Source organism: Paeniglutamicibacter quisquiliarum, from assembly GCF_019084045.1.
In the GTDB taxonomy this organism is placed as follows: Bacteria; Actinomycetota; Actinomycetes; order Actinomycetales; family Micrococcaceae; genus Paeniglutamicibacter; species Paeniglutamicibacter quisquiliarum.
Window position 1 is genome coordinate 115,343 of the sequence record NZ_JAHRED010000010.1, and the last position, 40,483, is coordinate 155,825.

Annotated in this window: 34 protein-coding genes (1 of these 34 only partly in view); 15 read left to right on the forward strand and 19 right to left on the reverse strand. The window is 65.8% G+C overall.

Going from position 1 to position 40,483, the window contains the following annotated elements; genetic code table 11:
- Both KRR55_RS16870 and KRR55_RS16875 read left to right on the forward strand, forming a co-directional pair.
- Positions 1–302: the 3' portion of a glycosyltransferase family 2 protein gene (locus KRR55_RS16870; RefSeq protein WP_217390469.1), read on the forward strand. Its footprint begins 1,150 nt before the window's first position; only the last 302 of its 1,452 coding nucleotides appear in the window; the start codon falls outside the window, past its left edge; it ends in the stop codon at positions 300–302.
- Positions 303–447: 145 nt separating this feature from the next.
- Positions 448–1,650 (forward strand): polysaccharide pyruvyl transferase family protein, encoded by a 1,203-nt coding sequence (locus tag KRR55_RS16875; RefSeq protein WP_217390470.1) that lies wholly within the window; start codon positions 448–450, stop codon positions 1,648–1,650.
- A gap of 104 nt (positions 1,651–1,754) precedes the next feature.
- Here the strand turns inward: KRR55_RS16875 and KRR55_RS16880 are convergent, their stop codons facing one another.
- Positions 1,755–3,029 (reverse strand): MFS transporter, encoded by a 1,275-nt coding sequence (locus KRR55_RS16880; RefSeq protein WP_217390471.1) that lies wholly within the window; start codon positions 3,027–3,029, stop codon positions 1,755–1,757.
- A 36-nt stretch (positions 3,030–3,065) separates the two neighbouring features.
- Between KRR55_RS16880 and ftsY the strand changes: the two genes are divergently transcribed.
- The 4 genes from ftsY (at position 3,066) to KRR55_RS16900 (ending at position 8,299) form a co-directional block, all read left to right on the forward strand.
- Positions 3,066–4,262 carry a signal recognition particle-docking protein FtsY gene (ftsY, locus tag KRR55_RS16885; protein ID WP_217390472.1) on the forward strand — a complete coding sequence of 399 codons (1,197 nt, stop codon included), beginning with the start codon at positions 3,066–3,068 and terminating at the stop codon, positions 4,260–4,262.
- A 6-nt stretch (positions 4,263–4,268) separates the two neighbouring features.
- Positions 4,269–6,422 carry an acyltransferase family protein gene (locus tag KRR55_RS16890; RefSeq protein ID WP_217390473.1) on the forward strand — a complete coding sequence of 718 codons (2,154 nt, stop codon included), beginning with the start codon at positions 4,269–4,271 and terminating at the stop codon, positions 6,420–6,422.
- Positions 6,423–6,650: 228 nt separating this feature from the next.
- Positions 6,651–7,964 (forward strand): ammonium transporter, encoded by a 1,314-nt coding sequence (locus KRR55_RS16895; RefSeq protein ID WP_217390474.1) that lies wholly within the window; start codon positions 6,651–6,653, stop codon positions 7,962–7,964.
- Complete coding sequence (locus KRR55_RS16900; RefSeq protein WP_217390475.1) at positions 7,961–8,299, forward strand: P-II family nitrogen regulator; 339 nt, start codon at positions 7,961–7,963, stop codon at positions 8,297–8,299. The genes KRR55_RS16895 and KRR55_RS16900 overlap by 4 nt, the downstream gene beginning before the upstream one ends.
- Positions 8,300–8,446: 147 nt before the next feature.
- Here the strand turns inward: KRR55_RS16900 and KRR55_RS16905 are convergent, their stop codons facing one another.
- From KRR55_RS16905 to KRR55_RS16925, 5 genes are all read right to left on the reverse strand, one after another.
- Complete coding sequence (locus tag KRR55_RS16905) at positions 8,447–10,777, reverse strand: cell wall-binding repeat-containing protein (RefSeq protein WP_217390476.1); 2,331 nt, start codon at positions 10,775–10,777, stop codon at positions 8,447–8,449.
- A 121-nt stretch (positions 10,778–10,898) separates the two neighbouring features.
- Complete coding sequence (locus KRR55_RS16910; RefSeq protein ID WP_217390477.1) at positions 10,899–12,350, reverse strand: glycosyltransferase family 2 protein; 1,452 nt, start codon at positions 12,348–12,350, stop codon at positions 10,899–10,901.
- Between the two features lie 68 nt (positions 12,351–12,418).
- Entirely contained in the window at positions 12,419–13,429 is a 1,011-nt protein-coding gene (locus KRR55_RS16915; protein WP_217390478.1) for a CDP-glycerol glycerophosphotransferase family protein, read from the reverse strand.
- A 48-nt stretch (positions 13,430–13,477) separates the two neighbouring features.
- Positions 13,478–13,690: a hypothetical protein gene (locus KRR55_RS16920; RefSeq protein WP_217390479.1), complete on the reverse strand. Its 213-nt coding sequence runs from the start codon at positions 13,688–13,690 to the stop codon at positions 13,478–13,480.
- A gap of 252 nt (positions 13,691–13,942) precedes the next feature.
- Positions 13,943–15,700, reverse strand: a complete 1,758-nt coding sequence (locus KRR55_RS16925) for a glycosyltransferase (RefSeq protein ID WP_217390480.1) — start codon at positions 15,698–15,700, stop codon at positions 13,943–13,945.
- A gap of 509 nt (positions 15,701–16,209) precedes the next feature.
- On the opposite strand from KRR55_RS16925, the gene KRR55_RS16930 reads away from it, so the two are divergent.
- Positions 16,210–17,667, forward strand: coding sequence for a hypothetical protein (locus KRR55_RS16930; RefSeq protein WP_217390481.1), 1,458 nt, complete (start codon positions 16,210–16,212; stop codon positions 17,665–17,667).
- A 97-nt stretch (positions 17,668–17,764) separates the two neighbouring features.
- Here KRR55_RS16930 and KRR55_RS16935 read toward each other — a convergent pair whose 3' ends face one another.
- From KRR55_RS16935 to KRR55_RS16960, 6 genes are all read right to left on the reverse strand, one after another.
- Positions 17,765–18,778, reverse strand: coding sequence for an NAD-dependent epimerase/dehydratase family protein (locus tag KRR55_RS16935; RefSeq protein ID WP_217390511.1), 1,014 nt, complete (start codon positions 18,776–18,778; stop codon positions 17,765–17,767).
- Positions 18,779–18,789: 11 nt separating this feature from the next.
- Positions 18,790–21,369 (reverse strand): alpha/beta fold hydrolase, encoded by a 2,580-nt coding sequence (locus KRR55_RS16940; RefSeq protein WP_254456342.1) that lies wholly within the window; start codon positions 21,367–21,369, stop codon positions 18,790–18,792.
- Positions 21,370–21,374: 5 nt separating this feature from the next.
- Complete coding sequence (locus tag KRR55_RS16945; RefSeq protein WP_217390482.1) at positions 21,375–22,400, reverse strand: 3-oxoacyl-ACP synthase III; 1,026 nt, start codon at positions 22,398–22,400, stop codon at positions 21,375–21,377.
- Positions 22,401–22,782: 382 nt separating this feature from the next.
- The gene (locus KRR55_RS16950) at positions 22,783–23,472 is read right to left on the reverse strand and encodes a hypothetical protein (RefSeq protein ID WP_217390483.1); all 690 of its coding nucleotides are present in this window, start codon (positions 23,470–23,472) and stop codon (positions 22,783–22,785) included.
- Positions 23,473–23,678: 206 nt separating this feature from the next.
- Positions 23,679–24,410, reverse strand: a complete 732-nt coding sequence (locus KRR55_RS16955) for a hypothetical protein (RefSeq protein ID WP_217390484.1) — start codon at positions 24,408–24,410, stop codon at positions 23,679–23,681.
- A 105-nt stretch (positions 24,411–24,515) separates the two neighbouring features.
- Complete coding sequence (locus KRR55_RS16960; RefSeq protein WP_217390485.1) at positions 24,516–24,677, reverse strand: hypothetical protein; 162 nt, start codon at positions 24,675–24,677, stop codon at positions 24,516–24,518.
- Positions 24,678–24,863: 186 nt separating this feature from the next.
- On the opposite strand from KRR55_RS16960, the gene KRR55_RS16965 reads away from it, so the two are divergent.
- A complete protein-coding gene (locus KRR55_RS16965; RefSeq protein ID WP_217390486.1) occupies positions 24,864–26,192 on the forward strand; it encodes an amidohydrolase family protein in 1,329 nt (442 codons plus the stop codon).
- Positions 26,193–26,265: 73 nt separating this feature from the next.
- Here the strand turns inward: KRR55_RS16965 and KRR55_RS16970 are convergent, their stop codons facing one another.
- Positions 26,266–27,705 (reverse strand): glucose-6-phosphate dehydrogenase, encoded by a 1,440-nt coding sequence (locus KRR55_RS16970; RefSeq protein WP_217390487.1) that lies wholly within the window; start codon positions 27,703–27,705, stop codon positions 26,266–26,268.
- Between the two features lie 115 nt (positions 27,706–27,820).
- Here KRR55_RS16970 and ffh point away from each other — a divergent pair, with 115 nt between their 5' ends.
- From ffh to KRR55_RS17000, 6 genes are all read left to right on the forward strand, one after another.
- On the forward strand, positions 27,821–29,371 hold the full coding sequence (gene ffh / locus KRR55_RS16975; protein WP_217390488.1) for a signal recognition particle protein: 1,551 nt from the start codon (positions 27,821–27,823) through the stop codon (positions 29,369–29,371).
- Complete coding sequence (locus KRR55_RS16980) at positions 29,361–30,578, forward strand: hypothetical protein (protein WP_217390489.1); 1,218 nt, start codon at positions 29,361–29,363, stop codon at positions 30,576–30,578. Before ffh ends, KRR55_RS16980 begins: the two co-directional genes overlap by 11 nt.
- A gap of 456 nt (positions 30,579–31,034) precedes the next feature.
- Complete coding sequence (locus KRR55_RS16985) at positions 31,035–31,850, forward strand: hypothetical protein (RefSeq protein ID WP_217390490.1); 816 nt, start codon at positions 31,035–31,037, stop codon at positions 31,848–31,850.
- On the forward strand, positions 31,847–32,302 hold the full coding sequence (locus KRR55_RS16990; protein ID WP_217390491.1) for a phage holin family protein: 456 nt from the start codon (positions 31,847–31,849) through the stop codon (positions 32,300–32,302). Before KRR55_RS16985 ends, KRR55_RS16990 begins: the two co-directional genes overlap by 4 nt.
- On the forward strand, positions 32,299–32,937 hold the full coding sequence (locus KRR55_RS16995; RefSeq protein ID WP_217390492.1) for a DUF3618 domain-containing protein: 639 nt from the start codon (positions 32,299–32,301) through the stop codon (positions 32,935–32,937). Before KRR55_RS16990 ends, KRR55_RS16995 begins: the two co-directional genes overlap by 4 nt.
- Before the next feature lie 83 nt (positions 32,938–33,020).
- Positions 33,021–33,254, forward strand: a complete 234-nt coding sequence (locus tag KRR55_RS17000; protein ID WP_217390493.1) for a hypothetical protein — start codon at positions 33,021–33,023, stop codon at positions 33,252–33,254.
- A gap of 25 nt (positions 33,255–33,279) precedes the next feature.
- Here KRR55_RS17000 and KRR55_RS17005 read toward each other — a convergent pair whose 3' ends face one another.
- The 6 genes from KRR55_RS17005 to KRR55_RS17030 form a co-directional block, all read right to left on the reverse strand.
- Positions 33,280–33,477, reverse strand: coding sequence for a hypothetical protein (locus tag KRR55_RS17005; RefSeq protein WP_217390494.1), 198 nt, complete (start codon positions 33,475–33,477; stop codon positions 33,280–33,282).
- A 167-nt stretch (positions 33,478–33,644) separates the two neighbouring features.
- On the reverse strand, positions 33,645–33,953 hold the full coding sequence (locus KRR55_RS17010; RefSeq protein WP_217390495.1) for a hypothetical protein: 309 nt from the start codon (positions 33,951–33,953) through the stop codon (positions 33,645–33,647).
- Positions 33,954–34,236: 283 nt separating this feature from the next.
- On the reverse strand, positions 34,237–35,229 hold the full coding sequence (locus KRR55_RS17015) for a DNA topoisomerase IB (protein ID WP_217390496.1): 993 nt from the start codon (positions 35,227–35,229) through the stop codon (positions 34,237–34,239).
- Between the two features lie 25 nt (positions 35,230–35,254).
- A complete protein-coding gene (locus KRR55_RS17020; protein WP_217390497.1) occupies positions 35,255–36,160 on the reverse strand; it encodes an IS982 family transposase in 906 nt (301 codons plus the stop codon).
- A 99-nt stretch (positions 36,161–36,259) separates the two neighbouring features.
- Positions 36,260–37,240, reverse strand: a complete 981-nt coding sequence (ku, locus tag KRR55_RS17025) for a non-homologous end joining protein Ku (protein WP_217390498.1) — start codon at positions 37,238–37,240, stop codon at positions 36,260–36,262.
- A gap of 56 nt (positions 37,241–37,296) precedes the next feature.
- On the reverse strand, positions 37,297–38,844 hold the full coding sequence (locus KRR55_RS17030) for an FAD-dependent oxidoreductase (protein WP_217390499.1): 1,548 nt from the start codon (positions 38,842–38,844) through the stop codon (positions 37,297–37,299).
- Between the two features lie 762 nt (positions 38,845–39,606).
- Between KRR55_RS17030 and KRR55_RS17035 the strand changes: the two genes are divergently transcribed.
- Positions 39,607–40,065, forward strand: a complete 459-nt coding sequence (locus KRR55_RS17035; RefSeq protein WP_217390500.1) for a hypothetical protein — start codon at positions 39,607–39,609, stop codon at positions 40,063–40,065.
- The last annotated feature ends 418 nt before the right edge of the window (positions 40,066–40,483 follow it).

The window sequence follows — 40,483 nt, forward strand, 5'->3', positions numbered from 1 at the left end:
GGAGCTACGCGACGGACCGCACCGCGCACGATCTCGTCGTCGAGGACCGGGACACGGGCCAGAAAACCGGTATTCCACTGGTGGCCGGGCATGGCGGACTGCTGCACGCCGAGTTGGACAGTGCTGCGCTGGCCGCAGCCCTGCAGCGCCTGGGCAACGTCTGGCTCTCGTACAATGCCGAGGCCACCGACCTGCGGCGTGTCGCGATGGACGGCGAAATCCCCAGCGCCGATTCAAACAAGGTGCGCTATTACCGCACGGCACACGGGTTCCTCAGCATCGATGTGCGCAAGGCCGTCTGACGGTTTCCTGACCGAAACCATGCGCGGCTCTTGGTAGGCTGGTCACCCGGGGCCGCCACGGGTGGCTTCCGATTGAACGCGTGGACCGCGCTGCGGTCCACTGACACCCTGGGCGAAAGAGCTTGACTTGATGAATGCTGGAACGATGCGACTGCTGGTATCGGAATTGGCCAACAGGCCCGATGCGGAAGGGCTCTTCACCAGCTTCACCACCAGCCAGGAGGCCGTGCGCGCGACGCTGCCGATCCTCGGATCCACTGTCGCCGTGCGTGCCGTGCCGGACGCCACCGGCTACATGGTCGGCTTTGTCGCACTCAACGCCGCCGCCCTCAAATGGCTCAACGACGTGTTCATCACCAAGGCGTCCGTTGGCTTTGACGCGGCCGGCAACCCGATGCACACCCTGGAACGCGGGGTTGCGGTCGGCCTGCTGTCCGAGGCCATCGTACGGGCCGCCGGAACCGCACTGGCCCTTCGCCGCCAGGAAGAGGCAGGCGACTTCGCCCCGGGCAGCACCGTGGCCATGCACTGGTACTCGGCCAAGTTCAACTTCGGCGACTGGATCGGCCCGCAGCTCGTCCAGGCGTACACCGGGCGCCAGCCCGTGCAATCCGACCGGCCCGGGGTCGGCGGCCGGGTGCTCTACAGCGTCGGTTCGATCCTGCACAGGGTCACCCGCAACAACGTCGATGTCTGGGGCAGCGGCCTGATGCGCCCGCTGACCGCCAAGGAGATCGAGGTCCGCTCGGCACTCAAGGGCGTGAAGATCCACGCGGTGCGCGGCAAGGAGACCCGTCGCGAACTGCAGGAGTCGCTCGGGTGGGACGTCCCTGAGGTGTACGGGGACCCGGCACTGCTGTTGCCCGACATCATTCACCCGGCCGAGGCACCGCACGGTCAGGTGGCAGTGGTCCCGCACTACGTGCACCTGCCGCAGCTCGACCTGCAGGGAATCGGCGGACGACTCGTTGACGTACGCGGCGACGTCAAGACCGTCGTCGAGCAGCTGGCAGGGGCAAGTGCCGTGGTCTCCAGCTCGCTGCACGGACTGATCGTGGCCCAGGCCTACGGGGTGCCGTGGGTGTGGCTGGACGTGACGGACCACCAACTCGGTGGCAAGGACTTCAAGTTCGAGGACTTCTTCACGTGCCTGGACCGCAACGCGGTCAGTCGCGTGCGGATCTCCAAGGAACAGCTGGCCACCACCGACCTTGCCGCCTTCGCGGCGCAGGCCACGCTCCCGGAACTGCACATAGACCTGGAACTACTGCGCGACGCCCTGCCCGTGGCTCCTGCAGAGGGACCGCTGCGCGGGCAATACCGAGCCGAGATCCCAGCGCTGCGGTAACCTCCACGCTGTGCACGTACCTTCCTGTGCCCCTCCCGGTGACGACTGGTGAGGGGCGCTGTGCACTGCCGGGAAAGTGTTCGCGGCCCTGCACAAGTCCGGGATTAGCGTTTCTGGGAGGTTTGTTCGGTCGCCTCGCGCCTTTCCCTGACCGGGAGCCAAGCAATGACCCCCATCAGTCCCAGGGCGCCACTGACAGTGAATGCCCACCCGAAACCTGCCCGGTCGGCGATCAGACCGGCCAGGATCGGACCGATGATGGAACCGAAGTCGGTTGCCATCTGGAAGGTGGCCATGACCTTTCCGCCGTTGCGGCCCTGGCCGACCACGTCAGCGATGGCAGCCTGCTGTGCCGGCCCCATCAGCCCGGTCCCGAGGCCCCCGATGACCGACAAGGCGATGAATAGGGGAATGGTGTCGACCCAGCCGATGGCGGCGGTGGCCAGCGAGGCAACGGTCAGCCCGACCAGGATCGGCAGGCGGCGGCCGTAGGTGTCGGTGAGCCTGCCCGCCACGGTCAGGGCCGCACCATTACCCACGGCGAAGATCGCCAGCGCCAGGCCTGCGAGCAGCGTGCCCTGCGAGGCGAAGGCGGCGACGGCAAAGAGCGGAATCAGGGACATCCGCACGCCGAAGGCCATCCAGCCATTGGTGAAGCCGGAAACCAACGCCGCCTTGAAAGACGCCGCGCCCCAGGCCTCGGACAGGGGTATTCGGTCGGCCACAGGAGCTGCCTTTTCCGCAGCCGTCTTCACGGTTGCGCGGCGCGAGTGGGACAGGGAGAAATAGACAATAGAGGCCGCGACCACGAGTGCCCCGCCGTAAATGAAGAACGGGATCCGGAAGCCCATGCCCGCGGCAAGGGAACCGAGTACCGGGCCTGCGACGTTGCCCAGCAGGAAGGAGCCGGAATACAGCCCGGCGATGCGGCCGCGGATTTGGGGCGGTGACATGCGGGCGATCAGGGCCATGGCCGAGACGGTGAACATGGTCGAGCCCAGGCCGCCCAGGCCGCGGAAGATCAGCAGCTGCGTGTAGGACTGGGCAAAGCCGCAGAGGATGGTCGAGGCGGCGACGATCAGCACGCCGGTGACGTATACGGCAGGCTCTCCCAGCCAGTCTGTCAGTTTGCCGCTTACCGGGGCGAAAACCAGGCGGGCGAAGGCGAAGATGCTGACAATGACGCTCGCCGCCGCAACGCCGACATTAAAGCTCGTGGCGAATTGCGGCAGGATCGGGGCAATGAGCCCGAATCCGAGGGCGACAACGAAGGCGGCCGCGACAAGCACGCGGATTTCACGGGGTACCGACGGCAGTTTCCGCAAGTCGGCATTAACCGACTTTTTCGGGAAATTGGGGGTCGAGGCATTCTTTGGCATAAGTAAGACAAGTTTAGTCTGTGAGAAGCTAGGACGGTGTCAGAACAACTTAACTTGATCATTGTCCTCGTAGCAGTGGTTGCCGTCGTCGGTATTGGTGCTGCCTTCTTCCTTGTCCGGGGCCGGAAGGCACCCAAGGGAACGTACACCGGTCCACGCGACGCCAACGACCCAGCGCCCACCCTCACCGCCGAAGCACCCACCACCGAGGCCCCCGAAACGGGCGCCCCGGTGGATACGCCGCAAGCCCCGGAGACCGAGGTCGCCGAGGAAGCCGCCGGCAAGGTCTTCGTCCCCATCGACGTCCCCGAGCCCGTCCAGGGTCGCCTGGCACGCCTGCGGGCCCGACTGACGAAGTCGAACAACGTCCTGGGCAAGGGCCTGCTGGCCCTGCTGAGCCAGGACAAGATCGACGAGGACGTCTGGGACGAAATCGAGGAGACCCTGCTCCTGGCCGACCTGGGAACCGAGCCAACCCTCGAGCTCGTGGACGCCCTGCGCGAGCGCGTCAAAGTCGAAGGCAGCCGGGACCCACAGCGCGTCCACGACATGCTGCGCGAGGAACTCATCAAGCTGGTCGACCCGACCATGGACCGAAACTTCATCCCCGTCCGCCACGCGGACCGCCCCAACGTGATCATGGTGGTCGGCGTCAACGGCGTCGGCAAGACCACGACCATCGGCAAGCTAGCCCGCGTGTTGGTCGCTGAGGACAAGGACGTCATCCTGGGTGCGGCCGACACGTTCCGCGCCGCTGCCGCCGAGCAGCTGGCCACCTGGGGGGACCGCGTGGGCGTTCCCACCGTCAAGTCCGACATCGATGGCGCCGACCCCGCCTCCGTGGCCTTCGAGGCAGTGACCGCCGGCATCGAGCAGGAAGTCGACATCGTCATGATCGACACCGCCGGCCGGCTACAGAACAAGGTCGGGCTGATGGACGAGCTGGGAAAGATCAAGCGCGTCATCGAAAAGAAGGCAACTGTGGACGAGGTCCTCCTCGTCCTCGATGCAACCACCGGCCAGAACGGCCTGAACCAGGCCAAGGTCTTTTCCGAGGTCGTCAACGTCACCGGCATCGTGCTGACAAAGCTCGACGGCACCGCCAAGGGCGGCATCGTTGTCGCCATCCAGCGCCAGCTCGGCGTGCCGGTCAAGCTGGTCGGCCTGGGCGAGGGACCGGACGACCTGGCGCCATTCGATGCAGCGGCGTTCGTCGACGCACTGCTGGACTAAGGACAAATGATTCAAGAAACGCAAGGAACCACCCAAGTCAAGGGCCGGCATTTCGCCGAGCCGAGCGCCCCGGGAACATACCCTGGAGTGCTCGGGGGAACAAAGCAAGGGGTGTCCAAGAACTTCCGCGGCGACATCCAGGGACTCCGTGCCATCGCGGTGTCCCTGGTGGTCGTCTACCACTTGTGGCCACAGCGACTGACCGGCGGTTTCATAGGCGTCGACGTTTTCTTTGTGATCTCCGGATTCCTGATCACCTCGCACCTGATGAAGCGTCCCCCGAAGTCGTGGTCGGACTTGGTGGCCTTCTGGATGCGGCGGGTCAAGCGACTGCTGCCCGCCTCCTTCCTGGTCTTGGGGGCCACGTTGGCCGCCATTCCGCTGTTTGCCCCGGTGACTGTGTGGAAGGATTGGGCCAGCCAGATCGTTGCCTCGACCTTCTACGTCCAGAACTGGCGGTTGGCGTCAACCAGCGTGGACTACCTCGCAGCAGACAACGCCGTATCGGCGGTCCAGCACTTCTGGTCGTTGTCCGTTGAGGAACAGTTCTACCTTTTCTGGCCGGTGATCATTGCCGCGCTGGTGGCCCTGGCTGTCATGCTGCGCAAAAATACCGGGGTGGTGGTCGCGACCGGCATTGCCCTGATAGTGGTGGCCTCGCTGGTTTTCTCTTCCATCTCCACCGTGACCGATCCGGGAATTGCCTACTTCTCCACCATTACCCGTGCCTGGGAACTCGCCGTCGGCGCCTTGGCGGCCGTGCTTCCCGCAGCAAGCACGATGCTGCGTCGGTCGAGGTTCAACGCCTTCCTCGCCTGGATCGGGTTGCTGGCCATCGCCTATGCAGGTGTCACCTACAGCGGTGCCACCCCTTTCCCCGGCTATGCCGCGGCCTTGCCCGTCCTTGGCACAGCTTTGGTGATTTGGGCCAACGCTTCTCATGCCCACTCGCCCAATGGCCTGCTGGGCCATTCGGTGTCGCGCTTCCTCGGCGACCACTCGTATTCGATCTACCTGTGGCATTGGCCGCTTATCGTATTCTTGCCGTTCTACAGTGGAGAGCTCGGCCTGCTGGACAAGGCCGCAATCCTCGCGGCGACAATCGTCCTTTCAATGATCACCAAGCGCTATGTGGAGGACCGCTTCCGCGCCCGCCTGGACACGGGCAGGATCCTGACCGGAGGGCGATTCCTGTTGGCCGGGACTGTAATCCTGGGTCTCCTCGGAGCCGTCATGGTCAATGCCGGGTCGAGCAATGAGGAAACCGGTGACAAGCTGGCGACCGAAATCCAACGTGTGCAGGCTGAAGTCGGCGTGGAATGTTTCGGCGCCGCGGCGATGGTGAACTCCTGCGCCAACACCGGTGCATCGCCAATGGTCCCCTCGCCGGCAGCTGCCAAGAACGACAAGTCCCAGGCGTATGCTGACGATTGCTGGTCCAATGGCGACTATAGCGAGCGGCCCGTCTGTACTTATGGCGACGGCAAGATCCAGGTTGCGCTCACCGGCAATTCACATGCCGGACAATGGCTGCCGGCTCTGACTGAGATTGCCGACCGCCGGGGATGGACCATCACCACTTATATTGCTTCCATCTGCGCGCCTTCGGATGCCCCGATTGCCCTGGATTCCCAGGCCAAGGCAGATGGATGCCTTGAATATGGGCGTTGGGTCAAGGAACAAACCGCAGGCGGTAAGTTCGATCTCATCATTACGTCGAACCGCCAGGGCCTCCCGGTGCAGGGATACGAGATGAAGAATACCGAAAAGCCTGCCAAGGCGGGTTACGCCAGCTATCTTGCGGACTGGGAATCGGCGAAGGCCCCTATCGTGGTGATCCGCGATTCGCCATACCCGGGGAACACCGTGAAGAATGTTCCTGACTGCCTGGCTACCAGCAAAGCCGCGATGAACGACTGCTCCGGAACACCCAAGTCATGGAAATCGCTTGATCCCCTTGCCAGCGCCGCAGAGGAGAGCGACTTTCCCTACGTGAGCACCCTGGACATGACTGAGTACTTCTGCAACGAAGATACGTGTCCTGCGGTCATCGGCTCGGTGGTTCCGTATTTCGATGCTTCCCACCTCACCGCGACCTTTGCCCGGTCAATCACCGATCCGTTGGAAAAGAGGATCATTGATGCAGTGCCCGGTCTTTAGCCGAAGGGCTTAGGGCATGGCGAAGGCGGCCACGGTATATCCGCGGCCGCCTTCGCCATGCCACCCGCGTTCCCGAAACAACGCCGAAATATGGGGGACACCTTCCTTTTACCTCCAGGCGAATTCGGTAACCGCCACGAAACGGTTGGTCGTGTTGGACGTAACACCGTCAGGGAATCCTTGAATCAGTCGGGAAACACTCGCAAACGATTCAGGGAGGCGTTAGACATGGAGCTAACAACGACTCAGGTATGGATGATGGTGTGCGCCGCACTCGTCCTGCTGATGACCCCGGCACTGGCATTCTTCTACGGCGGAATGACCCGGGCCAAGAGCGTACTGAACATGATGATGATGAGCTTTTCGGCCATCGCGCTCGTCACCGTGGTGTGGGTGCTTTGGGGCAACTCCATTTCGGGCGGCGGCGCGAACGTTGCCGGCTTGTTCGGAAACCCCGCAGACGGTTTCGGGATGGGATCAATGCTCGGCACCGATGGCTTCATCGCCGCCGGGTACGGAGCGACCTTCGCGATCATCACCGTTGCGCTGATTTCCGGCGCCATTGCCGACCGTGCCAAGTTCAGCGCCTGGATGGTTTTCGTCCCCGTCTGGGTGACCCTCGTCTACGCCCCCATCGCCTTCTGGATCTGGGGCGGCGGCATCCTCGGTGAGGACGGGGCCATCGGCTCCGTGGTCGGGGAGGCCATCGACTTCGCCGGCGGCACCGTGGTCCACATCAACGCCGGCGTGGCGGGCCTGATCCTCGCACTCATCCTCGGCAAGCGCCGCGGCTTTGCCAAGGATCCCAGCCAGCGCCCGCACAACATCCCCTTCGTCATGCTCGGTGCCGCCCTGCTCTGGTTCGGCTGGTTCGGGTTCAACGGCGGAGCGGCCAGCACCGCCGAGGAAGCCGGCCTGATTTGGGTCAACACGCTCGCAGCCCCTTCGGCCGCACTGCTGGGCTGGCTCGTGGTTGAACGCATCCGCGACGGGCACAGCACCTCCCTGGGAGCGGCATCGGGCATCGTCGCGGGACTGGTGGCCATCACCCCCGCCTGCGCCAACATCAGCCCGGTCGCTGCGATCGGCCTTGGCCTTCTTGCCGGCGTTGCCTCCGCCCTCGCGGTGGGGCTGAAGTACCGCTGGGGCTACGACGACTCCCTGGACGTGGTCGGTGTGCACCTGGTTTCGGGGATCATCGGCACCCTCGCCCTGGGCTTCGTTGCCCTTCCAGTTGACGGCGAGGGCGGCGGCCTGTTCTACGGCGGCGGACTCGCCCAGCTCTGGGCCCAGATCGTTGCCTGCGTCGTGGTCATGGCCTTCACGGCCATCATGACAACCATCATCGGCCTGGCAATCCACAAGTTCATGGGCTTCCGCATCAGCACCGAAGAGGAAATCGCCGGCATCGACCTGATGCAGCACGCCGAAACCGGTTACGAGTTCGGCGGCCTGGGCACCGGCGGAACCTTCGTTCCGCACCCGGCCACCTCCGCACACCTGAAGTCCGCAGACCGAGCCAAGGAAGAGGTCAAGGCATGAAACTCGTGACAGCCATCATCCGGCCCGAAAAGACCGACGAGATCCGCGACGCGCTTGAATCCTACGGCGTCCAGGGAATGACCATTAGCCAGGCCAGTGGTTACGGCCGGCAGCGCGGCCACACCCAGGTTTACCGCGGGGCGGAATACACGGTCGACCTGCTCCCCAAGGTTCGCCTCGAGATCCTGGTGGAAGAGAGCACCTGCGACGACATCCTTGACGTTCTGATCTCCACCGCCAACACCGGCAGCGCCGGGGACGGGAAGATCTGGGTGACCCATGTTGAGGAAGTGATCCGGGTCCGCACCGGAGAACGCGGCCTGGCCGCTGTCTAGGCGGGCGCCACCTGGAATTGAGCGCCTGCGACAAGGCCCCAACCAAATTGGTTGGGGCCTTGTCGCCGTCGGGGAAGAAAATGATTCCGGGCCGCGGACCAGGACAATTCCGATCATGCGCCGCTTGCCCGGCGGAAGACGGCGCCGTCAGCAGACGTTCGGCGTCCCATCCGCGCGGTAGGCGACCGTCGAGTCCAGCACCAGCGGGCCGCCGAGCAGCACGTTGGTCCAGCCCTTCATCGAGACCAATGCGTTGGACACCGAGGACGGGAGGCAAGTCTTCTGGGCCAGCAGCAACGGTGCCCCGTTGTACCCGGCGGCCACGGCCCCGGTGAGGCCGTCAGGGAAACGGGCCCCGGTGGCAATGAACTGGCGCTGGGACCCGCGGGACCAGAAGGCCTTGGCGATGAGCGCGCTGGTGTCGTACAGGGTCCTGCCCCCGTACCGGATCACCGTTGCGTTCGGCACCGCACGGCGCACCTGTGCCTCCGCCTCGGCGGAAATGGCCAGCGGTCCGCCGGCCAGGTACACGCGGGCGGGATTGAGCCGCTTGAGGCTGGCCAGCGTCGTGGCCGGGACAGCGGACTGTGCGGTCAGCAGCATCGGGGCCCTGCGTCCGGCGGCCACCGCGGCAAGCGACATGGCGTCCTCGAAGCGCTGGCCGGTTGCGAGGAAGACCGCCGGGGCCGAGGACCAGTTGGCGGCGATTTTTGAGCTGGTGTCATAGAGGGAATTGCCCCATACCCGGGTGACCGGTCCATACGCCTTCAGCTTCGTCACGGTCGCGTCACTGATGGCGATCGGGCCCCCTAAGACCAAGATGTTCTGGGGATTCAGGCGTTGAAGCTCGGCGGCGACCGAGGAGGGGATCGACCCCTTCTTGATCAGCAGCAGCGGCGCTTTTTTCAGCGTCGCCAAGGGGGATCCGGCAAGTGCGTCGGGGAAGTTCTCGCCGGAGGCAACGACCACGGTCGAGGTCGTCGAGGGGAAGGTCCGTCGCGAGATCGCCACGGGCGTGTCGTAGAGCGTGGCACCGTAGAGACGGACCGGGGCAAGGCGCGTTGGCGGCACGTAGTTGCCGAGGTAGCTGGTGAGCAAGCGGTACGGGGTGGAGCGCCGGTTGCGCGCGAAGTCGCGCAGGGAAGTCAGGTCGCCGTTCCACACGTTGGCGTCCACGTCCTTGTCCGGTCCGATCAGATCGGCGTTGGACGCGTACTGCCAGATGTTGAATGTCGTCCAGCCCTCGGGCAGCTCGCGCGGGTTCTTGGGAACCTCCGCGGTGGGGAACACCGAGACATGCAGCGGCCAGCCCTTGAAGGCCGTGGAGTCGCCGGTGCACTTGTCCCACCAGGACTGGGCGGTGTAGATCATGGGCAGGCGCCCGGTCGCCGCCTTGACGGTGTTCCCGAAGTCGCTGATCCAGGTGACCAGCTGGGCAGGCGTCATGCCGTAGCAGACGTTGCCCTTGCCTGCGGAGTAGGCGGTTGCCGTGTACGGGTTCCACTCGATGTCCAGCAGGGGCGGAAGAGTCTTTTCGTCGGCGGTCCAGCCGCCGCCGTTGGCCAGGAACTGCTTGGCCTGGGCGGCTCCCGAGGAGTGGGCCGGCATGGCGAAGTGGTAGGCGCCGCGCATCAACCCCTGGTTGGCGGAGCCGGTGTAGTTCTGGGCGAACTTGGGATCCTTGAACAGCGTGGTGGGCCAGGACTGGGTTGCCTTGATGTAGGCAAAGCGGGCACCCTTGCCCCAGGCATGGGCCCAATCGACGTCACCCTGGTGGTGGGAGACGTCGACGCCGAGGACTCCCGGCGGTCGCCAGGTGCGCAGGTCCTCGCGCGACGCGGGGACCGACACCCCCGCGGGTGTGGCCTCGAATGCGGCACCGGTGGTGGAAATGCCCGCCGGGAAGGCACCTCCGCGTTCAAGGGCCGCACCCGAGGCAGTGGGGCTAGTCTCGGAGGACGGTTCGGTCTCTGTGCCGGGGGCGTCCAACTGTTCCGGCGAAGTCGCGGCCAGCTCCTCGGTGGCGGCAGCCAGTGACTCCAGTTCCGCCAGGGTAGGGGCCTTCGGGTCGCCGGATTCCTCGATGCGCCGCTGGCCCTGGCCGAGCTGGGCATCCAGGGCCTGGATTCCAACGGCCGTGAGTGCCTGCTCTGACAACTCGACACGCTCGGGGGCGGTGAGCTTGGCCGCGGACTTTAGTTCCGTGCGGATGTCCTTGGCGGCCACGGCGGCTGCCCCGGGATTGACGTCCGGGACATCGAGGTCCTTGGTGGCCGGCTTGAGGGCCGATTCCAGCAGCGTTGCGGCACCCGATTCCGGAGGCGGCTTCTGGCCTGGTGCCTTGGACGTGGTGGTACCGGCCTCGGTGTCGGGCACCGGGGTTGCCGCGGCCGGACCGGCCACCGCAAGGGGGACGACCAGCGCTGCCGCGAGGGAAAGGGCGAACAAACGGGGCAGTGACGACCGGAATTCCGGCATGGGTGGTCCTTGGGGTCGGGGACGTTATTCAGCGCGGGGCGATGGCCAGTATACAAAACGGGCCAGTTCTCGTACGGGGAGCGCGCCGTGCCGGTGCCATGCACAGGGAAAGGGCCTGCCCTCAGCGGCGATCGACGCTGAGGTTTCCGTTGACCGTTGCGTAGACGCGTGTGCCGTTGAGCTCCAGCGGCAGGCTGGCGTCCGATGCCGCCACCCGACGCAACGGCCCCCGAACCCCGTCGATGTCCAGCCGCACGAAGAGGTCGGCCACGACGTGGTCAAGGCCTGCAAATTTCTGGGCAGGGAGATCCAGGACGTATTCGGTGCCATCGGGCCTCAGGGCATAGGCGTGTGTTGTTTCCGTGCCCCTGACCTGGGCTATCAGGTGTACTGCCTCATAGTTCGCTGTCGGCTGCAGCCCGAACCGCAGTTCGAGTCCATTCGGCTTCGGATCGGCGACCCGGCAAACCGCCCTGAGATGGTCCTCGGTCGTGGCCAACCGCAACAACCCGGCCGCATCCTCGTTCCGCACCAGGCGGGAGCGCTGCAGGAAGGGAAAGTCCAATTCGGCTTCCAGCTCCCGGGGAATGTGTTCACGCACGAATTGCGCGTGGGCCGCCACCCAGCGACGCTGTCTGTCGGTCGACATGGCCCGGTATCGAGCGGGGACGTAGAACCGCAGTGCCTTGCGCCGGTAAAGGTCCAGGACCAGCTGGTCCGCCACCGCGGGATCCGGGTGTCCTTCCCTGATGATCCGGGCAATGGCGCCCACCGACTCGGTGTAGCCTTCGGGCTCGGCCCGGCCGCTGCTGATGTTCGCGCCGACCTGCCGCGTGCGGATGAAGTAGTAGTCGTAGTCGGCAAGGATGGAGTTGCGGCGGGAAGCGAGGTAGCACCGGGTGAGCAGCATCCCGTCCTCCAGCCTGACCTTGCCTTCGGGGAACCGGAATCCGTGTTCCTCCAGCAGCCGGCGCCGGATCATTTTTTGCGGGGAGAGCGTGGCGGCGATCGTTCGCAGCGGGGCATCGACGTGGGTGGAGGCAAAGAGAGACGCTCCCACGCGGCGGCCTCCGATGCCGACCAGCTTGGGGGCCAGCACGTCGACATCGTGGGCGTCGGCAAACTCAACCATCCTGCGCAGGGCCTCGGGGCCCAAAAGGTCGTCGGAGTCGCAGAAGAAGACGTAGTCGGATCGGCTTGCGTCGATTCCCACGTTGCGCGGCTTGCCGGGCCAGCCGCTATTGTGCTGTCGGATGAGTCGCATGTTCGGCAGCCGTTTTGCGTAGGCGTCAAGCAGTGCGCCGCCGCGATCGGTGGAACCGTCATCGACGGCGATCACCTCAAACAATGCTGGATCCAGGTCCTGGGCCTCCAGGGAATCCAGAAGCTCCCGAAGGTAGGGCATGGAATTGAAGACCGGGATGATGACCGCGACGCGTGCGGTCTCGGCGCTGGCGCTGGGACCGGTGTCGGATTCCCGGATCCTGGACTGGCGCAACTTCGCGGCGACCTTGGACAACCTGCGCCGTAGCGATTTCCGAACCTTGGCGTAGTCCATTGCCTGCCTTCTCATGGGTGCGTGGTGGGTACGCCGAACAAGCCCCGGGGCGGGGTGCTGGCGGTATTCCGGCCCCGGTGCGGCTAATCGATTTCCCCCGAATCCGCGCCCTGGCCGTGAAACTCATAGTAGCGCAGGAGAACCGCACGATCGTCGATCAACTTGCCTACCGCCTCAATGAACGCATTTGTTGAGGATCCGCGCTCGCGGTCCCCGAAATAGAACTTGCGCATCTGCAGTCGATGCTCGGTGCCGGAAGAATCGAACAGGGGTTTCAGTTCGGGCAGAATCTCGTCCCGGGTGGTTTCACTGATGACCGGGCAGGCCCGGCTGACGGGCACTTCGCGGTGGAGCTTTTCAGGGTCGTCGCGCCGATCGGTGAGGATCAGCGGCTTCTCGGGGTGCAGATAGAGGTAGTCAAGGCCCACACTCGATACGTCCGTGATCAGGGCATCCACGTCGGCAAATAGCGCCAGGATGTTTTCGGTCGGGGCGACCAGGTGGTTTCCGCCGGTGGCGTTGAGTTCCTCGAGGATCTCGCGGATGCGCTCATCGGCGTGGGCGATCGCCGGGGTCGTGGTAGTGGTGATGCGTGGATGGGGCTTGTAGATGACCCGTAGATCGGGCAGCGCCACGAGCGCCTCGACGATTCCTTCGCCGAAAAGGTCCATGGACGTGTAGTTGTTCGCATCGTTTTCCCCTTCCCAGGTGGGGGCGTACATGACGGTCCTGCCGTGGAACGGCGGCAGTACGGATTCAAAACGCGTATCCAACTGGGGTCGTCCCACGGCAACCAACCGGTCGAGGTCGAAGTCGAGCAGTACCGCGCGGTGCCGCTCGATTGCAGCGGGCCCTGCGACGAAGATCCGGTCGTAGGCCTTGGCCTGGTTCGAGACCATCGAAAGCTTGTCGCTCTCGCCGTGGTTGACGTGGACATGCACCGGCCTGGACGCACTCAAGGACTGGAAATTTGCCACGCCGTTGTTGACATAGAGGCACAACTTGAAATCGTTGAAATCGTAGAGATTGACCAGGTCGTCCAGGCGCCGAACGAAGATCTTTGGCAGGTCGGTCAACTTGCGGAAGTGCCGCATGGTGGGAATCTTGCGAAACACCAAGACCACCCGGCGGGTTTCATGGAGTTATTCCAGCGTCGGAAGCCACTGTTCAAGCTGGTAGGACTTGTTTACCACGTCGCTGAAATAGACCACCACGTCGCCGGGCACCGGAATGTGGTCCAATTCGTGGTTGGCCGCATGGGTGCCTCCCAGTCCGAGCAACCTTCGCGTCTTGACTCCGGTCCTGGAGGTTATTGCGGTTTTGAGTTGTTGGCCAAGCCAGTCTTTGGTCTGCATCAGCTACCTTCGTGGTTTCCTGCCCATGCGCCGGTCGGCGCGCAGCCCGAGTCCGGGGCTGTCATCTCCGCTCGTTGGTCCAAAGACCGTTTCACGCCCAACTGTGCATTGCATGGTGAGGGGCTCCATGGTCTCTATGCTCCGGCATAGTCCGGGGCAAAGATAGGCATGTTCCGCCGGCATCACGGCCTCGCCGCCCATGGCCCACGCATTCATGGTGCCCAGGGCTATGGGGGGAAACATATTGGCCGCCTACTTCAGGCTCAGATTGCCGTAGACGGTGAAGTATGGCGTGGTCTGCATCTGGGGACTTGCGCCCAATCGGATGGTTCGAGTCATTGCCCCGATGCCCAGGACGAGGTTGAGGTCCAGGGCATCTCCGTCGGGCTGTTGCGCCCGCAGGTCGGCAGGCAGGCGGAAATGGAAGGTGCCGTCGCTCCCGCGGTGGTGCTGGATTTGGCGCCCATCGGTGTCCGCGGTGCCACGTTGCCTGCTTTCCAGCCACAGGTGGTTCAGGTTCTCCGGCGCATTCTCCACGTCCACCTCTAGGTCCAGGGCTCCGTCCGGATGGAACCTGATTCCCGCAACGCGTGCGCCGGCAGCGGCGAGGGCGTCACGGTCGGCCTTGCTGGTTCTTGCCCTGTCCAACGCGTCCATCCATTGCCCAAAAATTAGGTCGCTGCGGTACTTCCCCGAGTCGCTGAATCCGTGTGTGGACATCTCCTCGCAGAGAGAGTCGTCCGACAACAGGCGGGCCACCGCCCGCACGGCGGCATCTTGCTCGCCGAAGGGAACCAGGAATCCATTGCGCTTGTTCTCGATCATGTCCCGGGGACCATAGTCAACGTCGTAGGCCACCGGAACGCAACCATGCGCCTGGGCTTCGAGAATGGCCAGCGACTGCCCCTCGAACTTGCTGCACAACATCAGGACGCGGGCCCGGTCGAGACGTTGCCCCACATCGTTGACGTGGCCATGGAATGTCACCAGCTCTTCGGAACCGAGTGCGCGCACCCGTGCTTCGAGCGCTTGGCGCTGGTCGCCGTCACCTACGAGGTCAAGATGGACAGGGATCCCCTCCAAAGAGACCTTTTTGATGATTTCCAGTATGTCGCCGATGTTCTTGCCCATGGTGAAACGGCCGACATGGAGAACTGAGTGTGGTTCGCGGGCCGCAAAGGCCGGCAGGGTCTCCGGCCCGTCCACCGGGTTGCTGATCGCCACGGTGTTGGAGGACTCCCCGAAACGCTGAACGAATGCGGTGCGCTGGGATTCGGTGAGGAAGGTGATGCCGTCCCAGGCATCGCGGTTTTGGATGATCTTCTGGTGGGCGGTGGACAGTTTTCCCGTCAGCGGATCCTGCCCGGCGGCCACGTGGGTGCTGTGGAAGTTGACGAATTTCACGGCGGAGGGGTGCTTCCATGCCCAGAGGAAGGCGGCGGAGTACTTGCTGTCAATGACCACATCGGCGTGCGACAGGTCCACCAGGTCGGTGAGGAATCGGCGGTAGAGCTTGGCTGGGCTGCCCAGCGTGGCCGCAACGCGCCCGTCGGGGGCAACCAGGAGCAGGGTGCGCGAGGTTTCCAGCGCATCGCCACCGGCGGGAAGCGTCGAGTCGACCAGGTACACCGTGCCGTCGGGACGGTGGTAATCGCGCAGTGCGGCTGTCTCCTGGTTTGGCATCACGTAATCGATGTGGAAGAGCGAGCTCTCTCCCGAACGGAGGGTCCTGCCACTTTCGACCCATTCGGGGGAGCGCGCCCAGGTCTTCGGCTTCCCGGTCGGCGGTTTCGGGGCATGTGTGGCATAAAAGTCGTGGAGGTTCAGCAGCGGGACCTCGGGGTGGAGCCTTCCGGTTTCCACCAGCGTGGTGCGTAGCTCCTGAATCCGGGGGTTGGCATCGAATGTCACCACGGCGCTGGGCACGCCGCGTTCGTGGAACATTCCGGCGCGCTTGAGGCACATGGCAGTCATGCCGCCGAAGCCCTCCCTGATTGACCAAGTGACCATCAGGACCGGTTTGCCCGGCTGCCGGGGATGCGCGGGCCGGCTGGGTTGCCTGCTGGGGTTATGGGTCCCGGGGCCGTGTTGCATCGACATGTTCTCCTTGGTGTCGGTTCGGTTTCGGAGCCTCGATGGGCCCCACCCTAGCCCGGGATCCTTGGGGCCTCCAGACAATGGGCACCATTGTTCGGGATTGGCCGTGGTGCCGGAGCGCCACTGGCGGTCAGATCGCCCTGCGGGCACGGCCTCCATTGACGACAGCCAAGGCTCGTTCCCCGGTGTACTTCATCTGGGTATTTCGGCTGTGACGTTCCAAGGAAACGTACTTGGGAAGTTGGGCTGGCAGTCCAACGGGGAACAACGTGACTTGGGAATGCGACGTTCGGTGATTCGGCATAGACGAGCGAGCTCCGTATATTGATCAAGTGCGCGCCCCGATAGTTCTTACCCCGTATATGTGGACTTGTCTGGTTCTGGGAACCTTCTTCACCCCAGTCATAGTCATGCTCCCCGCCTTGAACGACTTGTTCGTGCACGCAGCCACCCTAGAACAGCTGCAGGCGAACTTCTGGGCCCCGCGGGATCCCATGGTCAACGAGGACGGGCTGGGCAACCCCTATTTTTCGCCGTACATGGTGTTCTGGTCCGCCGTGGCTAAAGTCACCGGGTTGGGGACTTTTGTCGTTCTTAAGCTCGGGGCCTTCGTGAACCTGGTGCTGTTCCTGACTGGCTTCGGGTCCTTTGTGAGTACGCTGACCGACAACCGGACGGCGCCGGTCGCTTCGCTGGTAGCAGTGTTCTTCCTCTGGGGCACCGGATTCTTCTACTGGAGTGGATTCATCTCGTTCCCAAGCCTCATCGCGTCCATTGCGTACCCATCGACCTTTGCCGTCGGCATGGGCCTGTGGCTCTGGGTTTGGCTCTACAGACTTCTCTACGGAACCAGTCGTTCGGTATCGCGGGCGGCGCTCACTCTCTCGATCGCCGCGGGAGGGACATTGGTCGTGCTGTCCCACCAATTTACGGCCATAGGCGTTTGCATCTACGCGGGGCTGTTTCTGGCGAGGAACCACCGCAGAATTACCCGGACCACTTTGATCTGTTTTGGCGCGATCGTGGCCGCTGTCTTGGCGTCAATTCTGGTCTGGCCGTGGTTCAACTTGCTGTCCTCGACCGGGGGCGTGGAAGGATTCAATGCGGTCCACAAGCCTCTTTACACCGACTTGGTGAAGCGGTATTCCTTATTACTCTTCGCCGTCCCTGTGCTGGCGTATCGACTGGCTAAGGATAAAGCCGACCCCTTGGTTCTCACCGTTTTGATCTGCCTGGCCGTCTTCGTATACGGAGGCGCGAGCGGTAACTACTTCCTGGCCAGAATCTTCCCTCCGGTGGCGCTGCTGAGCCAAATCGCCGTGGGTATTGCCGTGGCCCAGTGGCTTGGCCGGGGTCGGAGGCAAATCCAGCGCTTCTATGCCGCAGCTGCATGCCTCGGCATCCTAGCCGGGGCGGTCTTCCAAAGCGGCTTCGTCAATCTCCTGGCGCCAGGCGCCTACCCCGAGGCGCTGGATGAAACTTTCGACTCGCGCATGACCAAAGGAGACTACCGATGGTTGACCAATCACGCCGAGGCAGGGGACTCTGTGATGACCACCAACTGGGACGCTCGAGCCATGGCGCCGGCGTATGGGATATTCACCGTGATGCCCGCGTGGCCCGATCCCTTCCTTGGCGATGTCGAGAAGCAACGGCGTGCCGATTCGAGGGAATTCTTCAAGGCCAGTACGGATCCCCGGCGCAGGGCTGAACTCATGACGAAATACGATGCGCAATGGGTGATAGTGGTCGACATGGATACCGCTGTCCTTGAGGACGATCCACAATTCAACTGGGTTGACGAGCGCCCCGATACTGGCGTGCGCGAGGAATCCACCGGCAGGGGAAGACAGCAACTCTTCGAGTTTCTTGGGAGATAGCCGTATTCGGACCCTATGTCGCAAGTCGATCGATGGCACGACCTAGTCTTGGAGATGGACCCGAACCCTACCCGGGATGACGGACGTACGCCTGTTTTTAGGAGGATTTTCGGGACGGGATGCCGCCGTAGTGGGCGGCGAGGCGCGCCAGGCCCTCGTCGATCCCGACCTCGGGTTTCCAGTCCAGCACCTCGCGGGTCTCGCGCTGGTCGAACCAGTGAGCGGTGGAGAGCTGCTCGGCCAGGAACCGGGTCATGGGCGGCTCGTCATGGACCAGGTTCCTGGCCCCTGCCGCAAGCCACACGCGCTCGATGACCGAACCCGCGCCCCGGGCCAGCCAGCCCGGGACGCTGATGCGCGGTGCCGGAACTCCGCCCGCACGGCAGATCCCTGCCATCAATTCGCCCACGGGGCGCGGTTCGCCGTTGGTGACCACCAGGGCGCGGCCGTGGGCGTACTCCATGCGCTCGAGCCCGCGGACGATCGCGCCGGCGGCATTGTCGATGTAGGTGGTGTCGATCAGTGCGGCCCCGCCGTCGAGCAGCGGAAGACGTCCGCCGGCGGCCCTTTCGATCACGCGCTCCACCAGCTGGGTGTCGCCCGGTCCCCAGACCACGTGCGGCCTGATGGAAGCGACCCGGAAGTCCGGGGAATCTTGGGCCAGGGCGAGCAACTCGGCGGCGGCCTTGGAGCGGGCATAGTTGCCGCGGGCGCGGTCCGGGTCGGCGACGCCTGCCCCGGCACCCGCAAGCGGCTCGCCGAAGTGGGCGACCGAGGGGGAGGAGACGAACACGAAGTCCCTCACCCCCGCGTCGCGGGCCTCGGCCAGCAGGGTCGTGGTTCCGGTGATGTTGGTTGCCACAAAGTCGTGCCAGGAACCGGTGAAGGAGACCTTCGCCGCCAGGTGGATGACCGCGTCCACGCCTGCAACGGCGCGGCGCACCGCTGCAGGGTCGGTCAGCGAGCCGCGCACCTCGTCGGCACCGTGCGCCGAGGCCCGGCGCTGGAAGGTCCGCACCCGGTGCCCCTTGGCGCGCAGCAGCTGGGCCACTGCCCCGCCGAGCAGGCCGCTGGCGCCGGTGACCAGCACGCGGCGCGGCGCCTCCGGCATTGCCTCGGTGCTCACGGGTTGCCGATCCTTCCGCCGGCCAGGGCCCCGGTGGCCCATGCTGCAAGGGCCGCGCGGTCGATCTTGGAATTGTGCCGGATGTCGGTGGGCAGTTCCGGAACCACCAGCACCGCGGAGACGTTGGTCCCCGTGCCGGCGACCGCGGCGCGCACCGCTTGGAGAAGGGCAGCGGGTGCCGGGGCGGCACGGCGGGCGCGCGGGACGGTTTCCATGACCACCACGGGCACCTGGGTGCCCGCGGGCCCGACGCCGACCAGTGCGGCGCGTCCGGCGCCGGGCACGGATTCCGCGGCCTGCTCTCCGGCCACAGGGGTCATGGGGCCGGAGGCGGTGTTCAGCACGTGGCCGAGCCTGCCCTCGACCCAGAGCCGTCCGGTCCCGTCGAGGTGCCCCACGTCGCCGGTGCGGTGCCAGCCCGGGATCGAGGTGCTGGCGCGTTCGGTGATCCAGAGCCTGTCGTAGCGGTCCTTCACGTGCGGGGCGCGCACCAGGATCTCGCCGGTCAGGTGTGGGGTTGCCAGTGGCTCGTCCCCGGCGTTGCCCTCGGCATCCAGCGGCGCGATGGCCACCTGCGCCCCGGCGACGGGGGTGCCCACGCAGACGCCGTTGCCGGAACCGGCGGCGCGGATGCCCGCCAGGTCGATGTCGGTGACCGGGAGTGCCTCGGTCATCCCGTAGGGGGTGTGGACGCGGGCCGCGGGCACCAGGTCCTGGACCCTGGCCAGCAGCGGCTCGGGGATCGGTGCCCCGGCCGAGAGCAGCAGCGAGATGCGTCCCAGCGTTTCACGCTGGGTCGCATCCAGCTCGGCGGCGGATTCCAGGACGTTGGCCAGAGCGGCGGGGGAGGCGAACACCGTGGTGGCATCCACGGCGGCGGCCGCATCGGCCAGTGCCGCGGCGGTGAGCGTGCGCGGCGCGGTGACATCCATGTCCGGGGTCACCGAGGTGGCGCCCAGCGCGGGCCCGAGCAGTGCGAATGGGGCGAATCCGGCCACCAGTGCCGAGCCGGCCTTCAGGTCGTAGGTCTCGCGCAGGGTGTCGCGCATGGCCGCCAGTTGCCGGTGCGTGTACACGACGCCCTTCGCCGGGCCGGTGGAGCCGGAGGTGAAGAGCACCGCGGCGTCGGCATCGGGGTCGGCCGGGGCGAATGCCCGGTGCCCCGGGGCCGCGGATGCGCCGGCCTCGAGCAGCTCGGGCACGGTGTGTGCCACGCCGAGCAGCTTGCGCTTGGCCGCGGGCATGTCCGAGAGGGCGATCCGGGTTCCGGGCCAGCCCAGGAACTTGGCTCCGGTCAGTGCGCGGTCGATTCCAATGAGGTAGCCGGGGCCGGCGCCGCGGATGGCGCGTCCCAGTCCCTTGGTGCCCAGGCCCGCGTCGGCCACGACAATCACGGCGCCCAGGCGCAGGCAGGCGTAGATCAGTGAGGTCAGTTCAATGCCCGGGGGCACCAGCAGGTTCACCCGGTCCCCGGGCTTGACCCCGATCCCGGCAAGGCCCTGCGCCAGGGCGTTGACCCGGGTGCCGAGTGCGGCCCAAGTGAGGGAGCCGGCCGGATTGATGTCCACCACCGCGGTGCCGGTGTCTGCGGTGCGTTCATCGAGTTCTGCGAGCATGGGCCGGTAATCGGCCAGGGCCTCGGCCCGGCCGGCGGAGTCCGCGGTCCTGGCCTGGCCAAGCCAGCCAAAGACGGGGGTGGCAATGTCGCGGTCCTCGGGCAGCAGGTGCCTCGCACCCTCGAAGCGGTGCACGTCCGCCTGGGGCAGCCGGTCCATGAGGTCGCGCAGGTAGCGGTCGGAGAACACCGGGTCCTTGGGGCCCCAGAGCACCAGGGCGGGCACCTTGAGGGCGCGGATGCCCTCGGAGATGGCATTGAGCGCGCCCCGGCTGGGGTGGTCTTTGGTGAAGGGGATGTCGGCCACGAAGTTTGCCACGCCCGTTCGCCTGCTCGCGTTGAGGTACGGGGCCATGAAGGCCTTGCGGACGTCGGGCTCCAGGGCCGGCTGGGCCAGGGAGTGGGTGGTGCGCAGGAACGCGTCGGTGCTCTTGGTGCCCCAGCCGTGGACGGCTGGGTGTGAGGCCAGGCGCAGCGCGGCGGGCAGTTCGTAGCCGGCCGGGTGGACCGCGGTGTTGGTGAGCACCACGTTGGCCAGCTGGTCCCGATGGGCCAGGGCCCAGCCCAGGGAAATGATTCCGCCCCAGTCGTGGCCCACCGTGGTGATTTCGCCGGTCAGATCCAACGCGTTGGACAGGTCGCCGAGGTCGTTGACCCGGTCTGCCAGCCGACGGAACACTCCGGTGCGCGCGGAGAAGCCCATGTCCAGCTGGTCCACCGCGACCACGCGCCAGGGCAGGTCGTGGGTGGCCACGTGCGTCAGCAGGCTGCGCCAGAGGTAGGACCAGGTGGGGTTGCCGTGCACGCACAATAGCGTGCCAAGAGGCGTGATGCCCTTCGCCGCCAACTCGGATCCGTTGTCCAGCAGGTGCCATTGGTGGCTGGTGCCGGGTGCGTCCACGTCCGAGGTGGAGGGAACCATGACACGGCGGGAGTACCGGGCATCAACGCCGGGGAACATCTCGGTCACCAGGCAAGCTCCATCATGGCGGTGTTCAGCCCGGAGCCAACCCCCATGCACAGCACCCGGTCACCTGGCTTCAGGGTCTTGGCTTCCTGGGAAAGGGTCATCGGCAGCGAGGCGGGTCCGACATTTCCCCATTTGGGGAACGTGATGGGCACCCGGTCGCGGACCAGGCCAACGGCCTTGATGATGGCGTTGGTGTAGGAATTCGAAACCTGGTGGGTCACGTAGCGGTCCATGGATTTCCAGTTCCAGCCGGCCTGGTGTGCCTCGTCCCAGGCGTCGACCACCAGGTCCAGCCCGTTGTCCAGCAGGCCCTTGGTGTCCGTGTACATGCCCGAGGGTCCGCCGACGCACAGTTTGTGGTGCTCTGTTCCGGCGCGGGAGACGCCGCCGAGGATGCGGTGGGCGCCGGGGTGGGCATCGGCCGGGCCGATCACCGCGGCAGCTGCACCCGAGCCCAGGGTCAGGGTGGCGAATTCACGCAGGTAGTCGTCCCGGGTGGAGCTCTCGGCGTTGAGCCGGCGGAAGGTGGTCTCCTGGGTGGGCTGGGCGTCCTCGCCGGCCACCACCAGGGCGTACTTGATCTGCCCGGAGTCGATCATGTTCGCGGCGAGCGTCATGCCGTTGACGAAGCCCAGGCAGGCATTGGCCACGTCGAAGTTCATCGCCGAGGAGGGCAGGCCCAGGTCGTGGTGGATCTTGGAGGCCACCGAGGGCTCCAGGTTGCGGCGGGTCACCGAGGTGTTGATCAACAGTCCGATCTGTCCTGCCTCGATCCCCGCCTCGGCCATGGCCTTGCCGCCGGCCTCGACCGCGGCATCGTCGAAGCTGGTCCCCTCGGACCACCAGCGGCGTTCCATGACGCCGGCAACACGTTCCAGCAGCTTTTTCGACAGGCGCAGGCGCTTGAGGCTGGGGGCCAGGCGTTCGTCGAATTCCCTGGAGGTCATGACCACCGGGGCCTGCACACTCGTGACGGCCAGGAGGGCCGAATTGTGGTGCCGAAACGTTGCATTGCCGTTCAAAATCTAGCCTTTGTGTCGGGGCCGTCGTGCCGGTGTCGGGCGCGAAGAATACGGACGTCGGATCCATCACAAGATGACGAAGTCAAAAATGTCCTTGTCCTACCGTATTCCCTTGGCGGCCCCGGGGCACACACGGGCGCGCCAACCAGCGTCGAGTGCGGTGCGACGCCAGGGATTCGCCGATGCCGGGAAACCCTGCCCCTTAGGGACGAATCCCAAGCCTCCGTGTGTAAGCGCATGCAGGCTGCACGGGAAGGGATTTCCCTCAGAGCACAGTGCGCGCGGGGGCAGAAGCTCCACGATTGACAAACCGCTGTCCGGGGCGGTGGCCCGGCTCCACGACACCGGTTCCTTGCCGGGGGACCGCACGCGCATCAGACGCTCAATTGCCGACCTTAACCGGACGGGCGGCCAGGGCAACGGCCACGATGACCGCAATCGCGGCCGCAGCCGTTGTGGCGCCGACAACCGTTTCCGTCCAGCGTGCCGTGTCATGCGATGCGCCGCCGGCGACGACCGGCGCAATCATGTAGGTGCAGACCAGGTAGCCCACGAAGGTTGTACCGAGCAGGAACAGGCTCGCTGCCATTGCCGCCCGCGACCGGGTCCGCCACCGCGCGGCAAGCGCAACCAGACCTCCGAAGCCGACCAGCATCAACAACCAGACGATTACAGGCGAACCCTGCAGGGAAGATGGTGCCCCGTTGGCCCCCGAGACATAGGCGTGGGCACCCACGGTTGCGTACGTGGCGGCCACAAGCAGTGCCAAAACGATTTCGGTGATGTTGGCCGGACGGGAGGCCACTCGGCCCGATTCCGGCCGAGGCAGTAGCATAACGCCAACGGCCAGGGCCATGAGGCCTGCTGCCTGGATCAGGAGTCCTGTCTCGAACATTTGGGCCGTGGTTCCAATGGATTCCCAGGGATCCCCCGGAAAGAAGTAATCAAAGCGGTGGTCCTCGACCCAGACCGGATCCGGTCCCCGCGAGCCGCCAAACTCGATCCACTTGTCGAACGACGCAATGATTTGAAGGGCGGCCGAGGCCACGAACAGGCCGGCGGCTGCCAGCATCCACAGGATTGAAGCCCGTGTCGCGCGAACGGTCCTTTGTCGATGACCGGAATCGTTGATGGCCGACATGACCCGACCCTAGCAACGTTCCACGCCAAGTCAACCGTCCTGAAATTCCGCGCGATAGCGCCGGCCATTGCCGGCGTGCTTGTGGCGGGAATCAAGGAGGCACCCGCCTTGACGCGGCTTGCCCTCCCGCCGCGTCCTTAGGAGAAAACTCCCGAACGCCGTGCCGTGGTCCTGGCAGCGAAAAGGAGTGCTGCTCCGGCAGCGGCAACGGTCCCGGCAATCATTGCCTCCGAGTGCAGAAGCATGTCGTGCGTAGCACTGGCGCCAAGCACCGCTGCGATCAGGAAGCCGGCCAGCAGCTCACCCAGCATCGTTGACCCCAGGAGGAAGAGACAGGCTGTCATGGCAGCGCGCAACCTCGATCCCCACAGACAAGCCAGTGATATCAGGCCGGCAAAAACGGCCAGGTCCTGTGTCCGCAGCAGCCACAGGGAATATTCCATTTGCTCCGAAGAGGCGATGGTTCCCGGGGTGAGGACATTCATGGCTTGGAAGGCAAGGGAAACGGCCACGAGCAGGGCAAGCAGCATCTCGATCACCTTGCGGAGTATCCCCGGACCGTGCACGGCCAAGACTCCGATGGCCATGGCCGCCACCCCGAGTGCCAGCGCCCAGATGCCCGCGGCTTGCAGCCGGGCAGCGGCCTCAAGACTCGCGGTCGGATCAAACGAGGCCGGCACCGGGCCTTCGCCCAGGGCAATCCCGCTTGGTTCAAGGCTGCTGAACGCGGCTCGGCGTTGGAATGCGGCCAGAAGCCGCAGGGTCGCCGACGCCAGGAACAGTGCGGCGGCCAGAAAAAGCCAGATGGTTGAAGCCCCTGTGAACCGCCCGGGACGCGTGCGCCGGGCGGGGTCCTTGATGGCCGACATGGCCTCACCATAGCAACGCCCCGGGCCAAGTCAATCGGACGAGGGTCCGAAGACCCGCAAGGTTTCCGGAATCCACACCCGCATCGGCAGCCGGGAACCGGAAGCTCAGGCATGCAGGGTGCAGTTCGTGTCCCAGTTCGCCGGGCCGTTGCCGCCCGCGGCGTACTCGTCCAGCGGCACCTCGTCATCGGCCCAGGCCGTGAGGATCGGGTCAACGATCCGCCAGCATTCCTCCGCTGCGAAGCCGAAAGTGCGTCTGCGGAGCACGGCAAAGGCGTTCGACAGACCTGCGGTCGGTACTGGTTCTTCCTCCCGCAAGTGCTTATGGCGACCCCGCTGTTAGCACCTTGATGTCTAAGTGCATCGACTTTTTGCCGGCCCGCTTCATGGATCAGTGCCCCAAGTCACACTATGGTGAGCTGGGATTGTTCCCTACGAAAGGCATAGACACGCATGTGCGAACACGACCACACCTCGGGCCCCGTTCCCTCCAGGCCACTTGAACGCCGTCACGTATTGGCCGGGGCCGCTGCGCTGGCCGGACTGGGCCTCAGCAGCATGCTCCCGGCGGGAGCACTTGCTGCCGAGCCGGTGTCCCAGCCGCTGCAGCGCGGCAAAGGCAGACACCCGGGCGCGGTCATCATCGAGGGCGGTACCCTCATCGACCCAGGGACCGGGCACGCGACGGAAGACTCCGTCGTGGTTCTGGGTGATGGCGTGGTCCAGGCCGCAGGAACGCGGGACGACACCCGAAAAGCGGTTCGCGAGGCCGGGGCCAAGGCGATCCGCATCAACGCGCATGGCAAGTTCATCCTGCCGGGCTTCGTCGACGCCCACGTGCACGCCCAGGCCTTCGAAGACGCCGCCCTGATCCTCAGCCACGGAGCCACCACGGTCCGCAGCGGCTCCTCCAGCTTCTACCAGGACATCGCGCTGGCGCGGGTGCCGCACTTCGCCCCGGGCCTGGCACCGCGCATGCACGCGGCCGGCCTGTTCGTTTCCCCCGACCAGGGCGATTCCATCCTGGCCGACCCCGATCTCGCGCCGCTGGCCGCCGAGCGCAGGCAGCTCACTGATCCGAAGGATCTGGCGTATCTGACCCGGGTGAACATCTCGCGCGGCGCCACCGTGATCAAGACCCGTGCCAACCCTCGCGCCGGAATCCCCGAGCAGGACCCGCTGGAGCTGGTCTACGACAAGGAACAGCTCTCCGCAATCGTGCACGCCGCCAAGGGCGCCGGGGTGCTGTGCCACGGCTACAGTGCCAAGGGCATCGCCGGCGCCGTGGCCGCAGGCGTGAAGAGCATCGAGCACGGCGTGTTTGTGGACGAGCAGGCCCTGGCGAACATGGCCAGGCGGGGCACGTACTTCACCCCGACCCTCTTCGGAATCACCGGCATGGCCAACTCCGGCAACCCTGTGCTGGCCGAGCGCGGCCGCGAATACGGGCCGGTCTTGGCAGCTGCCGCCCGCGCCGCCAGCGAACTGGGAGTGACCGTCATCGGCGGCACCGACTCCTTCGGCACCGATGTCACCCCGATCGGCGACGAGGCCAACGCCCTGGCCGAGGCCGGGCTGGGCAACTTGACGGCCCTCCGGTCGATCACGACCGCCCCGGCCAGGCTGCTTGGCGTGGAGGGCAAGGGTGTGGGGCGCCTGGTCCGCAACGGCGTGGCCGACGTGGTGGTGCTGAATCGCAACCCGCTGGAAACCGCCAAGGCGCTGAGCGAAGTGCGCGTCGTGATCGCCCAGGGAGCGGTCGTGCGTAACGACCTGGGCTAAATGCTTTCGCGGCAAGCGCCGGCACGGGTTTCACCATGGAATCCGTGCCGGCGTGCTTGGGCGCTGTGGCGGGTTATCCCCGCGCTGGTGCCGGCGGCAACGTGCAGTTCGTGTCCCAGTTCGCCGGGCCGTTGCCGCCCGCGGCGTACTCGTCCAGCGGCACCTCGTCATCGGCCCAGGCCGTGAGGATCGGGTCAACGATCCGCCAGCATTCCTCCGCGGTGTCCCCGCGCACCGACAGCGTCGGGTCCCCGGAGAGCACGCCGAGGAGCACCTCGCCGTAGGGCAGCAGGTCCGGGGAGTTCAGCTCCGCGGCGAGCGTGACGCGGTCCAGGGTGTAGAGGTCGCCCGGGCCGTTGACGTCCAGGTCGAGTGACAGGGTGTCGGGGCCGAAGCCGATCCGCAGCTTCGTGGGCTTGTCGGTGCCCTTGAATCCGGTGGGCAGGTGGGAGACCGGGCGGAAGGTGATGATCGCTTCCTTGCGCGCAGTGCCCAGCGCCTTGCCGGCGCGCAGGATGAACGGGACCCCCGCCCAGCGCGAGTTGTTGATGTTCAGGGTGACCTCGGCCAGCGTCTCGGTCTTCAGCGCCGGTTCCACGCCCTTCTCGGACGCGTAGTCTGGCACCGGCCTTCCCTTGGAGGTTCCCGCGGTGTAGCGGGCCCGGCGCGTGGAATCCGCGGCGTTTCCCGCAAGGGCGGTGGCCCGGATCACCGAGCCGAGGTGGTCGCGCACGTCGCGTTCCTTCAGCGTCGCCGGGGCGTTCATGGTCAGCAGGCCCAGGATCTGCAATAGGTGCGACTGGATCATGTCGCGCAGGGCCCCGGCGCCGTCGTAGTACCCGGCCCGGTCCTCCAGGGCGAGTTCCTCGTCGTAGAAGATCTCCATCTTCTCCACGTGTTCCCCGGTGAACAGCGGCTCGAGCAGGTGGTTGGCGAAGCGCAGGCCCAGGATGTTGAACACCGTGCCCTTGCCCAGGAAGTGGTCCACCCGGTGGATGTTCTCCTCCGGGACCAGGCGGATCAGCGTCCGGTTCAGTTCCTGCGCGGATTTCTGGTTGGACCCGAACGGCTTTTCCATGACCAGCAACGTGGTCTCTGGAAGCTCCCCGGGCTCCAAAACCTCGCAGGCCCGCTGGCTCACCGCCGGGGGGAGGGCGAAGTAGAGGGCCACCGGGCCCGGCAGGGATTTCACCAGCTGGGCCAGTTCGCCGGGTTTTGTGACGTCTAGTTCGGTGAAGCGGGTGTTGCCGGCGATGGTGTCGAGTTCGGCGCCGCCGGACTCGGTTGCGTGGCGCTTCGCGGTTTCGCAGACCTCGTTGACCCGCTGCTGCCATTTCTCCTGCGAATAGCCGGGGCCGCCGGCGCCGGCCAGGTTCAGCCCGGAGGCGCGGCCCGAGCCAATGAGCCGGGCCAGGCCCGGAAGCAGGAGCCTTCCGGTCAGGTCCCCGGAGGCTCCGAGGATCAACAATGTGGTTACGTGGGTGCCGGTCTGGGAGCTTGAATCAGGGTTCACATATCCAAGACTGCCACGTGTTGAGAAATCAGGGGCGTGTTGTTGGTAATCTTGGATGTTGAGTCCAGCGGGTTAGACCGCGCCTGAATCCCACAACGAAAGAAGTGCACGGCACGTGTTCAATTCACTCTCCGACCGCCTGACATCCACCTTCAAGAACCTCCGCGGCAAGGGACGGCTTACCGAGGCCGATATCGACGGCACCGTACGTGAGATCCGCCGTGCCCTGCTGGACGCCGACGTCGCCGTCACCGTGGTCCGCGCCTTTGTCGCCCACGTCAAGGAACGCGCCCTGGGCGAGGAGGTCTCGGCCTCGCTGAACCCGGGCCAGCAGATCGTCAAGATCGTCAACGAGGAACTCGTGGCCATCCTGGGCGGGGAAACCCGCCGGCTGAACCTGGCCAAGAACCCTCCGACCGTGATCATGCTCGCGGGCCTGCAGGGCGCCGGCAAGACCACCCTGGCCGGAAAGCTGGCCAAGCACCTCAAGGCCCAGGGCCACACCCCGCTGCTCGTGGCCTGCGACCTCCAGCGCCCCAACGCCGTCAAGCAGCTGCAGGTCAACGGCGAACGCGCCGGCGTGCCGGTGTACGCGCCGCACCCGGGCGTTTCCTCCGAATTCGAGGCATCCACCGGGGACCCGGTGGCGGTTGCCCGCGACGGCGTCGCCGAGGCCCGCACCAAGCTCCACGACGTGGTCATCGTCGACACCGCCGGACGCCTGGGCATCGACGCCGAGATGATGCAGCAGGCCGCGGACATCCGCGCCGCCGTCAACCCCGACGAGGTCCTCTTCGTCATCGACGCGATGATCGGCCAGGACGCGGTCAACACCGCCCAGGCGTTCAACGACGGCGTCGGGGTGACCGGCGTGGTGCTCACCAAGCTCGACGGCGATGCCCGCGGCGGTGCCGCCCTGTCGGTGGCCTCGGTGACCGGCAAGCCCGTCATGTACGCCTCCACCGGCGAGAACCTCGACGACTTCGAGATCTTCCACCCGGACCGCATGGCCTCCCGCATCCTGGACATGGGCGACATCCTCACCCTGATCGAGCAGGCCGAGCAGAACTGGGACAAGGGCGAAGCCGAGCGGATGGCGAAGAAGTTCGCCGACCGCGAGGACTTCACGCTCGATGACTTCCTGGCCCAGATGGCCCAGATCCGCAAGATGGGCTCGATGAAGAAGATCCTGGGCATGATGCCCGGATCGCAGATCTCCCGCCAGCAGCTCGAGCAGTTCGACGAGTCGCAGATGGACCGCATCGAGGCCATCGTCCGCTCGATGACCCCGCACGAGCGTGTGGCGCCGAAGATCATCAACGGCTCGCGCCGCGCCCGCATCGCCAAGGGCTCGGGCGTGCACGTCTCCGAGGTCAACTCGATGCTCGAGCGCTTCGGCGAGGCACAGAAGATGATGAAGAAGCTCGCCTCCGGCGGAGCCATCCCGGGCATGCCCGGCGGCCGCGGCGGCGCCAAGAAGGGCGCCAAGGGCGGGAAGAAGAAGCCGGCGAAGTTCGGCAACCCGGCCAAGGCCGCGCAGCTTGCCGCAGCCGAGGCCAACAAGGCCAAGACGCCCTCAGGGGCGGCCTTCGGCGCCGGGCCCAAGGACTTCGACCCGTCGGAACTGAACCTGCCGAAGGGGTTTGAGAAGTTCCTTGGCAAGTAGCCCCCGGGAAAACCAGGGAGGCGGGCAGCCAGCCTGGCTGATCGCCTCCATGGCCCTGATCTTTGATGAGCCCACCGGGATCCAGTCCCACCGGCGCATCGAGGAAACCCTGCGCGCCCGCCACAGCATTTCCCTGCTGGCCGAGCCGGTTTCCTGGGGTGAGCACTCGGTCATCGAGATGGTGGTGGCGGTGAACCCCGAGGGGTTCATCGTCATGGCCGATGAAAACGGGGAGATTTCCTTCGGGCAGCAGATCGAGGGATTTGCGATCGCCCTGAAGCGGGGGACCGGCGCGCGCTGGGCAGACTTCGACGGCGTTGACGCCGAGAGCGGGGAGCCGGTCGGCGACGAGGCGCTCGAGCACCCGACCGGCGGGCGCTCGGTGCTGCTGGGTACCTTCAGGGAATCCGAGGTGGCGCTCTTCGCCGGGGCCACCAAAACCGCCTGGCACCACTTTTCCACCGAACACGGTGACGTGGCGGTGCACGAGGGCTACATGCCCGAGATCATGCTCTCGAAATCGGCCTTCCCGGCCATCATGCTTTCCCGTCTTGGCCCGCGCTTTTCCATGGTCTTCTGGTTCGAGGGCCAGAGCCGCAAGCTCCACGGCTACCCGGGCTTCGGGCACGGCTGGTCGGTTGCCGCCCAACCGGTGCTGGATACGGTTCCCGGCACCCAGGCGGCCGAGGTCTCCGAGTTCCTCACCCGCGAATGGCTCGCGCCGGATCTTGATTCCATCGCCCAGCTGTCCGAATACGGCATCGGCCAGGACGTGATCACCCAGTTAAACGAGGCATTGGGCGGCAGCGGGTCGGTCGAGAAGCTGCGCACGGTCCTGGAGGTCTTTGGCCGTTCCGGCTCCCTGGCCGACTACGTCGAGGAAGGCACGGTGCCCGAAACCGCCAGGCTGGTCGAGCCCCGCGGCCTGGGCGCGACCCTTGCCAAGACCATGGGCGCCGAGGCGCGCGAGGCCAAGGGCATCCGCAAGTTCTTCAACGTCCTGTCCTGGCGCCCGCGCACCCAGGTGACCTGGGGAGTGGTCCAGGCCCTGATTGCGGTGGCCCTGGTTTGGCTCACGGACTGGCAACAGCCCTGGCTGCCGTTTTGGGGCGTGGCCGTCATTGCTGCGCTGTGGGGGATCGATGCGCTGTCGAACATCGGCATCGGCGCCTGGCGCCTGGCCCGGGAGCGCCGCTCCGCGCGCTAGCGCCCCTGCCCCTGCCGCGAACCGGGCTGGTCTTCCCTTCGCGCGGCGGACCAACACGCCTTCCGTCCCGGCCCGTACCCTCCCGGAAACCGCGACCACGCGGCGGGCTGCAGGCGACTCGCCGCGCGGCCGAACCGTTTCGCCTCGGCCATGTCAAAACCCTTGTGCCCGTGCCCGAGTCTTGGTTTGCTCTTAAGCACAGGGTTCCCCGCAGACCCCGGGGAGGACCACTTCGTGGCGGACCCCATGGGGCAGCCGGGATGGCTGGGCGCCTGCGAGGCGCACCGGCATTCGACCGGATTGCCGGCCACGGACAACACCAACACGCAATCGCATCGACGCTGAAGACAACGGCATCGGCGCGAAGCATTTCGGCGCGCCCCGACAAAGCCGCCGGGCTTCGCAACTTCCAAGGTAGACATCGCACCCAAGGCCACGACCACTGGGAGGAATACCATGAGCGAGAACGATTTCCACACCAATTACCCGCCCGAGTCACCCTTGCGCGGACCGTCCACGCCGCAGGCGCCACCGGACTCAGTCGGCGACCCGCGCACCGAGCCGGCCCCGCGGGCGACCACCGAGACCGCGCCGCCAGGCGTCGGACCTTCCAGCGCCCCGGAAACCATGGAAACCCGGAACGGGTCCGGCGGCCCGGCCGACGGGGGCAAGGAGGCCGCCGGGCACCTGGGCGAGACGGCGCGCAGCGAGGCGAGGCAGGTGGCCCGTGACGTCAAGGCTCAGGGGGCCGGCCTGCTAGCCGACCTGGGCGACGACGTCCGTGACCAGGCCTCGACCCAGCAGCACCGGCTCGCCGTCACCCTGCGCCAGATCAGCGAGGAATTCGCCTGGATGCTCGAGGACCCGGGCTCCGAGGGGGTCGCCTCGAGCCTCGTCGAACGCGCCGCCGTGTACAGCGGAAACGCGGCCGACTGGCTGGACGAGCGCGAGCCCGGCGACCTGTTGGACGAAGCCAAGCGCTTTGCCCGGCAACGCCCGGGCACGTTTTTGGGACTCGCCCTCGGCGCGGGCCTGCTGGCGGGCCGCATGACCCGCAATGCAGGCGACGGGACGGCCGCGCGCCTCGGCGCGGACACCGTGTCAACATCCCGCGGCGTCCCCGGGACCGAACCGCGTCCGGCCACCCCCATGCCGCCCACGGTGAACCAGACGGTGGGGGCCGGCGGCGTCGGCGGAACCGGGAACAATCCGGGCCTTGACTACCCGCCCCCGGCGGGCCTTCGAGCGGAACAGGGATTTGGTGGATCATGAGCGAGCATTCCACACACACCGGAACACACCGCGCCACGGCACCCCCGCGCAATGACGGGACCACCGAGACATCCGGCGCCTCCCTCGGCGAGCTTTTTTCCGAGCTGAGCCGAAACGTGTCGGCTCTCGTGAGCCAGGAAGTCGAGCTGGCCAAGGCCGAACTCCGCGCGACCGCCCGCACGGCGGGCAAGGGAGCGGGAATGTACGCGGGCGCCGGCGTGGCCGGGCACTTCGTGCTGCTCTTCCTTTCCCTGGCCGCCGTGGCAGGCCTGGCAAACTGGATCGGCCTCGGCTATGCCGCACTGGTGATCGCCGCCCTTTGGGCAATCATCGCGGCCGTCTTGTTCGTCGCCGGCAGGAAACAGTTCAGGGACGTTGAAGGCCTGCAGCAGACCGGCGAAACCATCAAGGAAATACCCCGGACTTTCAACTCCAAGGAGGACACACCATGAACCGCGACCCAGACGCCATCCGCAACGACATCGAGACAACCCGCCTGGACCTTCGCGAGGACGTGGACGCCATTGCCGACAGGGTCTCGCCCTCCGGCATGGCGCGGCGGCAGAACCGGCGGACCAAGGAGGCCCTGCACCGTGTCCGGGAGTCCGTCATGGGGCCGGTGGAGTTATCGGACAGCAAGACCGGCGGGCCCACCGCCGGGCCCGGCGATATTTTGCACGAGGCACCGGAGCGCATCGCGGAGCGGACCCGCGGAAACCCCCTGGCCGCCGGAATGATCGCCTTCGGGGCGGGCATGTTGCTGGGCGGCATCTTCCCGGGCAGCGAGAAGGAACGGGAGATGGTCCACACGCTCAAGGAACGGGCCGAGCCGGTGACCGCGGAACTCGGTGACGCGGCCCGGCAGGTTGCCGAGGACCTCAAGGAACCGGTGCGGGAGGCCGTGGAAAACGTGAAGGCCTCGGCGCAGGCTTCGGCCGAGTCGCTCAAGGAGGAAGCCTCCGGCGAAGCCGGCCAGCCAATGGAAGGGCGCGGCGAATCCACGGAGGAATCCACCGCGTCCCGCCCGACGGGCACTGCGACGGGCTACCCGGTCACCGGGTCCCGCAATCCGGGGGAACGGCCCTGACCGGGTGCGGTGGCGGGGGAATGCCCCCGCCACCGCACCCGGGGAACCAACCAATCAACCAACCACTCAACCAAGGAGGAATCATGGCGACCTGCGACATGTGCGGCAACGACTACGACAAGACCTTCACGCTGACCCGCGGAGGGGAGACCCGGACCTTTGACAGCTTCGAGTGCGCCATCCACATGATGGCCCCGGCCTGCGCCCACTGCGGCTGCCGGATCCTGGGACATGGCCTGGAAAGCGACACAGGGATGTACTGCTGCGCCCACTGCGCCCGCGAGTCGGGCCACGCACAGGCCACCGACCGGGCCTAACCCGCGCCGGTGGCCGGTTCCGGGCTCAGGCACTGGCCAGGGACGATTCGCCCGCCGCCGCGACCTCGGCGGCCGGGACACCGCGCTCCAGGGCACTGCGGGTGATGGCATCGAGTGTCTCGAGGCGTTGTTTCAGCAGTGAGCGGGCGGCCGCAACGTCCTCCGCGGCCGCCCGGATCAGGTCCAGCTCGTGCATTGACTTGCCTTTCGTCGGTGGCTTCATGGTCGTGGTTCTTCTCATCGACTTGGCGGTGGGCGCGGTCATAGGCCAACAGCGCCGCCCGGGATACTCCCGCAGGCGGCGACAACGCCCAACCATAAGTTGCGCGCGCCGGACACCGAGGTCGTGGGGTACCTTGCCGGCGAGGCAATCCACTCCCATGTCGAGCGCTAGGCGCCGACCGGCCAGCCTCCGGTTCCGTAGCCGCGCTGCAGGATGGAATGCGGCATGTCCGGCGGCGTCGTGGTGCGAAATCCTTGGTATTCCTCGCATTGGCCGCACCAACATTCCACGTCCCATGCAGCGGGGGCCGAGCCCCGCCGCGGCACCGGCTTGACCTGTTCAAAGACCAGGTACTCGGCGCTCCTGCAGGTTCCGCAGGTCACCGGCGGGGCGTGGTGCCGTTGTGCCGAAAGAGTGATGGCCGCGGGCCGTTGGTTCCCTCGCGGCGACTGTGCAAGCAAATCTTGGGTTGTCATGGGCCCGATCCTCGAAGTACCGAAAAGGTGAAACGGATGACGTGTTTCCCGGGTCTGGAGAAACCACGTGCGACCGACGGAATTCACCGCCAGTCGATCGATAAATTGATTATGCACAAGACTCGTCGGCAAAAACAAGCAATTCGACACGCGCGGGTGCGGGGTGCGTACCTTGGCCGGAATGACGTCGAGGATATGTCGACCTCTTTCCGGCCGCCACGAGGCTGCGGAGGGCAGGCGGCGCCGCGTCCGGCTGCGGGTCCGGGGCTTGCCGCCCCGCAATTCATCGACCTTGCTTGGCCCCGGGCGGCAGCAGCAGGGCGAGCACCGCGCGGTCGGGTTGCCGCCGAAGATCGGCGACCTTGCCCTGCTCGAATAGGTCGATGACCCGCGGATCAACATAGGAATCCCGCGCTATCTCCGGGGTGTTGTGAAGCCAGTCGGCGGCCTCGTGGACGGCCATGGTCACTGCCTCGGGGGATGTCACTCCGGCACGCAGGGAACGGGACAACGACAGGGCGGCAACCGCGGTGCCCTGCCAGGTGCGAAAATCCTTGGCCGTGAAACCCTGGCCGGCGATCTCGCCAAGGTATTCGTTGACCTCGGTGTCGTTGACCCCGGTCCAGCGCTTCCTGCGCCCGTCGGGAACCGGATGGCAGATGGCCGGGCCGGAACGCGGGGTGCGGGGCAGGGAGGCGAAATAGCCGGCAAGCAACGCGTCGTCCACCGACACGTGCCAGGTGCCGTCTGACTTGCCCGCGAACTTCAGGTGCACCGAAGCGCGGGAACATTCCACGTGGCGCTTGAGCAGGGTGGTGGCGCCAAAGGAACCGTTCTCGCGGGCATAGGCGGCGCCGCCCACGCGCAGTGCCGCCCGGTCCATCAGCCGCACGGCCGCCGCCAGGGCCCGGCGTCGGGGATCGAGGGTTTGCCTGAGGTCACGGGTGACCCGGCGGCGGATTGCCGGCAGTCGCTGGGCAAAAGCCTGGGAGCGAAGATACTTTTCGTTCTCCCGCTCCTCGCGCCAGCGCGGATGGTAGATGTATTGGGTGCGTCCCGCGGCATCCACGCCGGTTGCCAGGATGTGTGCTTCCGGGGCGGAGGAGATCCACACGTCGGTCCAGGCCGGGGGGATGGCCAGTTCCCGGATGCGCTCGAGCAGCCACGGTGAACGGATGTGCCGCCCGTTGGCGCTGTGGTAGCTGAATCCGCGTCCTGCGACCCTGCGGCGGATGCCCCCGGTGCCCGGCTCGACGTGGTCGAGTCCGTGGTGCATCTAGATGATTAAGTCCTATTGAAAGTTAGTGGTCATAGGCGATCAGGGAGCGCTTTCGGGGTTCGTTGGTTTTCCAGTTGTTCCAGATTCCGGCCGAGAGTGCCAGGAGCTTTGAGGCGACGCGGGCGTGGATCCCGTCGAGGGTCCGTGCCCCGTGGTGTTCGAGCCCAAGCTGGCCCTTGAGGCTGTCGAAGACGGACTCGATCCACTGGCGGATGCCCCCGAACTTCCCGAACCTGGGCCTCTCGTCCTTGCGGTCCGGCCGCACCAGGTTGGCGCCGAGGTCCTCGGCGATGAACCGCTCGAAGTCCCGTCCGGCGAAGCCCTTGTCGGCGAGGATGACCTGTCCGTCGCGGACCAGATGGTGGTCGTGGCGCAGCAGGGCCTCGGTGACCTCGCGTTCCCCGAGTTTCGGGTTGGCCAGTCCCCAGATCACCGGCATCCCTTCCGGGGTGCTGATCAGGTACAGGCGGAAGCCCCAGAAGTAGCGCGAGTGCGAGGCGCAGTATCCGTAGCCGGCGTGCCCGGCAAGGTCGGAGCGCTTGACGGTTTCGCGGCTGGTGCCGCACGGAACCGGGGTCGAATCGAGCAGGCGGAGGATCTCGTGCCAGGATTCGGTGTCCCGGGCCAGGGCGGTGATGACCGCGGAGATCAGCGTTCCGGCGGCCCGGACGCGTTTGTTATAGCCGGATTGCTGCGGGATGCCGGGGAACATTTCCTGCAGGTGGGTGCGGGCGTAGCGGACCCACCGCGACTCCGAGGAATGCCCGTGGAGCAGGTGCTGCGCCACCACCAGGCACAATAGCTCGGCGTCGCCAAGGACGGCCTTTCGGCCGGGCCGCCCGGACCGGACATGGCCGAGGTCGGGCAGGACACGGTCGGTGAGAAAGACGTAGAGTGTGGTCAGGAGAGTGTTGAGTTTTGGGTTCACATACGAGGCTTAACACTCTCCGCACGATTTTAAAAGGCCTCCGGTCCAATATGGACCGGAGGCCGGTCTAATCCACGGCACCGATTAGGACTTATTCATCTAGGCGCCCTTGCGGGATTTCGAGGCAGTCTTCCTGCCCGCCGTCCCTGCCTTGGCGGATGTCTCGGTTGTGGTTGCGGCCGGCTTCTTTTTTGCTGCAGCCGTCTTCTTGGCGGGCGTCTTTTTCGGTGTCGCTTCCTTCGCTGCGTCGCCGCTTCGGCGCGCCGGGGTGTCGGGCTTCGCCGACCCCGACTTGCGGGCAATGCTGCGCTTCAACGCCTCCAACAAGTCGATCACGTCCCCGGACTCCGTGGTTTCCGCGTCGGTGCCGGTGGCGCCGAAGGTTTCCTCGGTGTCCAGGGAATCGCCCTTCTTGAGCTTTTCCTCGATCAGCGTGCGCAACTGGACCTGGTAGTCGTCCTCGAATTCCCCGGGGGAGAAGTCGGTGCTGTATTCCTTGACGAGCGTTGCCGACATCTTGAGTTCCTGCGCGGAAATCTTGCTGTTGGTCCGGGCCTCGGGGAAGTCGGCCTCCCGCACCTCGTCGGCCCAGAGCAGGCCCTGGAGCACCAGCACGTCCCCGCGGACCCTCATGGCGCCGAGGCGGGTCTTTTGCCGCAGCGCAAATTTCACCACTGCCGTTAGGTCAGTTTCCTCCAGGGTGCGGCGCAGCAGTGCGTAGGCCTTGGGAGATTTCGAATCGGGGACAAGATAGTAGCTGCGCTCGAGCATGATGGGATCGATCTGCTCGCTGGGCACAAATTGCACCACCTCGATCTCACGGCTTTTTTCCGCCGGCAGGGATTCCATTTCCTCGTCGGTGAGCACCACGGTCCGTTCTCCGTCGTCGAAGGCCTTGTTGATGCGCTCGTAGGGGATCTTCTTTCCGCACACCTCGCAGCTGCGCTGGTAGCGGATCCGTCCGCCGTCGGCATCGTGCACCTGGTGCAGTGAGACGTCGTGGTCGCTGGTTGCCCCGTAGGCCTTGACCGGCACGTTGACCAGCCCGAAGGCGATGGATCCGGTCCAGATAGCTCTCATGGTCCCAGTCAAGCACCGCGGGACGCGGCTGGCCAGAGAATGGGCTGGTCCCTGGGCTACTGGGACTCCTCGTGGTCCATGGCCTTGAGGTCGTTGGTCGCAGGTCCCTCGATCACGGTGCCCTCGGGGGTGAACCGCGAACCATGCAACGGGCAGTCCCAGGAAAGTTCCTCGTCGTTCCAGGTGAGGATGCCGCCCAGATGGGTGCACACTGCCGAGACGCGGCAGGTGCGCCCCTGAACGGTGGAGACCGCTACGGGGTGCAGGCCCTCGTGCACCACATGGCCCTCCGGATCCCCGGCGGCAGGTTGTCCTGCCGTGCCAGTTGAGGGTACTTCCTGGCCACTGTGCGGGGCGTTCTCGGTCAGCGCGTGCGCCCACCCGGTGACCAGTCCCTTGGCCACTCCGGCGTTGAACTTCCCGGCTTCTGCCAGCGCCGCGGCACCGGAGGCACGGTGGCCCAGCACCGCTCCCCAGGGGCTTTCGCCGCCCAGGATGGACGCGGCAAGGCGCAGTGCGGCGGCCACCGCATTGGTCATGCCCCATTTGTTGAATCCGGTGGCGACGTGGATCCGTCCGCCTCCGCGCGGCATCCGTCCCACGAAGGGCACGGCGTTGACCGAACGATAGTCCTGGGCGGACCAGGCGTGTGTGCGTTCGGCGACGGAAAAGTGCTCCCGGGCCCAGCGATCCAGCTCGAGTGCCGACCGGCTCGGTGACCCGGTGCCCACCGGGTGGCCGTTTCCTCCCACCAGCAGCACCTGCCTGCCGAGGTGGGTTGCGGTGCGCAGGGAGCGTCCGGGCTCATCGGCCGAGAGGTACATGCCCTCGGGAAAGGCTTCGGCGCCCGGGCGTGCCATGTAGGCGGAGAGGTACGAGCGGGAAGGTTCCAGCTTCGCGAAGTATCCGCCTCGATCGAGGACCGGCGTGCCGGTGGCCAGGATGAGGTTGTCGGCGCCCAGGGTTCCACGGCTGGTGGTGAGTTCCAGCGGTGCCGCAACGCCGGCCCCCGTTAGGCGTGCGTCCTCGAAGATCGCGACTCCGCGGCCGCGCAGGTCGGCGCAGAGCGCGACCAAAACGGCCACGGGGTCGAATTGCGTCTGGCCGGACAAGGTCAGTGCCCCGGCGACAGGAAAGGGCAGGCCGATTTCGGGGTTCTCGAGCAAGCGAACGTCGAGGCCGGCCTCGTGGCTGGCGACCGCCTCCGCCTCGAGCGTCCCGAGGCCGGCTTCCCCCAGTACGTAGGTGAACGCATCGCGGGTTTGGTGCTCGACGTCGTGTTCATCCAGGTAACTCCGGAGCCAGGCCAGCCCCTCGAGATTGCCTTCGACGTAGGCATGGGCTACTTCGGCAGGAAAGTTCCTGCGTACTTCCTGCAGGACGGTGCCTTGGAGGAGGCTGGCCTTGGCCGTGGTGTGGCCGGTGGTACCCGCTCCCACGAACCGGGATTCGAGGACCGCGACCCGCATGCCGACGCGACTCAGCAACAGGGCGCTGACCAATCCTGTCAGCCCGGCCCCTGCCACAACAACGTCGTAGTGTTCGCCGGGGACGAAGGTGTCAGTTTCGATTTGCGGCCGGGGATCGAGCCATATCGAGTCCATGGTTTGCTCCTTGGAGATTTCCGGATCGGCCCCTTGGTTGGCCGCTTCATGGTGGCGTCGCTGGCCGCCGAGTCTACGGGACCCTTGCGGCCATGGAAATGGTTTCGATACCGTCGTGGGACTGGTGCCAAAACGGCAACGCGCCAATGCCGTTGACCAGATGGACCGAGCCAGTCGCGCAGGTAAACGACGGGCAAAACGATGGTGAGCAACGAATGAAGCCACGACGTCGATCCGGTGCCCAGCGAGTGCCTGGTCGAGATTTTTCAAGCCTCCTTCACCGCCAACGGGTTGAGAAAATATTCACGTAGTACGGAGCGAGGGACGTTGATCGTGTAGGGCAAAGGATTAATTCGCTATACCGGCTAATAAGTTGGCTCAGTGGGTGACGGGTGCGGGTGCTGGCAGGCACAGTGAACGCATCCACAAGTCCGGAGACCCGAGAAGTGAAATTTTCTTGGCAGGGCCTCGTAGTCATACCAAAATAGCGTCTCTGAGGTGGGGGTTTTAGATCGTGCACCTACTCATCCTGCAACCGGCAGGAGAGAGCGCACAGAGCCCTCCGTGGAAGCATCCATTCATCGTGCAGTCGTGCCGACTAGCACCGGATCTCGCCGTTCAGCACACACGATGTACGGTTTTAAGTAAATTGAAGAACTTACGGCGTGGCGTGGGAAAAGACTTGCGGCGTTGTTATGTGGTCGTTACATTGGGTCATGTCATCCCGCTAGAACAGGGGTCGAAGACCGCAAGGAGAAAGTCATGTCAGATGAATACAACTCCGAACAGTTCGGAAACCAAGGAGACAACGAAGAGCAGAACCTGATGGGCGGGGAAGCCGATTCAGGCAACTTCGGCAACGACCAGGGCTCCGGTGAATCTTCGGAAGGCCAGTACGGCAACTCCGGTAGCAGCGAAGAGCAGTCGGGCGGTTTCGGTGGTGGCCAGGATTCGAGTGGCTCCTCTGAGGGTCAGTACGGCAACTCCAGCGGCAGCGAAGAGCAGTCCGGTGGTTTCGGTGGCGGCCAGGATTCGAGCGGTTCCTCGGAAGGCCAGTACGGCAACTCGGGTAGCAGCGAAGAGCAGTCCGGTGGTTTCGGTGGCGGCCAGGATTCGAGCGGTTCCTCGGAAGGTCAGTATGGCAATTCCGGTAGCAGCGAAGAGCAGTCCGAGTTTGGCGGAGAATCCCGACAGGGCGGCTTCGGAGGCGACGACAGCTAGGCTCCTTGCCCAATGTCGGCTTCAACCTAGTTGGTGAAGCGCAGTTCCGTTCGAGTGGACGGTGACTGCATCGGAAAGATGAAGTGAATGGGTGCGGATTCCGTTGGGATCCGCACCCATTTTCGTCGCTGTCTGCCTGCCCCTTCGGTCCTCGCCCGAGAGAAGACCCGTTGGGGGCGAGGCATTTTCATGGGGATCGAATATCGCGAGGTCTTGCATCACCGAATGCGCTCTCGGCCCCGTCGAAAAAAGAAATGCACTTTGTCGGGAAGGTGGAATCGGGGCCGCGCTCCGGGAGGGCCGACGACCTTTTCGACTGCACATGCACTTGATTCCAAAACGCATGGGGAACGCCAATTGGCCGATGCTGTTCCAAGCCCCGGCGCGGAACCGAATGCCGAAGGGACCCCGTGTACCG

What these genes read in the sequence shown, in the direction of transcription:
- KRR55_RS16875 (WP_217390470.1), top strand. Translation starts at nt 448, where the DNA reads ATGCGACTGCTGGTATCGGAATTGGCCAACAGGCCCGATGCGGAAGGG.
- KRR55_RS16880 (WP_217390471.1), bottom strand. Translation starts at nt 3,029, where the DNA reads ATGCCAAAGAATGCCTCGACCCCCAATTTCCCGAAAAAGTCGGTTAAT.
- KRR55_RS16890 (WP_217390473.1), top strand. Translation starts at nt 4,269, where the DNA reads ATGATTCAAGAAACGCAAGGAACCACCCAAGTCAAGGGCCGGCATTTC.
- KRR55_RS16895 (WP_217390474.1), top strand. Translation starts at nt 6,651, where the DNA reads ATGGAGCTAACAACGACTCAGGTATGGATGATGGTGTGCGCCGCACTC.
- KRR55_RS16900 (WP_217390475.1), top strand. Translation starts at nt 7,961, where the DNA reads ATGAAACTCGTGACAGCCATCATCCGGCCCGAAAAGACCGACGAGATC.
- KRR55_RS16905 (WP_217390476.1), bottom strand. Translation starts at nt 10,777, where the DNA reads ATGCCGGAATTCCGGTCGTCACTGCCCCGTTTGTTCGCCCTTTCCCTC.
- KRR55_RS16910 (WP_217390477.1), bottom strand. Translation starts at nt 12,350, where the DNA reads ATGAGAAGGCAGGCAATGGACTACGCCAAGGTTCGGAAATCGCTACGG.
- KRR55_RS16915 (WP_217390478.1), bottom strand. Translation starts at nt 13,429, where the DNA reads ATGCGGCACTTCCGCAAGTTGACCGACCTGCCAAAGATCTTCGTTCGG.
- KRR55_RS16920 (WP_217390479.1), bottom strand. Translation starts at nt 13,690, where the DNA reads ATGCAGACCAAAGACTGGCTTGGCCAACAACTCAAAACCGCAATAACC.
- KRR55_RS16925 (WP_217390480.1), bottom strand. Translation starts at nt 15,700, where the DNA reads ATGGTCACTTGGTCAATCAGGGAGGGCTTCGGCGGCATGACTGCCATG.
- KRR55_RS16935 (WP_217390511.1), bottom strand. Translation starts at nt 18,778, where the DNA reads ATGCCGGAGGCGCCGCGCCGCGTGCTGGTCACCGGCGCCAGCGGCCTG.
- KRR55_RS16940 (WP_254456342.1), bottom strand. Translation starts at nt 21,369, where the DNA reads ATGTTCCCCGGCGTTGATGCCCGGTACTCCCGCCGTGTCATGGTTCCC.
- KRR55_RS16950 (WP_217390483.1), bottom strand. Translation starts at nt 23,472, where the DNA reads ATGCTGGCAGCCGCCGGCCTGTTCGTGGCCTCGGCCGCCCTTCAAATC.
- KRR55_RS16955 (WP_217390484.1), bottom strand. Translation starts at nt 24,410, where the DNA reads ATGTCGGCCATCAAGGACCCCGCCCGGCGCACGCGTCCCGGGCGGTTC.
- KRR55_RS16965 (WP_217390486.1), top strand. Translation starts at nt 24,864, where the DNA reads ATGTGCGAACACGACCACACCTCGGGCCCCGTTCCCTCCAGGCCACTT.
- KRR55_RS16985 (WP_217390490.1), top strand. Translation starts at nt 31,035, where the DNA reads ATGAGCGAGAACGATTTCCACACCAATTACCCGCCCGAGTCACCCTTG.
- KRR55_RS16990 (WP_217390491.1), top strand. Translation starts at nt 31,847, where the DNA reads ATGAGCGAGCATTCCACACACACCGGAACACACCGCGCCACGGCACCC.
- KRR55_RS16995 (WP_217390492.1), top strand. Translation starts at nt 32,299, where the DNA reads ATGAACCGCGACCCAGACGCCATCCGCAACGACATCGAGACAACCCGC.
- KRR55_RS17000 (WP_217390493.1), top strand. Translation starts at nt 33,021, where the DNA reads ATGGCGACCTGCGACATGTGCGGCAACGACTACGACAAGACCTTCACG.
- KRR55_RS17005 (WP_217390494.1), bottom strand. Translation starts at nt 33,477, where the DNA reads ATGAAGCCACCGACGAAAGGCAAGTCAATGCACGAGCTGGACCTGATC.
- KRR55_RS17010 (WP_217390495.1), bottom strand. Translation starts at nt 33,953, where the DNA reads ATGACAACCCAAGATTTGCTTGCACAGTCGCCGCGAGGGAACCAACGG.
- KRR55_RS17015 (WP_217390496.1), bottom strand. Translation starts at nt 35,229, where the DNA reads ATGCACCACGGACTCGACCACGTCGAGCCGGGCACCGGGGGCATCCGC.
- ku (WP_217390498.1), bottom strand. Translation starts at nt 37,240, where the DNA reads ATGAGAGCTATCTGGACCGGATCCATCGCCTTCGGGCTGGTCAACGTG.
- KRR55_RS17030 (WP_217390499.1), bottom strand. Translation starts at nt 38,844, where the DNA reads ATGGACTCGATATGGCTCGATCCCCGGCCGCAAATCGAAACTGACACC.
- KRR55_RS17035 (WP_217390500.1), top strand. Translation starts at nt 39,607, where the DNA reads ATGTCAGATGAATACAACTCCGAACAGTTCGGAAACCAAGGAGACAAC.